Origin of the sequence: Sphingopyxis sp. LK2115, from assembly GCF_014595975.1 — a bacterium.
Lineage (GTDB): Bacteria > Pseudomonadota > Alphaproteobacteria > Sphingomonadales > Sphingomonadaceae > Sphingopyxis.
On sequence record NZ_JABWGQ010000051.1, the window covers coordinates 57,672 to 111,673 of the forward strand.

General features: G+C 65.6%; 59 protein-coding genes and 1 tRNA gene (2 of these 60 cut by a window edge). 34 read left to right on the forward strand and 26 right to left on the reverse strand.

Translation table 11 applies throughout. The features are described from left to right. Together HUW43_RS11870 and HUW43_RS11875 are read left to right on the forward strand one after the other, a co-directional pair. A protein-coding gene (locus HUW43_RS11870) for a GNAT family N-acetyltransferase (RefSeq protein ID WP_317450863.1) crosses the window boundary here: on the forward strand, positions 1-308 show its 3' portion. 193 nt of this gene lie to the left of the window's left edge; the window shows 308 of its 501 coding nt (coding positions 194-501); its start codon lies off the left edge, out of view; its stop codon occupies positions 306-308. A gap of 69 nt (positions 309-377) precedes the next feature. Then, entirely contained in the window at positions 378-1,151 is a 774-nt protein-coding gene (locus tag HUW43_RS11875) for a bifunctional precorrin-2 dehydrogenase/sirohydrochlorin ferrochelatase (RefSeq protein ID WP_188237615.1), read from the forward strand. 39 nt (positions 1,152-1,190) lie between these two features. Here the strand turns inward: HUW43_RS11875 and pspF are convergent, their stop codons facing one another. Next, positions 1,191-2,210, reverse strand: a complete 1,020-nt coding sequence (gene pspF, locus HUW43_RS11880) for a phage shock protein operon transcriptional activator (RefSeq protein ID WP_188237616.1) — start codon at positions 2,208-2,210, stop codon at positions 1,191-1,193. Positions 2,211-2,385: 175 nt separating this feature from the next. Here pspF and HUW43_RS11885 point away from each other — a divergent pair, with 175 nt between their 5' ends. The 10 genes from HUW43_RS11885 to HUW43_RS11930 all read left to right on the forward strand — a co-directional run bounded on the left by HUW43_RS11885 (position 2,386) and on the right by HUW43_RS11930 (position 6,110). Further along, positions 2,386-2,550 carry a hypothetical protein gene (locus HUW43_RS11885; RefSeq protein WP_188237617.1) on the forward strand — a complete coding sequence of 55 codons (165 nt, stop codon included), beginning with the start codon at positions 2,386-2,388 and terminating at the stop codon, positions 2,548-2,550. 101 nt (positions 2,551-2,651) lie between these two features. Then, the gene (pspA, locus tag HUW43_RS11890) at positions 2,652-3,314 is read left to right on the forward strand and encodes a phage shock protein PspA (protein ID WP_188237618.1); all 663 of its coding nucleotides are present in this window, start codon (positions 2,652-2,654) and stop codon (positions 3,312-3,314) included. A gap of 12 nt (positions 3,315-3,326) precedes the next feature. Continuing rightward, on the forward strand, positions 3,327-3,602 hold the full coding sequence (pspB, locus tag HUW43_RS11895; RefSeq protein ID WP_011540524.1) for an envelope stress response membrane protein PspB: 276 nt from the start codon (positions 3,327-3,329) through the stop codon (positions 3,600-3,602). 1 nt (position 3,603) lies between these two features. Continuing rightward, positions 3,604-3,984 carry an envelope stress response membrane protein PspC gene (gene pspC / locus HUW43_RS11900; RefSeq protein ID WP_188237619.1) on the forward strand — a complete coding sequence of 127 codons (381 nt, stop codon included), beginning with the start codon at positions 3,604-3,606 and terminating at the stop codon, positions 3,982-3,984. 47 nt (positions 3,985-4,031) lie between these two features. After that, positions 4,032-4,331, forward strand: a complete 300-nt coding sequence (locus HUW43_RS11905) for a hypothetical protein (RefSeq protein ID WP_188237620.1) — start codon at positions 4,032-4,034, stop codon at positions 4,329-4,331. A gap of 11 nt (positions 4,332-4,342) precedes the next feature. Continuing rightward, positions 4,343-4,660, forward strand: coding sequence for a hypothetical protein (locus HUW43_RS11910; RefSeq protein ID WP_188237621.1), 318 nt, complete (start codon positions 4,343-4,345; stop codon positions 4,658-4,660). A 12-nt stretch (positions 4,661-4,672) separates the two neighbouring features. After that, positions 4,673-4,936, forward strand: a complete 264-nt coding sequence (locus tag HUW43_RS11915) for a hypothetical protein (RefSeq protein ID WP_188237622.1) — start codon at positions 4,673-4,675, stop codon at positions 4,934-4,936. Between the two features lie 33 nt (positions 4,937-4,969). Beyond that, positions 4,970-5,227 carry a hypothetical protein gene (locus HUW43_RS11920; protein ID WP_188237623.1) on the forward strand — a complete coding sequence of 86 codons (258 nt, stop codon included), beginning with the start codon at positions 4,970-4,972 and terminating at the stop codon, positions 5,225-5,227. 23 nt (positions 5,228-5,250) lie between these two features. Continuing rightward, positions 5,251-5,496 (forward strand): hypothetical protein, encoded by a 246-nt coding sequence (locus tag HUW43_RS11925; RefSeq protein ID WP_120220472.1) that lies wholly within the window; start codon positions 5,251-5,253, stop codon positions 5,494-5,496. 203 nt (positions 5,497-5,699) lie between these two features. Further along, on the forward strand, positions 5,700-6,110 hold the full coding sequence (locus tag HUW43_RS11930) for a SufE family protein (RefSeq protein ID WP_188237624.1): 411 nt from the start codon (positions 5,700-5,702) through the stop codon (positions 6,108-6,110). Positions 6,111-6,114: 4 nt separating this feature from the next. Here HUW43_RS11930 and HUW43_RS11935 read toward each other — a convergent pair whose 3' ends face one another. Continuing rightward, positions 6,115-7,488: a M20/M25/M40 family metallo-hydrolase gene (locus HUW43_RS11935; protein ID WP_188237625.1), complete on the reverse strand. Its 1,374-nt coding sequence runs from the start codon at positions 7,486-7,488 to the stop codon at positions 6,115-6,117. Between the two features lie 151 nt (positions 7,489-7,639). Between HUW43_RS11935 and HUW43_RS11940 the strand changes: the two genes are divergently transcribed. The 3 genes from HUW43_RS11940 (at position 7,640) to HUW43_RS11950 (ending at position 9,142) form a co-directional block, all read left to right on the forward strand. Continuing rightward, on the forward strand, positions 7,640-8,542 hold the full coding sequence (locus HUW43_RS11940; RefSeq protein ID WP_188237626.1) for an SPFH domain-containing protein: 903 nt from the start codon (positions 7,640-7,642) through the stop codon (positions 8,540-8,542). A 109-nt stretch (positions 8,543-8,651) separates the two neighbouring features. After that, on the forward strand, positions 8,652-8,861 hold the full coding sequence (locus tag HUW43_RS11945; protein ID WP_188237627.1) for a toxin-antitoxin system HicB family antitoxin: 210 nt from the start codon (positions 8,652-8,654) through the stop codon (positions 8,859-8,861). A 38-nt stretch (positions 8,862-8,899) separates the two neighbouring features. Then, positions 8,900-9,142 (forward strand): hypothetical protein, encoded by a 243-nt coding sequence (locus HUW43_RS11950; protein ID WP_188237628.1) that lies wholly within the window; start codon positions 8,900-8,902, stop codon positions 9,140-9,142. A 150-nt stretch (positions 9,143-9,292) separates the two neighbouring features. Here HUW43_RS11950 and HUW43_RS11955 read toward each other — a convergent pair whose 3' ends face one another. After that, entirely contained in the window at positions 9,293-10,825 is a 1,533-nt protein-coding gene (locus HUW43_RS11955; protein WP_188237629.1) for a class I adenylate-forming enzyme family protein, read from the reverse strand. Positions 10,826-11,030: 205 nt separating this feature from the next. Between HUW43_RS11955 and HUW43_RS11960 the strand changes: the two genes are divergently transcribed. From HUW43_RS11960 to HUW43_RS11970, 3 genes are read left to right on the forward strand one after another with little or no spacing between them, the layout of a single operon-like run. Next, complete coding sequence (locus tag HUW43_RS11960; RefSeq protein WP_188237630.1) at positions 11,031-12,569, forward strand: acyl-CoA synthetase; 1,539 nt, start codon at positions 11,031-11,033, stop codon at positions 12,567-12,569. A gap of 4 nt (positions 12,570-12,573) precedes the next feature. Beyond that, on the forward strand, positions 12,574-13,185 hold the full coding sequence (locus HUW43_RS11965; protein WP_188237631.1) for a 2-hydroxychromene-2-carboxylate isomerase: 612 nt from the start codon (positions 12,574-12,576) through the stop codon (positions 13,183-13,185). Between the two features lie 13 nt (positions 13,186-13,198). Further along, a complete protein-coding gene (locus HUW43_RS11970) occupies positions 13,199-14,002 on the forward strand; it encodes a crotonase/enoyl-CoA hydratase family protein (RefSeq protein ID WP_188237632.1) in 804 nt (267 codons plus the stop codon). Positions 14,003-14,023: 21 nt separating this feature from the next. Here the strand turns inward: HUW43_RS11970 and HUW43_RS11975 are convergent, their stop codons facing one another. Genes HUW43_RS11975 through HUW43_RS11995 form a run of 5 tightly spaced genes read right to left on the reverse strand, consistent with a single transcriptional unit; the run spans position 14,024 to position 17,233 of the window. Next, entirely contained in the window at positions 14,024-14,716 is a 693-nt protein-coding gene (locus tag HUW43_RS11975) for an ATP12 family chaperone protein (protein WP_188237633.1), read from the reverse strand. After that, a complete protein-coding gene (locus HUW43_RS11980) occupies positions 14,713-14,949 on the reverse strand; it encodes a hypothetical protein (protein WP_188237634.1) in 237 nt (78 codons plus the stop codon). The genes HUW43_RS11975 and HUW43_RS11980 overlap by 4 nt, the downstream gene beginning before the upstream one ends. 31 nt (positions 14,950-14,980) lie before the next feature. Further along, positions 14,981-16,195 (reverse strand): RluA family pseudouridine synthase, encoded by a 1,215-nt coding sequence (locus tag HUW43_RS11985; RefSeq protein ID WP_188237635.1) that lies wholly within the window; start codon positions 16,193-16,195, stop codon positions 14,981-14,983. Beyond that, positions 16,192-16,572, reverse strand: coding sequence for a fluoride efflux transporter CrcB (gene crcB, locus HUW43_RS11990; protein ID WP_188237636.1), 381 nt, complete (start codon positions 16,570-16,572; stop codon positions 16,192-16,194). The genes HUW43_RS11985 and crcB overlap by 4 nt, the downstream gene beginning before the upstream one ends. Positions 16,573-16,624: 52 nt before the next feature. Continuing rightward, positions 16,625-17,233: a thermonuclease family protein gene (locus HUW43_RS11995; protein ID WP_223181496.1), complete on the reverse strand. Its 609-nt coding sequence runs from the start codon at positions 17,231-17,233 to the stop codon at positions 16,625-16,627. 229 nt (positions 17,234-17,462) lie between these two features. Here HUW43_RS11995 and HUW43_RS12000 point away from each other — a divergent pair, with 229 nt between their 5' ends. The 3 genes from HUW43_RS12000 (at position 17,463) to HUW43_RS12010 (ending at position 19,686) form a co-directional block, all read left to right on the forward strand. Further along, a complete protein-coding gene (locus HUW43_RS12000; RefSeq protein ID WP_188237637.1) occupies positions 17,463-18,500 on the forward strand; it encodes a winged helix DNA-binding protein in 1,038 nt (345 codons plus the stop codon). Between the two features lie 78 nt (positions 18,501-18,578). After that, positions 18,579-19,550, forward strand: coding sequence for a magnesium and cobalt transport protein CorA (locus HUW43_RS12005; RefSeq protein WP_188237638.1), 972 nt, complete (start codon positions 18,579-18,581; stop codon positions 19,548-19,550). Between the two features lie 60 nt (positions 19,551-19,610). Then, positions 19,611-19,686 (forward strand) — tRNA-Val (locus HUW43_RS12010). 264 nt (positions 19,687-19,950) lie between these two features. Here the strand turns inward: HUW43_RS12010 and HUW43_RS12015 are convergent. The 5 genes from HUW43_RS12015 to HUW43_RS12035 all read right to left on the reverse strand — a co-directional run bounded on the left by HUW43_RS12015 (position 19,951) and on the right by HUW43_RS12035 (position 28,489). Continuing rightward, positions 19,951-20,220, reverse strand: a complete 270-nt coding sequence (locus HUW43_RS12015) for a CBU_0592 family membrane protein (RefSeq protein ID WP_188237639.1) — start codon at positions 20,218-20,220, stop codon at positions 19,951-19,953. Between the two features lie 73 nt (positions 20,221-20,293). Then, positions 20,294-22,969 carry an aconitate hydratase AcnA gene (gene acnA, locus HUW43_RS12020; RefSeq protein ID WP_188237640.1) on the reverse strand — a complete coding sequence of 892 codons (2,676 nt, stop codon included), beginning with the start codon at positions 22,967-22,969 and terminating at the stop codon, positions 20,294-20,296. Positions 22,970-23,473: 504 nt separating this feature from the next. Then, positions 23,474-25,564, reverse strand: a complete 2,091-nt coding sequence (locus HUW43_RS12025; protein WP_317450864.1) for a TonB-dependent siderophore receptor — start codon at positions 25,562-25,564, stop codon at positions 23,474-23,476. A 198-nt stretch (positions 25,565-25,762) separates the two neighbouring features. Beyond that, positions 25,763-26,779: a LacI family DNA-binding transcriptional regulator gene (locus HUW43_RS12030; protein ID WP_188237641.1), complete on the reverse strand. Its 1,017-nt coding sequence runs from the start codon at positions 26,777-26,779 to the stop codon at positions 25,763-25,765. 51 nt (positions 26,780-26,830) lie between these two features. Further along, positions 26,831-28,489, reverse strand: a complete 1,659-nt coding sequence (locus HUW43_RS12035; protein WP_188237642.1) for a CHASE domain-containing protein — start codon at positions 28,487-28,489, stop codon at positions 26,831-26,833. 168 nt (positions 28,490-28,657) lie between these two features. On the opposite strand from HUW43_RS12035, the gene HUW43_RS12040 reads away from it, so the two are divergent. After that, entirely contained in the window at positions 28,658-29,308 is a 651-nt protein-coding gene (locus HUW43_RS12040; protein ID WP_188237643.1) for a glutathione S-transferase family protein, read from the forward strand. A 31-nt stretch (positions 29,309-29,339) separates the two neighbouring features. Here HUW43_RS12040 and HUW43_RS12045 read toward each other — a convergent pair whose 3' ends face one another. Beyond that, a complete protein-coding gene (locus HUW43_RS12045; RefSeq protein ID WP_188237644.1) occupies positions 29,340-29,948 on the reverse strand; it encodes a TetR/AcrR family transcriptional regulator in 609 nt (202 codons plus the stop codon). A 58-nt stretch (positions 29,949-30,006) separates the two neighbouring features. Here HUW43_RS12045 and HUW43_RS12050 point away from each other — a divergent pair, with 58 nt between their 5' ends. Then, positions 30,007-30,897 (forward strand): metal-dependent hydrolase, encoded by an 891-nt coding sequence (locus tag HUW43_RS12050; RefSeq protein WP_188237645.1) that lies wholly within the window; start codon positions 30,007-30,009, stop codon positions 30,895-30,897. A gap of 158 nt (positions 30,898-31,055) precedes the next feature. Here the strand turns inward: HUW43_RS12050 and HUW43_RS12055 are convergent, their stop codons facing one another. The 3 genes from HUW43_RS12055 to HUW43_RS12065 all read right to left on the reverse strand — a co-directional run bounded on the left by HUW43_RS12055 (position 31,056) and on the right by HUW43_RS12065 (position 34,378). Beyond that, the gene (locus tag HUW43_RS12055; RefSeq protein ID WP_188237646.1) at positions 31,056-32,639 is read right to left on the reverse strand and encodes an MDR family MFS transporter; all 1,584 of its coding nucleotides are present in this window, start codon (positions 32,637-32,639) and stop codon (positions 31,056-31,058) included. Between the two features lie 189 nt (positions 32,640-32,828). Then, positions 32,829-33,932, reverse strand: coding sequence for an HlyD family secretion protein (locus tag HUW43_RS12060; protein WP_188237647.1), 1,104 nt, complete (start codon positions 33,930-33,932; stop codon positions 32,829-32,831). After that, a complete protein-coding gene (locus HUW43_RS12065) occupies positions 33,932-34,378 on the reverse strand; it encodes a MarR family winged helix-turn-helix transcriptional regulator (protein WP_188237648.1) in 447 nt (148 codons plus the stop codon). The genes HUW43_RS12060 and HUW43_RS12065 overlap by 1 nt, the downstream gene beginning before the upstream one ends. A 126-nt stretch (positions 34,379-34,504) precedes the next feature. On the opposite strand from HUW43_RS12065, the gene HUW43_RS12070 reads away from it, so the two are divergent. The 5 genes from HUW43_RS12070 (at position 34,505) to HUW43_RS12090 (ending at position 39,548) form a co-directional block, all read left to right on the forward strand. Further along, positions 34,505-35,152: a 2-hydroxychromene-2-carboxylate isomerase gene (locus HUW43_RS12070; RefSeq protein ID WP_188237649.1), complete on the forward strand. Its 648-nt coding sequence runs from the start codon at positions 34,505-34,507 to the stop codon at positions 35,150-35,152. Positions 35,153-35,452: 300 nt separating this feature from the next. Beyond that, positions 35,453-36,217 carry an alpha/beta fold hydrolase gene (locus HUW43_RS12075; RefSeq protein ID WP_188237650.1) on the forward strand — a complete coding sequence of 255 codons (765 nt, stop codon included), beginning with the start codon at positions 35,453-35,455 and terminating at the stop codon, positions 36,215-36,217. A gap of 74 nt (positions 36,218-36,291) precedes the next feature. Beyond that, a complete protein-coding gene (locus tag HUW43_RS12080) occupies positions 36,292-38,118 on the forward strand; it encodes a M2 family metallopeptidase (RefSeq protein ID WP_188237651.1) in 1,827 nt (608 codons plus the stop codon). A 202-nt stretch (positions 38,119-38,320) separates the two neighbouring features. Next, positions 38,321-38,593: a hypothetical protein gene (locus HUW43_RS15740; protein WP_223181498.1), complete on the forward strand. Its 273-nt coding sequence runs from the start codon at positions 38,321-38,323 to the stop codon at positions 38,591-38,593. 133 nt (positions 38,594-38,726) lie between these two features. Further along, complete coding sequence (locus tag HUW43_RS12090; protein WP_188237652.1) at positions 38,727-39,548, forward strand: hypothetical protein; 822 nt, start codon at positions 38,727-38,729, stop codon at positions 39,546-39,548. A gap of 10 nt (positions 39,549-39,558) precedes the next feature. Here the strand turns inward: HUW43_RS12090 and HUW43_RS12095 are convergent, their stop codons facing one another. Beyond that, positions 39,559-39,819 carry a hypothetical protein gene (locus tag HUW43_RS12095; protein WP_188237653.1) on the reverse strand — a complete coding sequence of 87 codons (261 nt, stop codon included), beginning with the start codon at positions 39,817-39,819 and terminating at the stop codon, positions 39,559-39,561. Between the two features lie 237 nt (positions 39,820-40,056). Here HUW43_RS12095 and HUW43_RS12100 point away from each other — a divergent pair, with 237 nt between their 5' ends. After that, positions 40,057-41,532 carry a helicase HerA domain-containing protein gene (locus HUW43_RS12100; RefSeq protein WP_188237654.1) on the forward strand — a complete coding sequence of 492 codons (1,476 nt, stop codon included), beginning with the start codon at positions 40,057-40,059 and terminating at the stop codon, positions 41,530-41,532. Between the two features lie 132 nt (positions 41,533-41,664). Here HUW43_RS12100 and HUW43_RS12105 read toward each other — a convergent pair whose 3' ends face one another. Continuing rightward, a complete protein-coding gene (locus HUW43_RS12105) occupies positions 41,665-42,033 on the reverse strand; it encodes a PilZ domain-containing protein (protein WP_188237655.1) in 369 nt (122 codons plus the stop codon). Positions 42,034-42,139: 106 nt separating this feature from the next. Between HUW43_RS12105 and HUW43_RS12110 the strand changes: the two genes are divergently transcribed. From HUW43_RS12110 to HUW43_RS12125, 4 genes are all read left to right on the forward strand, one after another. After that, on the forward strand, positions 42,140-43,741 hold the full coding sequence (locus HUW43_RS12110) for a lysine--tRNA ligase (RefSeq protein WP_188237684.1): 1,602 nt from the start codon (positions 42,140-42,142) through the stop codon (positions 43,739-43,741). Positions 43,742-43,901: 160 nt separating this feature from the next. After that, positions 43,902-44,396, forward strand: coding sequence for a DUF3291 domain-containing protein (locus HUW43_RS12115; RefSeq protein WP_188237656.1), 495 nt, complete (start codon positions 43,902-43,904; stop codon positions 44,394-44,396). Positions 44,397-44,508: 112 nt separating this feature from the next. Beyond that, complete coding sequence (locus HUW43_RS12120; protein WP_188237657.1) at positions 44,509-44,991, forward strand: asparaginase domain-containing protein; 483 nt, start codon at positions 44,509-44,511, stop codon at positions 44,989-44,991. 99 nt (positions 44,992-45,090) lie between these two features. After that, on the forward strand, positions 45,091-45,966 hold the full coding sequence (locus tag HUW43_RS12125; protein WP_188237658.1) for an LOG family protein: 876 nt from the start codon (positions 45,091-45,093) through the stop codon (positions 45,964-45,966). Positions 45,967-46,012: 46 nt separating this feature from the next. Here HUW43_RS12125 and HUW43_RS12130 read toward each other — a convergent pair whose 3' ends face one another. Together HUW43_RS12130 and HUW43_RS12135 are read right to left on the reverse strand one after the other, a co-directional pair. Further along, positions 46,013-46,444 (reverse strand): c-type cytochrome, encoded by a 432-nt coding sequence (locus HUW43_RS12130; protein ID WP_188237659.1) that lies wholly within the window; start codon positions 46,442-46,444, stop codon positions 46,013-46,015. Continuing rightward, complete coding sequence (locus tag HUW43_RS12135) at positions 46,444-47,091, reverse strand: c-type cytochrome (protein ID WP_188237660.1); 648 nt, start codon at positions 47,089-47,091, stop codon at positions 46,444-46,446. The genes HUW43_RS12130 and HUW43_RS12135 overlap by 1 nt, the downstream gene beginning before the upstream one ends. A gap of 181 nt (positions 47,092-47,272) precedes the next feature. On the opposite strand from HUW43_RS12135, the gene HUW43_RS12140 reads away from it, so the two are divergent. Beyond that, complete coding sequence (locus HUW43_RS12140) at positions 47,273-48,166, forward strand: prephenate dehydratase (RefSeq protein ID WP_188237661.1); 894 nt, start codon at positions 47,273-47,275, stop codon at positions 48,164-48,166. A gap of 100 nt (positions 48,167-48,266) precedes the next feature. Here the strand turns inward: HUW43_RS12140 and HUW43_RS12145 are convergent, their stop codons facing one another. The 5 genes from HUW43_RS12145 to purT form a co-directional block, all read right to left on the reverse strand. Then, positions 48,267-48,941, reverse strand: a complete 675-nt coding sequence (locus HUW43_RS12145; protein WP_188237662.1) for a CDP-alcohol phosphatidyltransferase family protein — start codon at positions 48,939-48,941, stop codon at positions 48,267-48,269. Between the two features lie 106 nt (positions 48,942-49,047). Further along, the gene (locus HUW43_RS12150; protein WP_188237663.1) at positions 49,048-49,539 is read right to left on the reverse strand and encodes a hypothetical protein; all 492 of its coding nucleotides are present in this window, start codon (positions 49,537-49,539) and stop codon (positions 49,048-49,050) included. Continuing rightward, positions 49,536-52,346: a DNA polymerase I gene (gene polA / locus HUW43_RS12155; RefSeq protein ID WP_188237664.1), complete on the reverse strand. Its 2,811-nt coding sequence runs from the start codon at positions 52,344-52,346 to the stop codon at positions 49,536-49,538. Before polA ends, HUW43_RS12150 begins: the two co-directional genes overlap by 4 nt. 58 nt (positions 52,347-52,404) lie before the next feature. Next, positions 52,405-52,869, reverse strand: coding sequence for an AAC(3)-I family aminoglycoside N-acetyltransferase (locus tag HUW43_RS12160; RefSeq protein ID WP_188237665.1), 465 nt, complete (start codon positions 52,867-52,869; stop codon positions 52,405-52,407). Then, positions 52,866-54,002: the 3' portion of a formate-dependent phosphoribosylglycinamide formyltransferase gene (gene purT / locus HUW43_RS12165; RefSeq protein ID WP_188237666.1), read on the reverse strand. Its footprint extends 42 nt past the window's final position; 1,137 of the gene's 1,179 nt are visible here — the last part of the coding sequence; the start codon falls outside the window, past its right edge; it ends in the stop codon at positions 52,866-52,868. The genes HUW43_RS12160 and purT overlap by 4 nt, the downstream gene beginning before the upstream one ends.

Sequence of the window (54,002 nt, forward strand, 5' to 3'; positions counted from 1 at the left end):
GCGATCATATATTGGGTTACGCTTGGGTTTCCGAATATTGGAACGGGATGGCGAACCTTGCAGAGCTCGCGGTCGACCGGCGGGCGCGGGGACGCGGGGTGGCGGTTGCGCTTTTGGCAAGGATCGACGTCTGGGCACATGATAATGGTTTTGGGCTGATCCGGCTGGAAACCCAGTCGAACAATGTCGCAGCCTGTCGCCTGTATGCGCGCGTCGGCTATGCGCTGGGCGGTTTCGACGAAATGCTCTACGCTGGCGGACCCCATGAGGGCGAAGTCGCGCTCTTCTGGTACAGGGATTTGCGGTGAACACCGCACGCGTTTCTCCCGCCTTCGTGGGTTCGCACCCACGTCGGCGAACAACGGCAGGACCGTCGGATGCACCAGTTCCCCATTTTTGTTAATTTGCGCGGCCGCGCCGTCGTGCTGATCGGCGAGGGGGAGGCGGCCGAGGCAAAAGCCCGCCTGATCGCGCGGGCGGGCGGGCGGATCGTCCCCGCGTGGGAGCAAGGCGCGACGATTGCCTTCGTCGCGCTCGCCGATGACTCCGAAGCGTGCGCCGTTGCCGCCGATCTTCGCGCGCGCGGCCTGCTCGTCAATGTCGTCGATCGCCCCGATCTTTGCGATTTCACCACCCCCGCGATCGTCGACCGCGCCCCGGTGACCATCGCCATCGGCACCGGTGGCGCGTCGGCGGGGCTGGCAAAAGCGGTGCGCCAACGCATCGAAGCGCTGTTGCCCGCGCGGCTCGGCGACCTTGCCCGCGCGCTCCACGCGGCGCGCGCCGCGATGAAGGCGCGCTGGCCCGCCGCCGCCGACCGTCGCCGCGCGATCGACGCCGCGCTGGCCAGCGGCGGCGCGCTCGACCCGCTCGACGGCGATGCGGCGGACCGGGTGGCAAGCTGGCTGGAAGGCGAAAACGATGCGCCGCAATCGCGCCTCGAAACCGTCCGTCTGACGAGCGCCGACCCCGACCAGCTAACCCTGCGTGCGGCCCGCCTGCTGGGGGAGGCCGACCATATCTTTCATCCGCCGGGCATCCCCGCCGCGATTCTTGCCCGCGCCCGCGCCGACGCCGCGCGTCACATTGCCGCCGCACCGCCACAGGAACCACCGGGCGGCCTGTCCTTGTGGCTGGACATGCGCGCCTAGGGCGCTTCGACCGCCAGGCTGGTCAAATCATCACGGGGTTCATTGATTCAGCCCATGCTTTTTCAGCGCATGGCGAATCTGGTCATAGCTGAGGCCGAGCGCCTCGGCCGCGACCTTCTGGTTATAGCGGCATCGCGCCATCGTGTCGGCCAGGATCGTCTTTTCATAGCTGTCGACCGCGGCGCGCAGGTCGCTGACCTGGCCCGGCGGCGGCGCGGCGGCGGACGCGGCGGCGGGAGCGGCGGCGCTGGCCGGTTCGGCCTTCGTCGACCGTGACGCGGGTTGCCAGGGGCTCGCAAAAGGATCAAAGCTCAGCGCGTCGATCGGTTTCGTCGGGTCGCCCCAGCGATAGACGGCGCGCTCGATGACATTCCTGAGTTCGCGGACATTGCCCGGCCAGTCATATCCTTCCATCGCCGCGAGCGCGCGCGGGCCGAATCCCGGCCATTCGTCCCAGCCGACGACCGCCGCCATGCGCTGCCCGAAATAGGTCGCGAGCACTTCGATATCGCCCTCGCGCGCGCGCAGCGGGGGCAGGGTGATGACCTCGAACGATAACCGGTCGAGCAGGTCGGCGCGGAACCGGTTGTCTTCGACCAGCGCGGGAAGATGTTCGTTGGTCGCCGCGACGATGCGCACGTCGACGCGGATGGGGCGCGACGATCCGACGCGCGTGACCTCGCCATATTCGACTGCGCGCAGCAGGCGCTCCTGTGCCCCCATCGACATCGTTGCCAGCTCGTCCAGAAAGAGCGTGCCGCCGTCGGCTTCCTCGAACCGCCCAGCGCGGCTGCGCGTCGCGCCGGTGAAGGCGCCCGCTTCATGTCCGAACAGCTCGCTCTCGATCAGCGTTTCGGGCATCGCGGCGCAGTTCATGATGACATAGGGGCGATCCCAGCGCGTCGACAGGCGGTGCAGCCGCTCGGCGATCAGTTCCTTGCCCGTCCCGCGCTCGCCGATCACCAGCACCGGGCGGTCGAGCAGCGCCGCCTGGCTCGCGCGATCGACCGCGTCCTGAAAGGCTGCCGACTGGCCGATGAACTGCGTTTCGCGCTCCATTCCCAATCATTGGCAAATTTTCCCGCTGATTGGCAAGCTTAATCGAATGCGAACGTGAATCGCGAATGAAATTGCGCAGTTTTCCGGGGTTATCGGCAATTGGCACGCCTCCTGCATTAATTTCGGTGAACCGGCGCACAAGGCTCCGGTGCAGCAAAACAGGAAGGTTGATACGATGAAAACGAAGATTGCCCAGGCCGCTACTTTCGCGTTCAGCGCGGTGGGTGCACTGGCCATCCTCGTCGGTGCGGTCGACTATCCTGCCACCGCCGCCGCCAGCGTCCCCGTCGTCGGCCTGGTGGGTGCTGCTTCGACCCCGGCGGTCGGCCCCATGGCCTGACCGGCACTGGTGCCGGGGCACTCTCCCCCCTTGCCCCGCCCCGGCACCAGCATTTTTTTGAACCAGACAATCAGGTCTCAAGTTTTCGACAGGAGTTTCCAATGGGTATTTTTTCACGAACCCGCGACATCATCGCCGCCAACGTCACCGACCTGCTCGACCGGGCCGAAGACCCCGAAAAGATGATCCGCCAGATCATCTTCGAAATGAACGAAACGCTTGTCGAAGTCCGCGCCTCCGCCGCCCGCACCATCGCGGACCAGAAGGAGATGCGCCGCCACATCGCCAAGCTCGAAAGCCTGCAGGACAGCTGGAAGGAAAAGGCTGAACTTGCGCTGTCGAAGGACCGCGAAGACCTCGCCACCGCCGCGCTTGTCGAAAAGCAGAAGGCCGCAGACATGGCCGAACGCCTGAAAGCCGAGATCGCCGTCCTTGACGACGCGCTGACCGGCTATGAGGCCGACATCGCCAAGCTGCAGAAAAAGCTCTCCGAAGCGCGCGCGCGCCAGTCGAGCATCGTCAACCGCCTCGAAAGCGCCGAAAACCGCTATCGCCTTCGCGAAATGACCAACGGCGACCGGGTCGAGGATGCTTTCTCGCGCTTTGAAATCCTCGAACGCCGCGTCGACGAAGCCGAAGGGCGGGCCGACGCGCTGGGTCTCGGCTACAAAAAGTCGCTCGACGAAGAGATTGCCGAACTTCAGGCCGCCGACAAGGTCGCCGCCGAACTCGCCGCGCTGAAGGCTGCGCAGGGCAAGAAATAAGGAGCCGGACCGATGGAAGAAGTCATCATCGTCCCGATCGTCATCGGAACGCTCTTCCTCGGTCTGCCCTGGCTGATCCTCCACTATATCACCAAGTGGAAACAGGCCAAGACGCTTACCGGAGAAGACGAACAGCTGCTCGACGAACTTTACGATACGGCCAGACGGCTCGAGAATCGTCTACATACCGTCGAACGCATCATCAGCGCCGACCATCCCGACTTCCGCCCCGCGGTTCGCAGCGATGAAGAGCTGGCGCAGCTCGAAAACATAAACCGGAGGAACTGAGATGTCTGCCAGCCGCACCAAATTCTATCTCGACAAGCAGAACGCCAAATGGAGCGGCGTATGCGCGGGGATCGCGGACTATAGCGGGATCGACGTGCTCTGGGTCCGCGTCGGAGCGGTGCTGCTCACCTTGATGGGCGGTTTTCCCTGGACGCTGATCGCTTACTGGATGGTCGCCTGGATGGGCACGCCCAAACCCTTCGCGCTCTATGGCTCGCAGGAAGAAGCCAAGTTCTGGCAGGGGGTGCGCAGCAATCCCGCGGCGTCCACTCGCGACATCAAGTCGCGCTTTCGCGACATCGACCGTCGGCTCGCCGACATCGAACTTTACTACACCAGCCATAATCGCCGCCTCGCCGACGAGATTGACGCCCTTCGTTAATTTGCGGCGCAGAGCGGACGGGCTGGCATGCAACAGGGAGAATACAGATGAACATCGGTGGTACCGGTTTCGTCCTCGCCATTATCGCATTATCGATCGGCGGCTGGATGTTCACCACCTGGATCCGCGCCAAGCACGGCTATCCGGTCGAAAATGAATGGGGCGGCACGGTTCATCGAACCGACGCCGACGCTGATCGAAAAATCAGGCTCTTGACCGACGACAATGCCAAGCTTGCCAGTCAGGTCAGCCGACTGGAGGAACGGATCGCGGTGCTCGAACGGATCGCGACCGAAGATGGCGGCAAAGCGGCGCAGCTTGCCGACCAGATCGACAGCCTGCGCTGAGGGGATAACAGATGAATCTGGACATTGTGAACGCCTTTGCTCCCGTCGCCGCGATCGTCGGCCTGGCCGGGGTGGCGGGCTGGGTCTACACCACCTGGCTGCGCGTCAAGAATGGCTATCCGCTTGAAAACAGCTGGGGCAAGGCCGTCTATCCGCGCACCAGCGACGAAGCGATGGAGCGCATCAAGCTCATCAGCCAGGAAAATGCCCAGCTGCGCGCCGAACTCGGTTCGGTGAAGGATCGCCTCGCGGTCGTCGAGCGCATCGTCACCGACGAAAGTCACCGCGTCGCGGCCGAGATCGAGGCGCTGCGGCGCCCGGCGAACTGAGGAGACAGGCAGATGGAAACGATCCTCATCCTGTTCATTGTCGTCGGGCTGCCGGTCACGCTCGGCATCGGCTACGCCGCCTATGAACGCCACCTCAAGTTCAAGGAACGCGCGTTTGAGGCGATGAGCAGCGAAACCGCGGAAAAGGCGGCGCAATATGCCGCGCACACGGAACGGCTCGAAGCGCGCGTGCGCGTGCTCGAACGGATCGTGACCGACAAGGGCGTCGACGTCGCCGACGAGATCGAAAAGCTGCGCGACGCCCCGCTCAACTGATAACAATAAGCGAGACTGGAAAGGAACCTCCCCATGGGCCCGTTTGAAATGGTCGTCGGCATCGTCCTCATCGTGACGATCGGCAGCATCATCCGCGCCAAGCACGGCATCCGCCGCGACCGCCACGGCAACGACTATGTCGCCAATGACGCCGAAACCAAGGCGTTGCAGGCCGAGATACGCGCCCTCAAGGAGCGCATCCAGGTGCTCGAACGCATCGCCACCGACAATAATCGCGCCGTCGCGCTCGACGAGGAAATCGAAAAGCTGCGCGACAGCAGCAAGATCTGAACGCCGGTAAAGGAGCAACGCTCATGGCTTTCATCACTCCCGACCTCACCACCGCGGCCATCGCCCTCGCCGGGCTTACCATCGTCAGCCTGGTCGCGCTGCGCGGCTGGCGCGACTGGATCCAGCTGAAGCGCGAGGAACTCGCCGCGGGCCACGCCCCGCTGGCGCACGATCCCACCGTGCCGCACGCCGGATCGCGGATCGAAATCGCCGACCTCAAGGAACGGCTGCGCAAGCTGGAAGCGATCGCGGCGGGGGTGGATCTGTAACGCGCCGCCGGGCCATTTCTTTGTCACCCCGGCTGCGGCGATGGCCTCGCTGTTTCAGCGTCCACGGCCTGACGTTGCCTTGAGCGCCGCGCAAGACAAGAGGGACGGCCATGGATGCTGAAACAAGTTCAGCATGACGATGGGGCGAGGCGAAAGGGTAAATCCCTTCACACCGTCCCCCAAATCTGCCACTGCCCGCGCCCATGCGCAGCCTCTCTGACATTTTCGACGAATATGATTTCCTTGATGGCGACGATCGCTATCGCCTGCTGATCGAGCTTGGCCGCGAGCTGGAACCGATGCCCGACGCGCTCAAGACCGACGCGACGCTGGTGCGCGGATGCAGCGCGAGCGTCTGGGTTTATCCGGTGCCGCAGGACGATGGCCGTCTGCATTTCCTTGCCGACAGCAATGCCGCGATCACCAAGGGCATCGTCGCGCTTGTCCTCGCCGCGGTGCAGGACCGGCCCGCCAGCGAGGTCGCCGGAATGGACATCGCCGCCGCGCTCGCGCCCTTCGACCTCCAGCGCCAGCTTTCGTCGAACCGCACGCAGGGCGTGCCCAACATGATCGCGCTCGTCCAGGACACCGCCCGCCGCCTTGCCGCGGGCTGATCCCTCACTTCGACAGGTCGCGCAGCAGGCTGTCCCAATGCGCGAGCGCCGGAGCGATGGCGGCGACGGGCACACGTTCGTTGAGGCCGTGCGCAAAGCTGTCGCTCGCCTTGGAGAACAGCCCCGCGACGCCATAGCTCGGCACGCCGTTCATGCGGAAATGATAGCTGTCGGTGGCGCCCGCGCTCATCGACGGGATGATCGGCAGGCCCGGCGCGCGCGCATGGACGGCTTTCCTCACCGCGGCCATCACGTCGGGGCGTAGCGGCGAGGCGTCGCTCGCGCTCGCGTCGGGGTCGGGCAGCACCTTGACCGCCGGGTCGGCGATGACGCGCTCCAGCTCTGCGCGCACCGCCTCGACCGCGACGCCGGGAAAGATGCGGCAGTTGATGTTCGCCGTCGCGCGCTGTGGCAGCGCATTTTCGGCATGGCCGCCCTTCACCAGCGTCGGCACGCAGGTGGTGCCGATCTGCCCCACATATTCGGGATCGGCGCGGATCGCCGCGATCGCCTTCGCATCGGCGGGATCGGCGGCAAAGGCTTTCAGCGCCGCGCCGACCTCGCCGCCGATCTGGTCGGCAACGATCGGCAGGCCAACGCGCGTAAGCTCGTTGATCTGCGGTGCGAAGCGATAGGTGCCGATCCTGGCGAGCGCATTGGCGAGTTGCACGATCGCGTTGACGTCCGACGGGCGCGAGCTGTGCCCGCCGGCATTCGTGACCTCCAGCGTGAAGTCGGCATAAGTCTTTTCGCCGGCTTGCAGGCTGTAATATTGCGGCTTGCCGTCCTCGCCGATCAACCCGCCGCCGCCGTCGCCGTTGAGCGCGAGTTCGGCGTCGCTATACTTGGCGGCGAGCGCGCGCGTCGTCGCCATCTCCGTCTCTTCGTCGCCGCTGAGCAGCAGGATGATCGACCGCGTCGGGCGGAACCCCTCCCGCTTCAGCTGCGCCATCGTCGCAACCATCATCGCAATGTCGAACTTGTTGTCCTCCGACCCGCGCCCGAAAATATAACCATCCTCCTCGACCGCCACGAAGGGGTCGCGCGTCCAGTCCCTGGGGTCCGCCTCGACGACGTCCATATGGCCGAGCAGCAGGATCGGCTTCTTGTCGCTCGTGCCGCGCAGCGTGACGGCCAGCGTCGCCGTCTCGCCCATCGGTGTGATGTCGATGTCGGCGTCGGCATAGCCCGCGGCCTTCAGCGCCCCGGCATAATAGGCCGCCAGTTCGGGCACCTTGCCACGACCCTTCACCGTCGGGATCGCGATGCTGTCCTTCAATATCTGCTTGGCGGCTGCGGGATCGGCGGGTTTGGCGTGGGCGGGCGCGGCGGCAGCGAGCACGGCGGCGAGGGCGAGGGGCAGGGACAGGTTGCGCATGGAAACCAGTTAAGCGGCTTCGCCGACAAGCGGCAAGGGCCAAAGTTCCCGCCGCGCCGGACCGGATCGCCACGCTGCCGCCGAATCGGCTTGACCGGCGCGTGTTTCGATATAAATATGATATCATCATTATATCGAATCGGAGGGTTATATGGTCGAGAGTGGGGCACCGGCGCTGAATCGCAGTCGCGAAACGCGCGCCAATACGCAAAGCGGCTATCTGATGCTGTTCATCTGGCTGGTGCTGCTGGGCGTCGCCGCCTGGGCGGCGATCACCAATGCCAATGCCGATGTGATGAGCGCGTGGAAATGGATCCTCGCGGCCGCCGCGGGGGTGATCGGCACGCTCATCCTTTGCGGCTTTTATCTCATCAACCCCAATGAAGCCGCGGCGATCCAGCTGTTCGGTGCATATAAGGGAACCGACCGGCAGGAGGGGCTGCGCTGGGTGCTGCCCTGGCTGACGCGCAAGAAGATCGCGGTGCGCGCGAACAATGTCATTTCGGACAAGATCAAGGTCAACGACCTGCGCGGCAACCCGATCGAAATGGCGGCGCAGGTCGTGTGGCGCGTCACCGACACCGCGCAGGCGCTGTTCGACGTCGACGATTACAAGGAGTTTGTGATGGCGCAGATCGAGGCTGCGGTGCGCTCGATCGGCTCGCGCTACCCCTATGACGACATCGAGCATCAGGAGGTCACGCTGCGCGGCAACCATGAAGAGGTCGGCGCCGAACTGCGCAAGGCGCTGATTGAGCGGCTCACCGTCGCGGGCATCACGGTCGACGAATGCGGCCTTACCCACCTTGCCTATGCGCCCGAGATCGCGGGGGCGATGCTCCGCCGCCAGCAGGCCGAGGCGGTGATCGCCGCGCGCAAGAAGCTGGTCGAGGGCGCCGTGACGATGGTTGAAATGGCGCTCCAGCACCTGTCGGACAAAAAGGTCGTCGACCTCGACGACGAGCGCAAGGCGGCGATGGTGTCGAACCTGATGGTCGTGCTGTGCGGCGAACGCGACACGCAGCCGGTCGTCAACGCCGGCACGCTTTACTGACGCAAGAATCCCGTTCGCGTCGCGCGAAGTCGAGGCACCCATCATGGGCACGCGACCGCCCGGCATCTCGATGTCGCTTGATGAGAACGGGAAGTGAGGTTTCTTTGTAATGCCCGGTTCTGCCAAAAAAGCCTTTGCCCTTCGCCTCGATCCCGCGCTCTATGCTGCGGTCGAGCGGATGGCGGCGGCCGATCTGCGCAGCGCCAATGCCGAGATCGAGGTGCTGCTGCGCGAAGCGCTCGCGCGCCGCGGTGTGCCGGTGAAACCGCCCGCGCCGCCGCGCCGCGGCCGTCCGCCGAAGGCCGATGCGCAGGACTGATCCGGCGATTGCCCCGCAATCACAAAAGGAGTTTCGACATGCTGCACCTGTTTCTGGACAACCGCCCCTGGTTTCGCGCGAAGCGGCGCGGTTACGGCACCGGCCTGCCGATCGCGTGGCAGGGCTGGGCGATGCTGGCGGCGCATATCGCGCTCATCACCGGCGTCGCGCTGTTGCTGCGCGCGCAGCCCGTCGCGCTGACCCTTGCCGTCATTCTTGCCGGGGTGGCGCCCATGCCGCTCTATCGCGCCCGAACCGAGGGTGGCTGGCGCTGGCGTTGATGTGCGCCGAGAAGTGATGCACCAGCGGCTTTGGCGTGGGGAAGTGCCGTCGCGCCATTAAGCGCCTCCTGTGAAGGGGAGGCGCTTTCTTTTCGGTTATGGCCGCTTCGGTTCGAAACCGGCCGCAACACCGAACATCTTCGCGAACGCCTACCTGCTATGCGCGTCGCGCAGTTCGCGTTTGAGCACCTTGCCGATGGGACTGCGCGGCAGTTCGTCGACTTGCCTGATCGCGCTCAGCCGCTGCGTCTTGCCGACCTTGGCGTTGCACGTCTCGCGCACGCTTTCGGCATCGGCGCCCGGTTTCAGCACGACGAAGGCGACCGGGGTTTCGCCCCATTCCTCGCTCGGCATCCCGACCACCGCCGCCTCGACGACGCGCTCGTCGGCGAGCAGGATCGCCTCAAGGTCGCTTGGAAAGATGTTGAATCCGCCCGAAATGATCATGTCCTTCGCGCGGTCCATCAGCGTCAGGAAGCCGTCCTCGTCGATGCGGCCGATGTCGCCGTGGCGATAGAATAGATATCCCTCGCTGTCGTACCAGTGCATCGCCTTCGTCGCGTCGGGGCGGTTGTTGTATCCGGTCATCATCGCGGGACTGCGGCCGACGATCTCGCCCACCGACCCAGGCGGCAGTTCGTTGCCGTCCTCGTCGATCACCTTGGCGATATGGCCGGGCGCGGGTTTGCCGACGGTGTGCAGCTTGTCGGGGAATTGATGCGCTTCGAGGATGAAGGCGGCGCCGCCTTCGGTCATGCCATAGATTTCGACGAGGCCGCCCGGCCAGCGTTTCAGCACATCGGCCTTGAGCGCGGCGGGGAAGGGCGCGGAGGTGCAGTATTTCATCACAAAGCTCGACAGGTCGAAGCGGTCGAAATCGTCGAGCGCCATGATGCGGCGATATTGCACCGGCACGAGCATACAGTTGGTCGCGCGTTCGCGCTGCGCGAGTTCAAGGAAAGCGCGCGCGTCAAACTTTTTCATCAGCACGACCCGCCCGCCCGACCCGACCGTCGGCATGAAGCTCGCCATCGTCGTGTTGGAATAGAGCGGGGTCGACAGGATCGTCACCGCGTTCGGGCCATAGGCGGGGGCGCCGCGCTGGATATGCTGCCAGCGCATCGCATGGCTGTGGATAATGCCCTTGGGCGTGCCCGTCGTGCCCGACGAATAGATGATATTGAACCCGTCGTCGGGGCCGATTGCGACGGGGTGCGGCGCGGCGGTTGCGGGTGCGCTCCAGTCGGCCAGCGGCATACCTGCGTCGCTGCCGTCCATCGCGATCAGTTCGCTTGCCGCGATGTCCTGCCCTTTAAGGCCCGCCTTTGCAGCGGCGTCGAGGAACAGGTGGCGCGCCCCGGTGTCGGCGATCATCGCCGCCATCTGTTCGCCCGTCGCGCTGTTGGTGATCAGCCCCGCGACTCCGCCCGCGCGCAGCGTGCCGAGGATGATCGCCATCTGCTCGACGCTGTTCAGGCCCGCAATCGCGGTGCGATCCCCTTTGACGAAGCCGTCCCGTTGCAGCCGCGCAGCGATTCGGTCGGTCAATCGATCCAGTTCGGACCAGCTGAGCCGCCGCTCGTCATCGGCCGCCGCTACGGCATCGGGGCGTTCCGCGGCATGGGCGCGGACAAGGTCGGGCAGGGTCGCGAAGTCGCCGTCAAGCATCTCGATACTGGTCATGGCCCAAGGGTTAGCACAGCCGAAACGCGGTGCAATGCCGCCGATCTTCACGCGCCTGGGCGGAAGAGCGGCCGCATCCGCGCTGCGATCGAGACGCGTCGGCGAATCGCAACCTGTCACGCGTCGCAGCTTGCTTGACCAAAAGTTTCAGCTTGCTACTCATCTTCGACATAAAGAAACGAACGATTCCCGGAGACGATGCCCGATGCACCCCTCAGTCCACGCACGTAACAACCCCGAAAAGGCCGCGATCATCGTCGCGGAGACGGGCGAGGCGATCAGCTATGGCGACCTCGACGCCGCGTCGAACCGCGCCGCGCAACTGTTCCGCGCGCACGGGCTGGGGCACGAAGATGTCGTCGCCTTCATGCTCGACAACACGCCGCATTATTATGGCCTGACCTGGGGCGCGCAGCGCGCAGGGCTGCGTTATGTCTGCATCTCGTCGCGGCTGACGCAGGACGAAACCGACTATATCCTGGACAATTCGGGCGCGCGGATGCTGGTCGTTTCGGCCAGTCTCGCGGACGCCGCGCAGCGGCTGACGACGAACGTCAAGCGCTTCGCGATGGGCGGCGATATCCCCGGTTATGAAAGCTGGGAGGACGCCGTCGCCGCAATGCCCGCGACGCGGGTGGCGGACGAGCGCGCAGGGGTCGACATGCTCTATTCGTCGGGCACCACCGGGCGGCCCAAGGGCGTGCGCGTGCCGTTGCCCGAAGATCCCGCCATCGACGCCGTGAACAGCCTCGTCATGCTGGCCTCGGCGGTGTTCCAGATCAACGCGGACAGCATCTATCTTTCGCCCGCGCCGCTCTATCATGCCGCGCCCTTGCGCTGGTCGATGACGATCCACCGGCTTGGCGGCACCGTCGTCCTGATGAAGAAATTCGATCCCGAAGCGGCGCTGGCGCATATCGAAAAATATCGCGTCAACAGCAGCCAGTGGGTGCCGACGCATTTCGTGCGGATGCTGAAGCTGCCGGAAGAGGTGCGTCGCGGTTACGACATATCGTCATTGAAGGTCGCGATCCACGCCGCGGCGCCGTGCCCGGTGCCGGTCAAACAGGCGATGATCGACTGGTGGGGCCCGATCCTGTATGAATATTATGCGGGGTCCGAAGGCAATGGCATGACCTTCATTTCCAGCGCCGACTGGCTGACGCACAAGGGCAGCGTCGGGCGCCCGATCCTCGGCACGGTGCATATCGTGGGCGAGGACAATGAAACCGAGCTTGGCCCGAACGAGGAAGGCACGGTCTTTTTCGAGAGCGACAATGTCTTTGAATATCATGGCGACGACGAAAAAACCGCGTCGAGCCGCAATTCAAAGGGCTGGTCGACGCTCGGTGACGTCGGGCGGCTCGACGAGGAGGGATTCCTTTACCTCACCGACCGCAAGAGCTTCATGATCATTTCGGGCGGCGTGAACATCTATCCGCAGGAAATCGAGAATCATCTCGTCACCCATCCCAAGGTCGCCGACGTCGCCGTGGTCGGCGGCCCGCACGAGGAAATGGGCGAAGAGGTGATCGCCGTCGTCCAGCCCGCCGACATGGCCGAGGCAGGCGACGTGCTGCGCGACGAACTGATCGCCTATGCGCGCGAAAAATTGTCGGGGGTGAAGATTCCGCGCCGCATCGACTTCCTCGAATCCTTGCCGCGTCACGACACTGGCAAGCTCTACAAGCGCCTGCTGCGCGACCGATATTGGGAGAAGGAAAAGGCCGGGGCGGAGGCTTGATCCGATGACCGGCGCGCGCGTCGAGTTCTTCTTCGACCTCTCCTCGCCCTGGACCTGCCTTGCGTTCCACAATCTGCCCGGCGTCCTCGAACGGACCGGCGCGCGCGCGGTATATCGCCCGATCCTGGTCGGCGGGGTGTTCAACGCGGTCAATCCGGCGGTCTATGCGGCGCGCGAACAGGCCGACAACCGGCGGCTCCGGCATAGCTGGAAGGTGCTGAAGGACTGGGCGCGGCTGGCCGGGGTGCCGATGAACTTTCCGTCGCAGTGGCATCCGGCGAAGAGCGTCGCCGCGATGCGCTTCTGCTGCGCGCTCGAGGCGGATCAGGCCGCGCTCGTGCGGTTCGCGCGCAGTGCCTTTGCCAGCTATTTCGACCGGCAGGAAAATCTCGATGACCCCGCGGTGCTCGCGGCGGTGGCCGATGCCGAGGGGCTGGACGGCGCGGCGATCGCGGCGGCGTCGGGCAGCGATGCGGTGAAGGCGCGGCTGCGCGCGAATACCGATGAACTCGTCGCGCGCGGCGGCTATGGTTCGCCGACGATCTTCGTCGACCGGGACGATATGTATTTCGGCAACGACCAGCTTCCGCTTGTCGAAGCCGCCCTGAAATGTTGAAGAGGACGCTCCCGTGAAAGACCGGATTTCGATCACCATGCAGGAAGGCGGCATCGCCGACGTCCGGCTGATCCGCGCCGACAAGATGAATGCGCTCGACTCGGCGATGTGGGAAGCGCTGGCGCAAGCGATCGACCAGCTCAAGGCCACGGCGGGCCTGCGCGTCGTCGTCCTGTCGGGCGAAGGCCGCGCCTTTTGCGCCGGGCTCGACCTGTCGAGCCTTGGCGGCGATCGCGACCCCGGCACGAGCAGCGCGGGCGGCAACCTGTCCGACCGCACGCGGGGCATCGCCAACAACGCCCAATATGCCGCGTGGGGCTGGCGCGAGCTGCCGGTGCCGGTGATCGCCGCGGTGCATGGCGTCGCCTTCGGTGCGGGCAGCCAGATCATGGCCGCGGCCGACATCCGCATCGTCCACCCCGACACGCGCATCGCGATCATGGAGATGCGCTGGGGACTCGTCCCCGACGTTGCGGGCATGGCGCTGTGGCGCACGCAGGTCGCCGACGATGTGCTGCGCGAGCTGATATACACCAACCGCGAATTCACCGGGTCGGAGGCGAAGCTGCTCGGCTTTGCGACGCATGTGTCGGATGATCCGCGCGCCCGGGCGATGGAACTGGCCGCAGTCATTGCCGACAAGAACCCTCATGCGATCCGCGGTGCCAAGCGGCTGTGCAACATGCTGGGCCATGCAAGCGATGCCGAGATATTGCAGGCCGAAAGCGACGAGCAGGTGAAGGTCATCCGCACCCCGAACCAGATCGAGGCGGTGATGGCGCATATGCAGAAACGCAGGCCGAACTTCGTGGAGTGACCATCGCGGGGACGACGCTTTTTAAGCGAGCAACTCCAAAAACCGCGCCGCATTGTCCCAGTCGCGCTGTTTTGCCGCGCGCGCCCTTTGCGCCTCCTCGTCGGCACCCCAGCGGCGTTCCTGATACAGCTCGTCAAGGCTGACCGCCCGCCACAGGGCGTCGGCGTCGAACGCGTTTTCGATGAGCGCAAGACCCGCGACAAGCGAGCCGCCGATCGTCACCAGCGGGGTCAGCGCGGTGATCCGCCAGGCGTCCTGCGCCAGCACGGCATCCTGCAACGTCGCGACGGTTGCGGCGGGCTGGTCGATCGGCAGGACGCCCTGCGTCAGCGCGAATTCGACGGCATAGCGATTCTCGGCCCACGTCAGCAGCGGGTTCCACGCGGCCGCCTGTTCGGCCTGCAACGCCGCATCGCGCGCGTCGCGGTAACAAAGAAGGTCGCTCGTCGCATAGGCCGCGACGGGCGCCGCAAAGGCCGCGACATCGGGTGTCGCCAGGTCGATCGCGGCGTTGGTCAGCCCGGTCATCGGCATTGCGGCGGGGTTCACCTTCTCGCCCACCGCGCGCCACTCGTCGGCGATCGCGTCGGCGAGCGCGGTGCTCGGCACCGCGAGCGGCGCGCGCTGCGGGGTGCGCACCGGTCGCGCGTCGAGCGCGATGCCCCAGCCGCCATCGTTCGCAACGACGGCAACCTCTTTCCAGAAGCGTTTCACGAGCCTTTGGGCGACCGCCAGCGGCGCGCCAGCAGCAGCGGCATCACCGCGAAATCGAACGCGCCGATCAGCACGATCGCTGCGCCGATCCAACGGTCGGTCGGCTGTCCCGCGAGCGAAAAGCCGCCGCTGATGAGGATGAAACCGATCGCGATGAAGGCGACGCCCATCAGGCGCATGATCGTGATCGCGAAAAAGCGTTTCCTGGCGAGCGCATCGTCATTCGGGGTCATGCGCCCCTCCTATCGCCGCCGGGGTGGCGCATCAACTGCGCGCGCGCGGCCGCTTGGAGCGCGGCGACGGCTTTTTCGCGGCGGACTTGCCTGTCTTTGCCGTCGTTTTCGCCTTGGCCTTGGATTTCGGCTTGCCGATATGGTCGGTCGGCTTGCTCGTCGCGGTGCGCCCGCGCCGTTCGCCGCGCCGCGCCTTGCGGATCTGCTTGGCATGGGCCTTCGCCGCGGCTTTCGCGGCGGCCTTGGGCGGCGGTCCCTTGGCAAGATCGTCGATCGCGACCTCGCCGAGCAGCGGGTCGAAACCCAGCGCGTCGAGGCTCGCGGCGAAATGTTCGGGCACCTCGGCGCTCACGTCCATCGCGCCGCCGTCGGGATGGTCGATGCGCAGGCGGCGGCTGTGCAGGTGCAGCTTGCGGCTGATCGTCCCGGTCAGGAAAGCGCCCTTGCCGCCATATTTGCCGTCGCCGACGATCGGATGGCCGATCGCCGCCATATGGACGCGCAGCTGGTGGGTGCGTCCGGTCAGCGGCTGCAATTCGACCCAGGCGGCGCGATTGCCCGCGCGGTCGATGACCCGGTAGCGCGTTTTCGAGGCCAGGCCGCTGTCGTGGACGTGCATCTTCTCGCCGCCCGATCCCGGCTGCTTGGCGAGCGGCAGGTTGATTTCGCCCTGCGCGATGTCGGGCACGCCGACGACGATCGCCCAATAGGTTTTCTTTGCGCTGCGATTCGAAAAGCTCTTCGCGAACCAGGCCGCGGCGCGTGGGCTGCGCGCGATCAGCAGCGCGCCCGACGTGTCCTTGTCGAGCCGGTGGACGAGCTTGGGGCGCATCGGCGCGTCATATTTGAGCGCGTCGAGCAGTCCGTCGACATGATGTTCGGTCTTTGTGCCTCCCTGCGTCGCGAGGCCGGGCAGCTTGTTGAGCACAATGGCGCTCGCATCGCGGTGAATCAGCATCGATTCGGCAAGCGCGATGTCGGCGTCGGTCAACGGGCGACCCTTGCGCGCCGGACGGGCCTCGGCCTCGACGGGCGGCACCGGCATCACGAGCCTTTGCCCGGCGGCGATCCGGTCCGACACATCGGCCTTCCTGCCGTCGAGCGTCAGTTGCCCCGATCGCGCCCAGCGCGCGAGCAGCGCGTGCGGCGTTCCCGGCCGATGGCGCTTGAACCAGCGGTCGAGCCGGATGCCGTCGTCCTCTTCGCCGATGACCGCGCTGTCGAGGCTGGCTTCGCGCGCGCTCATGTCGAAAGCTGCCGAACGGCGATGATGCCCGCGCCGCAGGCGAGCAGCGCTCCGATGACCGAAGCCAGCACGTAAAAGGCCGCCTGCCCGGTCTGACCGCGCTCGAAAAGCAGCCAGAACTCCATGCTGAACGATGAAAAGGTGGTGAACCCGCCCAATATGCCGACCCCGACGAACAGCCGCGCCGTCTCGCCGCCCGCACCGCTGCGCGCAAGCAGGCCAATCAGCAGCCCCATCGCGAGGCTGCCGACGATATTGACCGACAGCGTCCACCAGGGAAAGCCGGGGCCAAGCCGCGCCAGCATCGCCTGGCCAACCAGATGGCGGGCGCCGGCGCCGATCGCGCCGCCGATCATGACGGGAAACAGGCTGTTCATGGCGCTGGCCCTAGCCCGAATCGACGGCGAGTCAAAGGCGGCATTGCCAGGGTCAGACCCCATTAATTCCACGTTCGAGGCGTCGAATCAGGCCGTCGCTGGCGGTCGCGGGCCGCGCATGCGCGGCGCGCCAGTCGGCGTGCGCGGCAAAGTCGCCCTGCCAGATGCCGCGCCGCGCGGCTTCGGCACCCGCCTCTTCGTCGCGATAGTCGGCGTCGCTGGCCACCGCCCAGCCCTGGCGGACCATTTCGGCGCCCAGGTCGACGCCGTCCGGCAGGGGGGCGGTCCGGCAGCTCGCGAGCGTGCGGCCATAGCGGTCCCTGGTCGTCAGCGCGCAATGCAGCGGCCCGCGGCCCGCAAGCCGTTCAAGCGCTTGCCGCGCTTCGCGCCCGCACGGCCAGCGGACGTCGGCGCGCGTGCAAAGCTGTCGATATTCGACCGCGTCGATCCCCGTCAGCCGGATCGTCACACGCGCCCCGTCGTGCCAAACGATCAGGCTGTCGCCGTCGATCACCTGCACCAGCGGCACCGATTGGGCGGGCAGCGGTCGCGCGAACCAGGTGGCGAACGCCAGCCCGGCCAGCAGCAGCGCCGCCCCCGCCGCGCGCAGCCGCTTGCGCCGGGCCCGTCGGGCGAGTGGAGAGAGGCGCCGTATCATCATCGTCCCGACTGATCGCGGCGCGGCGCCATGGCAAGCCCTAATAAGCGGTTGACGATGAGAACAAAACATGTCCAAAATGGAGCTATCCGGCCAGACGATGTTCGCGCTGTCCGGCCCGATCCGCGCTTTGGTCCGGTTTGGCGGCGAACAGGATCGAACAAAATGCGAATCCCACCAATATGACGGCAGGATCACGTCAGGGTGGAGTAGCGATACAGGGGGTGACGTCATGATGGATCATGGAGTGCAGCCTTGGTTCGACCCGTCGGACGAGGGGGCCGCTTGTGGTGAGGCGTTTCCGGCGGCGATGACGGGCGGGACGATCCCGCGCGGCATCGCATCGCCGATGCTGCTTGTCGGGCCGCCGGGCGACTGGTTCGAACAGGCGCCGCGCGCCGATGTGCGCCTTGTCGCCACGCTCGCGCCGTCGCGCGCCGCGGCCCATATCCGCCATGTCGCGATGCTCGACATCGTCTGGCTCGCGGCGGCTGAAACGATCGAATCCGCGACCTTCGCCGAAATCTGTGCGGCGATCGTGCGACGCGGCTGCACGATCGTCTGCGAAACCAGCCTGGCCGCGCTGGACCGGGTGGCGGCGGCGATCCCGGTTGCGATCGATACGCAGCTGCTCGTCGACGCCGACCCGGCCGACAAGCTGGTGGCGCTCGCGGCCGCGCGGCGCACGCGCTTTGCCGAATTCAACGACGTGGCGCGCGACGATGCGATGGAACGCATCGACCGGTTGCAGGAAGAAGTGGCGCGCATCGCGCGGATGCTGGGTGAGCTTGCGGCGCAGCAGGGCGGGCTGCCCGGCGCCCCCAGGGGCTTTGCGTCGCGCGGCGGCGACGTCGGCGATCTTGTCGGGCGGCTCCGCCCATCCGCGCACGATTTTGCAGCCACGCCGCGAAGTTTTGTGCCCGAGGAGCGGATGCTCGACCGTCAGCGCGCCAAGCAGGTGCGGCGGATGCTGCGCCAGCGGCGGATGCGCGAGCAATATTTCCCCGCCGACCTGTTCGCCGATCCGGCGTGGGACATGCTGCTCGATCTCTATGCCGCGCGGCTCGAACGCCAGCCCGTGTCGGTGTCGAGCCTGTGCATCGCCGCCGCGGTGCCGGCCACCACCGCGCTGCGATGGATCAAGACGATGACCGACGCCGGACTTTTCCTGCGCGAACAGGATCCGCACGACGGCCGCCGCATCTTCATCGCGTTGGCGGAGGGGGCGTATGATGCGCTTTCGCGTTATTTCGAGGCGCTCGACGAATAGGCCGGACGGGAACATGCCGTCGGGGATTCCCCTGGGCCGCCGCAGCGCTTATGGTCGGATCGAGGAGGACCGCTGCCGATGCCGATCATGGCCGCCCGTGCCTATCACGAGGGCAAGTTTGTGCGCGACCTTGGCCCGCAGGAGATGGTGCCCGAAGATTGCGATCCGGGCGATTTTTTCTGGCTCGGGCTTTACGCGCCGACCCCTGACGAACTGGCAGGCATCGCACGGCGGTTCGGCCTTCATCCGCTCGCGGTCGAAGACGCGCTGAAGGCGAACCAGCTGCCGAAGGTCGAGGTTTACGGCGACCAGCTTTTCGTCGTCGCGCGCACCGCCACGCTCGACGGCGATGCGATCCACGCGGGCGAAACCGCCCTCTTCCTTGGCCCGCATTTTCTGGTGAGCGTTCGCCACGGCTCGGCCCGCGCGCACACCGACGTGCGCGCCCGGCTCGAAAGCCTGCCCGCCAAGCTTGCGCACGGTCCCGATTATGTCCTCTATGCCGTGCTGGATTTCATCGTCGACGGCTATTTTCCGGTGATCGACGCGATCGAGGATCGGATGCTGGGGGTCGAGGATCGCGTGATGGACACGCCGCTCAGTGCCGCGGACATTCGCCATCTCTACAAGCAGAGGCACGAAATCATCCGTTTCCAGCGACTCGTCGGGATGATGAAGGAAGTCGCCGCGCGGCTCGCCCATGGCGACGAACTGCCCGCGATGGACCCTGTCGTGCGTCCTTTTTTTCGCGATGTGTGGGATCATGTGCAGCGCGCCGAATATCGCCTTGCGGGGCTGCGCGACATTGCGGTGTCGGTGATCGAAACCAACGGAATGCTCGAACAGCAACGGCAGGGCGCGATCACGCGCCAGCTTGCCGCGTGGGCCGCCATCCTCGCCGTGCCCACCGCGATCGCCGGCATTTACGGGATGAATTTCGACTATATGCCCGAACTGCGCTGGAGCTTCGGTTATCCGCTGGTCGTCGGCGCGATGGCGGCGATCTGTTCCGCGCTTTATTGGCGGTTCAAACGCATCGGCTGGCTTTGACCCGCCAACGCGCGGCTTGCCAGCCGCGGCGCCTTGTGGCAGGGGCGCGCTTCCCTTCGGGGGCGCTTAGCTCAGTTGGTAGAGCATCTCGTTTACACCGAGAGGGTCGGCGGTTCGAGCCCGTCAGCGCCCACCATTCCTCCCTTGGGCCCTGGCCGCTTGCCTGTCGCTATCCGCCGACCGTGTCGCCCGACAGCGGCGACGCGCGCATCGACCCGCGCGCGGCGAATCCGTCGAACCAGTCGCTGACGCGCGGGTCGGCACGAAGGGCGAGGAGACCGCGAGCTTCGTCACGAGAAAGCGGTCGGCCGGGCTGGTCGCTTCGTGCGACCGTGCGGAAAAGCCGCGTGCGATTGGCCGCGGCAAGCGATCGGTCGTGCTGCTGTTCCTGACCGAGCGGTCAGGCTGAACGCCCGCCCCGGCCTGCGCGCCATACCGTCCACAGCGTAAACAGCCCCATCGCCGCCCATATGATGTTGAGCGCCGCCGACGGGATCGCGCCATTATAGCCCGAATTGATGATAAATCCGCCCGCGCCGACGACGTTCATCCATTGATAGACATAACCGCGCGCTTCGAGCTTGCCGAGCGAAAGCAGGACATAGGCGGCAAGGATGATCGCCGCGGCGGCCCAGCCGATGACTTCGATGACGATCGTTACGGCGGACATGCGCTTCGTCTCCACATGAAAACGCCCGCCCCGATGATGGGGCGGGCGCTTGCGGCGTCAGTCGGTGGCGGCGTCAGGCCGCGAGCTTGCGCAGCACATAGTGCAGGATGCCGCCGTTCATATAATATTCGACCTCGTTCGCGGTATCGATGCGGCAGAGCGTGTCGAAGGCGAAGGTCGAACCGTCGGGACGGGTGACGTTGACGGTCACCGTCTGGCGCGGTTTCAGATCCGCTATGCCGGTAATGGTGAACTGGTCGTCGCCGGTGAGGCCCAGCGTCTCGCGCGTCAGGCCGTCGGTGAATTGCAGCGGCAGCACGCCCATGCCGACAAGGTTCGAGCGGTGGATGCGCTCGAAACTCTCGACGATCACGGCGCGGACGCCGAGCAGGTTCGTGCCCTTTGCCGCCCAGTCGCGCGACGATCCGGTGCCATATTCCTTGCCCGCGATGACGACGAGCGGGGTGCCGTCGGCCTTGTGGCGCATCGCGGCGTCGTAGATCGGCATGACCTCGTCGCCATAGCGCGACATGCCGCCTTCGATGCCGGGGACCATTTCATTCCTGATGCGGATGTTGGCGAAGGTGCCGCGCATCATCACCTCGTGGTGGCCGCGGCGGGCGCCATAGCTGTTGAAGTCGGCCTTGCTGACCTGATGGTCCATCAGCCATTTTCCGGCCGGCGAGTCCGCCTTGATGCTGCCTGCCGGCGAGATGTGATCGGTGGTGATGCTGTCGCCGAGGATCGCCAGCGGCTTTGCGTTCACGATGTCCGACACCGGCGCCGGGGTCATCGTCATCCCCTCGAAATAGGGCGGGTTCGCCACATAAGTCGAACCCGCGCGCCACTGATAGGTGTCGCTGCCCTCGACCTCGATCTTCTGCCAATGCTCGTCGCCCTGATAGACATGGGCATAGCGCGCCAGGAACATGTCGCGGTCGACCGCGCCGGCGATCGCGTCGGCAACTTCCTGGTTGGTCGGCCAGATGTCGGCAAGGAAAACGTCCTGGCCGTCCTTGTCCTGCCCGATCGGGGTGGTGGTGAAATCCTCGGTCACCGTGCCCTTGAGCGCATAGGCGACGACGAGCGGCGGCGAGGCGAGGAAGTTCGCGCGCACGTCGGGCGACACGCGGCCTTCGAAGTTGCGGTTGCCCGACAGCACCGACGCGGCGACAATGTCATTGCCATTGATGGCGGTCGAAATCGGCTCGGCAAGCGGGCCCGAATTGCCGATACAGGTGGTGCAGCCATAGCCGACAAGGTTGTAGCCGATCGCGTCGAGATGGTCCTGAAGCCCCGCCTTGACCAGATAGTCGGTGACGACCTGGCTCCCCGGCGCAAGCGACGTCTTGACCCACGGCTTCGGCTTCAGCCCCCTCTCGTTCGCTTTCTTGGCGACCAGCCCCGCGGCGACCATCACGCCGGGGTTCGACGTGTTGGTGCAGCTGGTGATCGCCGCGATCACGACGTCGCCGTCGCCGATATCATGTTGCGCGCCGGCGACCGGCACGCGCACCGGCGCATCCTTGCCATAGACTTTCTTGAGGTCGGCGTTGAACACATCGTCGACCTGGGTGAGCACGACCTTGTCCTGCGGACGCTTCGGTCCCGCGAGGCTGGGGACGACGCTGCCCATGTCGAGTTCCAGCGTGTCGGTGAACACCGGATCGGGCATGTCGGCCGACAGCCACAGCCCCTGTGCCTTGGCATAGGCTTCGACGAGCGCGATATTCTCGTCCGAACGGCCGGTGAGGCGCATATAATCGAGCGTCTTGTCGTCGATGCCGAAAAAGCCGCACGTCGCACCATATTCGGGCGCCATATTGGCGAGCGTCGCGCGGTCGGCGAGGCTGAGCGAGGCGAGGCCCGGACCATAATATTCGACGAAGCGCCCGACGACGCCCTTCGCGCGCAGCATCTGCGTCGCGGTAAGCACCAGGTCGGTCGCCGTGACGCCTTCCTTCAGTTTGCCGGTGAGCTTGAAACCGACGACTTCGGGGATCAGCATCGACACCGGCTGGCCGAGCATGGCGGCCTCCGCCTCGATCCCGCCGACGCCCCAGCCGAGCACGCCGAGCCCGTTGATCATCGTCGTGTGGCTGTCGGTGCCGACGCAGGTATCGGGATAGGCGACGAGCGCGCCCGATGCGTCTTCGCTCGACCACACCGCCTGCGCGATATGTTCCAGATTGACCTGATGGCAGATGCCGGTGCCCGGAGGAACCGCCTTGAAGTTCGACAGCGACTTCGACCCCCATTTCAGGAAGTCATAACGTTCGCCGTTGCGGTAATATTCGATCTCGACATTCTGCTCGAATGCCTTGGGGTGGCCGAATTCGTCGACCATCACCGAATGGTCGATGACGAGGTGGACGGGAACGAGCGGGTTGATCTTCGACGTGTCGCCGCCCAGCCTGGCGATCGCATCGCGCATCGCGGCGAGGTCGACGACACAGGGGACGCCGGTGAAATCCTGAAGCAGCACGCGGGCAGGGCGATATTGAATCTCGCGGGCCGAGCGCGGATCCTTCTGCCAGTCGACAATGGCCTGGACATCGTCGGTCGACACGGTGAATCCGCCATCCTCGAACCGCAGCAGATTTTCGAGCAGCACCTTCATGCTGAACGGCAGGCGCGAGACGTCGCCCAGCTTGGCCGCGGCCTTGTCGAGCGAATAATAGGCATATTCCTTGTTGCCGACGTTCAGCGTCGAGCGGGTTCCCAGCGTGTCGTTGCCCGTGGTGGTCATAGGATGCAGTCCCCATGTTGGCGCGGCGGGGAATGACTGTCCGATGGCGAAGCGGGAGAGCGGGGCCAACGGGAGTCGCACGCGCGGATTTATGTTGGCGCCGCCTTACGCCGGGATCGGGGAATTGCAAGGGGGTGGGGTGGGTTCATGGGCGCCTGGGCGGACTTTCGGCCAAGGGCGGCGCGATGATTTTTTACACAAGGACACGAAGGCGCAAAGGGGCGTTGGCCGCTCTGGCATCGCGGACCTGATCGGCGTCCATCCCCGTGGGTCAGGTCAAGCGCTGCACGCCGGGCCGAAAGCCGGGTTCCAGGGCGCGCCAGGCCAGGCGTTGCTTTGCGATCCCCGCGCCGCCCTGACGTTCGGCGGTGTTCCGATAGGTGATGGGCAGCTATTTGGACCTGTCAGCCCCAGCGCGGGGCGCGGCGAGCGCGGACGCGGGGCGCCCGCGCCGTGCTGCGGCGGCGGAGCGGGAAGACGGCCATCCGCCTTCCCGCATCCCGGTCAATATTTGACACGCGCCGTAAAGCGGGCGTTGATCGGTGCCCCCGGCGTGATGTTGTTGAGGTTGTGCGCGTCGGAGAAATAGCTTTCGTCGAGCAGATTTTCGACATTGACCTGGAACTCGACGCGCTCGTTCGCCTTGACGAACAGCGCGGCATCGACGCGCGTGAAGGCAGGAAGCCGGGTCACCGTGGGCGCGGTGCGAATGGCGGCAAACTGGCTTGACTGATGGACCACGCCCAGTCCCATCCCGACATTGCCGTTGAAATCATAACGGTTCCACAGCGCGATCTGATGCTTGGGCACCTGCCCCAGCCGAATGCTGTCGTCATTCTTGCGATGGGCGTCCTGATAGGTATAGCCGCCGCTGACCTGCCAGTTCGGCGCGATCCGGCCGGTCAGCGCCAGTTCGATGCCCTTGGTTCGCGTGTCGGTAAGGAACTGCGATCCCGGCACGCCCGCGACCGGCACGGCCGTATTGTTGCGGTCGAGCCGGAACAGCGCCAGCGTGAAATTGAGATCGGGCCGGATGTCCCATTTCGCGCCGATTTCGTAATTGACCATCCGTTCGGGCGTCAGATCCTCTTGCGCCGGCGACGAGCCCGACGCGGGCGCCAGCGTCAGAAACTGATCGCCCGATCGGGGGAGGAAGGACCGGCTGTAGCTGCCGTAGATCGAGACATTTTCCTGTGGCTTCAGGATCAGGCCGAGCCGCGGCGACAGCTTTTCATCGGTGCGACCGAAGGCGCGCGGCGTGCCGATCAGGTCGGTGCCCTTGATCTCGAACCGGTCGTACCGCACGCCAAGGACGAGGTCGACATGCCTGCCGAATGCGATCTGGTCCTGCGCATAGGCCGAGAAGAACTGGACGCGCGATTCGGTGTTGCGGACCAGCGCACCGAAGCTGACCGTAGGATAGACGATGTTGGCAAGGTTGAGCGTGCTGTTCGACAGCGTGCCGTTGCGGCGCTGATTGGTCGAATCCTGATCGCCATATTCAAGGCCGAGAAGAACCCGGTTTTCGATCCCGCCCACGTCGACGTCCCAGAGCAGGTTGCTCTGCGCGATGAAGTTCTGGCGCCGGGTCGGGTCGGTGTAGCTTGACAAAGCGACGGTGCCGGTCGGGCCGGTGGCGGCGCCATTGGCAAAGACGTTGGTGTAATATTTGTCATAGTCGCCATAAAGGAGCGTGGTCGACCATGTCAGCGCGTCCGCCAGTTCACCGTCGATGCGTGCCTTGACGATATGCGCCTCCAGCCCCGCGCGATTGACGCCCGGAACGCCGAAAAATGTGTCGCGATACCCCGTGATCGGGCGGTTCGGCCGTCCGGGGGCGGTTGCGATCGACGGCACCCCGCGATCGGTCACGCGGTCGTCGTTCACATATTCGTAGGACAGGCCCAGCTTCCACCGGCCCAGATCGACCGCGACATAGGGGTTGATCGCATAACGTTCGCCATCGAAGAAATCGCGATGATTGTCGAGGCGCTCGTAATGGGCGTTGATCCGGAATGCCGCGCGGCCGCCGATCGGCGCATTGACGTCCGCGGCAACGTCCCATGCACCGAAGCTGTTGGCGCTGAGCGTGCCGCCGACCGCCAGCGCATCGGATGACGGCGTTTTCTGCACCCGATTGATGACGCCGCCGCTGCCGCCGCGGCCAAAGATCATCGCGAAGGGGCCTTTGAGTATTTCGACCCGCTCGATGTTATAAAGGCTGCGGAAATACTGGACGTCGTCGCGGACGCCGTCGATAAAGAAGTCGGCGGTCGTGTTCTGGCCGCGCAGGGTGATCTGGTCGCGGTTGCCTTCGCCCTGACCGATGGTGGTGCCGGGGACGTAGCGCAGGACGTCGGCGATCGAACGCGACGCCTGGTCGTCCAGCCGCTCGCGCGTGACCACCGAAATCGTCTGGGGCACGTCGATCAGCGGCGTATCCGTCTTGGTCGCCGTGACCGAGTTGGTCGCGACATAGCCGTCCGACTTGCCGATCACCAGGATGGTGCGCGCGTCCTCGCGCTCGGCTTCGCTGGCGTGTGCCGACGCCGGAAAGGCCGCAGCGGCGGCGGAAAGCAAAAGCAGTTTCTTCACAAGGCCCCCTGTTGGATTCGCTGAGTGTCGCGGGGCCGCTAACGCTAATGCGAGCGAATTGCAACTCTGTCACGGGATCGCGCGAAGAAATTGCCGAGCATCGGCCGGGGTGGCTGCGCGCCGCCCGTCGATTGCCGGGCGCGCCGTGGCGTGAGGGTTCGCCGCGGACCGGACTTTGAACCGGACCCGTTCGGGGATTCAGGCGGTGCCGCGCACGACGAGGCGAACGGGGATGCGCGTGCCGCTGCGCGTGCGCTCGTCGTCCTCGAGCGCCATGGCGACGAGCGCTTCGCCCGCGGCGTCGAGATCGGGTTCGAGCGTGGTGAGCGCGGGGTCGGCGAGGGTTCCTGCGCGGATGCCGTCGAAGCCGATCAGCGCGACGTCCTGCGGGACGCGGCGCCCGGCGTCTTTCAGCCCTTGCAGCACGCCGAGTGCGAGCATGTCGCTGGCGGCGAAGATCGCGTCGACGTCCGGGTGCTGGGCGATGAGCGCCTGCGCGGCGGCGACGCCCTGCGCATGGCGGTCGGCGGCGACGGGCGGCTCGGCGAGCATGGGGGTCAGGCCGTGTGCGGCAAGCGCGGCGGTGAAGCCGTCGCGGCGCTCGTCGAACTGGCGCTGCGGCGATTGCTGCGGCCCGACGAAGGCGATGCGGCGGCGGCCGAGCCCCACCAGATGTTCGGCCGCCATCTGGCCGCCCTCGTCATTTTCGCTGCGCATCCAGTGAAAGGGGCTGCCGGGGCTGCCCCAGCAGACGAAGTCGAGACCCGCGGCCTGCGCCTCGGCGAAATAATTCCAGGCGGCGCGGTTGCTGGTGGTGCCGATGACGATCATCGCGTCGGCGAGCCCCGATGCGACAAAGTCGGCGCGGAAATTGTCGGGGCTTTCCTGAAAGCTGACGAGCAGGTTGAAGCCGCGCGCCGAGGTCGCGGCGGCGATGCTGCCAAGCAGCGCGAAATAAAAGGGATTGATCGCGCTGCGATCCTCGCCGGGGCGACAGATGGTGACGAGCGCGATCGTCTCGCTGCTTTTCAGCCGCAGCGACGAGGCGTGGCGGTCGACGACATAGCCCAATTCGCGCGCTGCGGCGGCGACCCGCGCGCGCGTTTCGGCATTGACGCCGGGTGATCCCCGAAGCGCGCGCGATACGGTCGATTGCGATACGCCCGCGCGCTCGGCGACGTCGAACGATGTCGGGCGCAGCATTTTGGCGGTCATGGCGGCGGCATTCTCCCCTCGGCCTGTCTCTTGCCGGGGGGCGGGGCCTTGTCAATCCGCGTGCTGCGTCGTGGCGGAGCTGCGGTCGGGCCAGCGGATGACGATGGCGAGGCGACCGGGCGCTGCCGTTCGTGTCCAGCGGCCTTTCAACTGCCGTTCGATCAGCGTGCGGATGAAACGCGTGCCAAAGCTTTCATTCTCTATATCCGGTGTTTCGGGAAGGCCGCTTTCGGTCCAGTCGAGCTCTACCTCGCCGCCGTCGCGGTGCCATCCGACGCTGAGCACCCCCTTGCCCGCCAGTGCGCCATATTTGATGCTGTTCGTGGCGAACTCGTGGATCGCGAGCGAGATGGCCTGTGCGCCTTCGTCGTCCAGGCGCACATCGGGACCGGTGATCGCGGCGAGCCGGTCGGCCGAAACGCCGGCAAGGTCAAGTTCGCGATGGATGATGCGTTCGAGTTCGACGGTGTCGACCGCGCCAGTGACAAGCATCTGCTTTGCGTCCGACAGCGCGCGCATCCGGCCGTCGAACTTTGCCTCGAACTCGTCGAGGCTCGCCGATTCGCGCAAGGTGATGCGCGCCAGCGCGCCGATGCGGGCAAAGGCGTTTTTCATGCGATGCGCCATTTCGCCGATCATCAGCTCGCGGTCGGCGGCGCGCAGCGCCTGTTCGTCGGCGAGCGCGCGGAAGGCGTCGACGCGGCGATGCTGGAGCCGGTGGAGCTGCATCGCGAGCAGCATGATCGCCAGTCCGAAGAGGAAGATGGCAAAGGGCCGCCCCAGCCGTTCGAACAGGCGGCTGTAGGAAATGCGCAGCGTCCACCGTCGGTCGGCCAGTTGCAGCACCTGTTCGTGCGGATCCCAGCCCATCGTCCCGTGGCGATAGGCAAGCGGCGCCGACGGCCCTTCACCCGCATAGATTTCGAGCCCGTCGATGGAGCGGAGCTGCGCGCCGAGGATCGCGGTCATCAGATCGTCGATGCGGAAGGGGGCATAGACAAAGGCCTCGATCGGCCGCGCACCCGGCGCGCTGGCAAAGGTCGCCGCGCGCGGCACGTCGCCGGCAAGCGCAGCGCCGGGCGCCGACTGGTCGGCATAGACGGGGACATAGATAAGGAAGCCGGACTGGCGCCTGGCCGCGCCGCCTTCCTGCACGAGCTGGACGATGCCGCTCGTTGCGGGCTGTCCGGTCTGCCACGCGCGGCGCATCGCGGCGCGGCGCACGGGTTCGCTGTACATGTCATAACCCAGCGCCTTGTCGCGGCGCGGGGTTCGGGGTTCGAGCAGGACGATCGGAAAGCCAATGGGCTGGTCGCTGGCCGGCCAGACCGCAATGTCCCGGCCGTAATTTTCGCGCAGCATTGCTTCCGCCGCGGCGGGCGCCCCCTGTCGCATCGCGACCGCGATGCCGATCCCCTCCAGCCCCGGCGCGTGAACCTGTGGTCGGAGCGCGGCCAGATAGGCGCGGATGCCGGGGCCGTTCGAACGGCCGTCCGACTGATAAAGCGCGCGCACGCCTTCAAGCAGCGCGACATGATCGCGCAACCGCGTGTCGATCTGCATCGCAACCCGCTCGGCGCGGTCGCGTTCCTCGGCGCGATTATAGAGGAAGCTGCCCGCCGCTGCGGCGAGCGTGGCGATCAGGATGACGAGCCCGACAAAGCGGGCCGAAAGCGCGAGCAGCCGGTCTGCCCATGACAAAGGGCGCATCTCTCTGTCCTGCCTGCTGGCTGCCGCGGCAGCGCCCCCCTCCGGTCCTGCGATGTTCCACGCCGCGCCGTCGATGGCAAGCCAATTTCGTTCCATTGCGGCCGCTTAACGGGTTGTGATTCGCAACCTTTGGCCTATGGTCGTGCCGGTTTCCGGAAAGGATCTGCGATGATTATCTATGGGTCAGTGGTATCGCCCTTTGTGCGCAAATTGCTTGGCTATCTGGGCGAAAAGGGGATCGACTTCGAGTTGAAGGGCGTCGGGCTCGGCGATCCCGATCCGGGTTTCCAGGCCGCCTCGCCGCTGGGGAAGATGCCCGCGATGGACGACGACGGTTTCCTGCTCGCCGATTCAAGCGCGATCATCCACTATCTGGAGGCGAAGCAACCCGAACCCGCGCTGATCCCCGCCGATCCCCGCGAGCGCGGGCAGGTGATCTGGTGGGAAGAGTTCGGCGACACGGTGTTCGCGGCGTGCAGCGGCAAGATGTTCTTCAACCGCATCGTGGCGCCCAAGTTTCTGGGCCGCGAAGGCGACCTGGCTGCCGCAGCGGCCGCCGAGGCGGAGGAGCTGCCCAGGCTGCTCGATTATCTGGAAGGCGCGATCCCCGCGTCGGGCTTCCTCGTCGGCGACCGGCTGACGCTCGCCGATCTGGCGGTCGCGTCGCCGCTGATGAACTTCCGCCACTGCGGCGCGCGCGTCGACGCGGGCAAGCATCCGAAGATCGCGGCATGGAGCGAAGCCATATTGTCGCGGCCAAGCATGGCGCCGTGGATCGCCAAGGAAGAACGGATGATGGCGAAGGTGCTGGGCGGGTGAGGGGAGGCGGCTTCGGCCGGCCCGCCGCTTCTCAACCCGCCGCCTTGCCCCCATGTTCGGCCCAGAATTTCGCGATGCGCCCCGTGATGAGTTCGGTGGCGAGGACGCGCGCGGTGTCGCGGGGAAGGCCGAGGGCTTCGGCCATCGGGCCGCCGAGCTGCGCGTCGCCCAATGCCATCAGGACGAGCGCCAGCGTGTCTTCGTGCATCAGCCGTTTTTCGTCGGCATCGGGCGCCATGCCGTCGATCAGGCGGTGGATCGCCTCGACGATCGGGTCAAGCGCGTCGTCATTGCCCGTCGCCGCCATCCACGTCGCGAGCGCGCCCGCGCCGCCGCTGTTGAAGGCGTCGAAGGCGAGGTCGACGATCTCGCGCACATTGCGTTCGCCCGGCGGCGATTCGGCCATTTTTTTGCCGATCGTTTCGCAGACGGTTTCGGCCTGATAGGCGGCGAGCGCCTTTTGCAGCCCCGCCGCGCTGCCGAAATGATGCAACAGATTGGCGTGGGTGCGATCGATCCGCGCCGCGACGGCCTTCAGCGTCACCGCGGCCGGCCCCATCTCGATCAGGATCTGGCGCGCCGCCTCCAGCGCGGCCGAACGGCTTTCTTCGGGACTGAGACGCTTTTTGACTATTGACATTTATGTAAGTTATACCCTATTGCTGACCCCGACATCCCTTTTCGACGGTAAATGCCATATGTCCAGCCTTTCCCGGTCTCCCACCCCCGCCGACCTGTCGATCACCCCGCGCGACATGCGCTTTGGCCGCGCCGACAAACAGGGCCGCTGGTGGCTGAACGGCGATCCGATCGCCTCGGCCTTTCACACCGCGCTGTCGGTCACCTTTCCCAAAGGGGAGGCGATGTTCATCGAGGCGGTGAAGGCGCACCGCGACGGCGTGCCCGAAAAGCTGGCGCGCGAAATCCGCGCCTTTACCCAGCAGGAAGTGATCCACAGCCGCGAGCATGTGGTGTTCAACAGGAAGGCGGCCGAGGCGGGATATGATCTTGGCGAACTCGAAGCCGACGTCGACGAGGTGATGGAAATCATAAAGGCGCGGCCGCCGATCGTCAACCTGATGGCGACGATTGCGCTTGAACATTATACCGCGATGATGGCGGCCGTGATGCTGCGCGAGGAACGGATGTATGCGGGCGCCGAACCCGAATGGGCCGCGCTGTGGAAATGGCACGCGATCGAGGAAATCGAACATAAGGGCGTCGCCTATGACACCTGGCTGCACGCGACGAAGGACTGGAGCCGGTTTCGGCGCTGGCGCGCCAAGTCGCTGATGATGCTGCTCGTCACCTCGCGTTTCTGGCCGCGGCGGGTGAAAGGCATGAAGGCGCTGCTGAAGCAGGATGGCCTGACCGGCTGGCGCGTCACGGCGCGCATCTGGTGGTATCTGCTCGGTTCGCCCGGCGTGCTGCGCAAAAGCTTCCTGCCGTGGCTCGCCTATTTCATGCCGGGGTTCCACCCGTGGAACCACGACGACCGCGCGCTGATCGGCAAATATGAAAGCGATTATGCCGACGCGGTGATGCCGACGCAGTCGTCGCGGCCCGAACTGGCCGCCGCGGCGGGCTGAATATCCTTTCCTGCGAAGGCGGGCCGTCCGGAGCGGTTCTCTCTCCCCGAATCCGGCGCCTGCCTTTGCGGGGGTTCGGATTGCGTTATGTTGAACCGGCGCCGACTCAGCTTCGCTCGACACGAACGGGGGCGTAGCACGGATTAAATACACGCCCGTCAATGTCCCATGTCGGCGGCCGACGCCGCAGGCGCGCCGACCCTGGGCGGGCGGAGCAGGAGGACGAGGGGCACCGAGAGCGCCGTCACCCACATCATCGCCCAGAAATCGTCGATATAGGCGACCATCGCCGCCTGTCGGTTGATCTCTGCATCGAGCATCGCCAGCGCCCGGTCGCCGACGATGCCGAAACGGTCGGCGGTCGAGGGATCGAGAAGCGCGACCGAGCTGCTGGTGACATGCGCGGCGAGATCCTGATGACTCGTCTGGATGTTCGTGCCGAGCAAGGTCGTGACGACCGAAATGCCGACCGAAGCGCCGAGACTGCGGAGCAGGTTGAGCAGGCTCGACCCGTCGGTGCGGTGCTGCGGCGCGATCGTCGCAAAGGCCATGGTATTGAGCGGAATGAAGATCAGCCCCATGCCCAGCCCCTGTACCAGCCCGCTGACAATCACCGGCTGCATCCCCATGGCGAGCGACCAGTGGCTCATCTGCCACAGCGAAAACGCCGCAATGGCAAGCCCGGAACCGACGAGCCATCGCGCGTCGATCCTGCCCAGCAATTGCCCCGCGATCCACATGCTGATGAGGATGCCGATACCGCGCACCGCGAGCACCAGCCCGGTGTCGATCACCGGCCAGCCGAACAGATTTTGCAGCATCGGCGGCAACAGCGCCATCGACGCGAACATGACGATGCCGATGACGATCATGAAACCCATCGCGGTGACGAGGTTGCGGTCGGTAAGCATCGCGCGGCTGAACAGCGGCGCGCGCGCGGTGAACAGGTGGACCAGGAAAATCCACAGGCATGCGATCGCGACGCCCAGCTCGATCCATATTTCGGCGCTGTCGAACCAGTCGAGATGCGCGCCGCGGTCAAGCATCAGTTGCAGCGCGGCGAGCCCCAATGCGAGCATCGAAAAGCCGAAGAGGTCGAATCTGCGGTCGCGCCCGCGCATAGCGGGCAGCAGCGCCCACATCAGCGCGAGGGTGACAAGCCCGACGGGCAGGTTGACGTAAAAGACCCAGCGCCAGTTGACGCTTTCGGTAAGCCAGCCGCCGAGCACCGGTCCCATTATCGGCCCGATCATGATTCCCATGCCCCAGATCGACATGGCGCGCGCGTGGCGTTCGGGCGGGTTGATGTCGAGCATCACCGATTGCGACAGCGGGGCGATGAAGGCCGCGAATATGCCTTGCAGAAAGCGGAAGACGACCATCTGTTCGAGCGATTGCGCCGCGCCGCACGCCATCGACGCGACGATGAAGCCGGCGATCGCGGCAAGGAACAGCTCGCGCCGCCCGACGCGATCGGCCAGCCAGCCGGTGATCGGCATCGCGATGGCGCTTGCAAGGATATAGCTGGTGAGCACCCACGTCACCGTCTCGCTCGTCGCGCCGAGCGCCGATTGCATGTGCGGGATGGCGACATTGGCGATCGTCGTGTCGAGGATCTGCATGATCGACGCGCCCATGACGGCAATGGTGAGCAGACCGCGGTAGCGCACCCGTTGGTGAAGGGGGATCGTATCGTCGGCGGGGAGCGTGGCGGCGGCGGGACGGCGGGGAAGGGATGCCATTAGCGCGCAGCGTCAAAATCTTCCCCATCGACTTGCGATGGGCAGGGGGGGCGCTTGCGAGGCGAACGGTGCCGGGGCCGCGACGGCGGTGTCATCGCCCCTCCCTCAGCCCTGGCGGCCGCCACCGCCCCATCGCAAGCCGATGGGGAGGATCGAAAAGGTGGCAATGGCTCCACATGGTGCGCACCCCTATTTCCCCGCCACCGCGCCGCGGCCGGTGAACACCGTCACCTTGGCCGACAGCCCGGCGATCATGTCGCGTGCCGGCTTTTCGTCGAACGCGATGCGCACAGGGACACGCTGCGTGACCTTGACCCAGTTGCCGGTGGCGTTCTGTGCCGGGAGCACCGAAAATTCGCTGCCCGTGCCTGCGCCGATCGTCAGCACATGGCCGCGGACCGTCAGCCCCGGATAGGCGTCGAAGCGGATTTCGGCGCGCTGGCCGACGCGCATGTCGGCAAGGTCGGTTTCCTTGAAATTGGCCTCGACCCACGGGTGGGCGGTGTCGACGATGGTCAGCGCGGGAAGGCCGGCGACCATCGTCTGCCCGACCTGCAGGCGATCGGCCTGTGCGACGCGACCGGCGCGCGGTGCGCGGACGGTGGTGCGCGCGAGATTGACCTCGGCCTGCGACCGCTGGACGCGTGCGGCCTGAACCTGCGGGTTGATGCCGCTCGACGGCCCGGCGGCGAGTCTGGCGCGCGCTTCCACCGCGGCGGCTTCGGCCTGGCGGACGCGCTCGCGCGCCTGCGCAAGCGCGTGGCGCGCCGCATCATAGGCGGCGCGCGTCGTAAAGCCCTTTTCCATCAGCGCCGCCTGCCGGTCGAAATTGACCTGGGCGAACTTCACCTCCTCGCGCGCCGCGGCGATGTCGACGTTCGAGCTGTTGGCGCTTGCGGCGAGATTGCCGACTTCGACCTCGGCGGCGTCGATCGCCGCGGTCGCCTGGGCGACGCTCAGCGCATAGGGTTCGCCATCGATGCGAAAAAGCAATTGTCCCCTGGAGACCTGCTGCCCGTCGCGCACGGCCACCTCGATGATGCGCCCGCCGACCTCGGCGGCGACCGACACCTTGTCCATCTGGACATAGGCATTGTCGGTCGACACCGATCCGCCACCGAGCAGCCACCAGCCGCCACCGCCCGCAACCAGCGTGAGGGGGAGTCCGAACATCAGCAAGCGTGTGCGCCAAACGGTTTTCGTTGCGGTTTCTGTGGCCGGGTATGGCACCGGGTCCGCTTTGGGCGGCGACACGGCGTCGGCCTGGGGCCGCGTGCGGGCGAGCTGGTCCATCAGGCGGGCTCCGTTTCCTTCACGCAGACGCGCCGCGACAGGTTGGCGCGCACGCGCGCGACGAGATCGAGGAGCCGGTCGCGTTCGGCGGCGCTGAGCCCCTCGAGCGCATCGTCGTTCAGCGCCTCGACGACAGGGCGGATACCGCCGAGCAGATCGGCGGCGCGCGTGGTCAGATACAGTTGCCACGCGCGGCGGTCGGCGGGGTCGGGGCGACGTTCGACCAGCCCCGCCTCGACCAGCCGATCGACCATCCGCGACAGGGTGATCGGCTCGACCTCGATCAGGTCGGCAAGCGGACCCTGCCGTATTCCCTCGTGGCGTTTGAGATAGGTGATGAGCCGCCATTGCAGCGCGGTGATGCCGCTATTCCTGACGCGCGCATTGAAGGCGCGCCGGTAGAGCCGCGCGGTGTCGTTGAGGATGAAGCCGATCGTTTCCGTCATGGCATGACATATAATAGCAATTGCTATTATAATCAACCGGCAGGTCGTATTGGCAACCGTCTCGAATATGGTGTAAAAATTATTTACAGCGCTTGCATGTCGCTGATTTTCAGGCAGGATGTGGCGATGACTTTGACGGCCGACCTTTTCTGGTCCTTTCGCTCACCATACAGCTATCTTGCGATCGGCCGCTATCGTGCGCTGGCCGCGAGCCACGACGTGACGATCAACCTGCGCCCCGTCTATCCGCTCGCGATCCGCCAGCCCGACTTTTTCGAGCGCAACCATCCCAACTGGCTGAGCTATATGATGCGCGACATGATCCGCGTGGCGCAGTTTCACGGCATTCCCTTCGGCCCGCCGCGCCCCGACCCGATCGTGCAGGACGTGCGGACGCGAGCCATCGCCGATGAGCAACCGCATATCTATCGCCTCACCCGGATGGGGCAGGCGGCGACGCGGCGCGGCAAGGGGCTCGCCTTTGCGCACGAGGTGGGGCAGATTATCTGGGGCGGGGCGGTCGACTGGCATATCGGCGATCATCTGGCGGGCGCGGCACGGCGCGCCGGGCTTGACCTGGCCGAGCTGGAAATCGAAGCAGGTGACGACGCCGTGGCGCTCGACAACGAAATCGCGGCCAATCAGGTCGCGCTGGAAATCGCGGGCCATTGGGGCGTGCCGACCCTGGTGTTCGAGGGTGAACCCTTTTTCGGGCAGGACCGGATAGAGATGGCGAAGTGGCGGATGGAGCAGAAGGGGCTGCGGGCGCGATAGGGCGTGGGGTGGGTCGTCACCCTGACGTTGCTTGTCGCGGGCTGCGGTTTTGGGGCGCAGGCGGCTGCACGGACGAAAGGCGATTGCGCAGAGTTTGCAGGGGTCGCAAAGACGATATCGGGATTCACGCGGAAACGCGGGGTTGAAGCCGTTGCCGACGATATATCGCTTGACGTCCCGGCCATCCACGCCCTGTTCGATGAACGGCTGCGCCGATCCTTCTTTCGGCTCCCCGACAGCCGCGACCCCGCATCCCTTGCCCGGTTGCGTGAGCTTCGGCGATGCGGCTAAGGCGGCACCATGACCATCGATCCCCATTTTTTCGAGGCGCGCGACGGCGTGCGGCTGGCGTGGCGCGAAACGGGGCCGGAGGCAGGTGGCGGCCGGCCGGTCGTGCTGCTCCACGGCCTGTTTTCGAGCGGCGAGGTCAATTGGATCAAGTTCGGCACCGCGGGGCGCATCGCGGCCGAGGGCTATCGCGTCATCATGCCCGACCTGCGCGTGCACGGGTCGAGCGACGCGCCGCACGAGGAAGCATTTTACCCGTCCGACGTGCTGGTGCGCGACCTGGAGGATCTGGTCGCGCATCTGGGCCTCATCGATTTCGACCTTGGCGGCTTTTCGCTCGGCGCGCGGACCAGCGTGCGCGCGGTCGTCGCGGGGATGAAACCGCGTCGGCTGATCCTGGGCGGCATGGGGCTGGCGGGGCTGGCCGGCTGGCAGCGGCGCGGCGCCTTTTTCAAGCGCGCAATCGCCGAATATGAGACGGCGAAGCGCGGCGACGACACCTGGCTGTCGATCCAGTTCATGAAGACGATGAAGGTCGACCGCATCGCCGCGGGGCATTTGCTCGACAGCTTTACCGACACGCCGCCCGATGCGCTGGCGGCGCTGACGATGCCGGTTCTCGTCGTGTGCGGCGAGCAGGACCGCGACAATGGTTCGGCCGAGGAACTGGTGGCGGAACTGCCCGATGCGCGGCTGGCGACGATTCCGGGGACGCATATGTCAAGCGTGACCGAGGCGGCGCTCGGCGAGGCGATCGCGGCGTTCCTCGCGGCTTGACCCGGCGCGCGGCGGGCGTCAAGCTGGACCTATCGCGCCAGAGAGCGCAACCGAAACTCCAGAGGACGCACTCCATGAAAGCCATGATCTCGACGCTGTCGCTTGCCCTGTCGCTCGCGGTGGCAACCCCCGCCCTTGCACAGGCGGCGCCCGCCGCCGCCCCCACCGCGGCCGACGCCGAAGCCTTTATCGCCGCGGCCGAAAAAGACCTGTTCGACTATAGCGTCGAGGCGAGCCAGGTGAACTGGGTCAATGCGACCTATCTCACCGAGGATACCGACGCGATGGCGGCACGGATCAACGCGGTCGGCACCGAAAAGGCGGTGAAATATGCGCTGGAGGCCGCGAAATACAGCGATGTTCCCGGCATCAGCGCCGAAACGATACGCAAGCTCAATATCCTGCGCACGGGTCTCGTGCTGCCCGCGCCGACGACGCCGGGCGCCGCAACCGAACTCAACCAGATCGCGACCGACCTGCAGTCGCAATATGGCAAGGGCCGCGGCACGCTGAACGGCAAGGAGATTTCGGGGTCGGACATCGAGGCCGAGATGGGCAATATCGACCGCACCCCCGCCGAACTCGCCGAAATGTGGACGAGCTGGCACGACAATGTCGGTGCGCCGATGAAGGATGATTATGCCCGCATGGTCGCCATCGCGAACGCGGGTGCGAAGGAGCTGGGCTTTGCCGACACCGGCGCGATGTGGCGGTCGGGATACGACATGTCGCCAGAGGATTTCGCAAAGACGACCGAGCGTTTGTGGCAGGAAGTGAAGCCGCTTTACATCGCGCTCCACACCTATGTCCGCTCGAAGCTCAACGAGAAATATGGCGACGCGGTGCAGCCCAAGACCGGCCCGATCCGCGCCGACCTGCTCGGCAATATGTGGGCGCAGGAATGGGGCAATATCTATCCGCTCGTCGCGCCGCCGGGGACGGGCGACCTTGGCTATGACATCGGCGAGCTGCTCGCGGCGCAGGGCAAGTCGCCGATCGACATGGTCAAGATCGGCGAAAACTTCTATTCGTCGCTCGGCATGGCGCCGCTGCCCGATAGTTTCTGGACGCGGAGCATGTTCACCAAGCCCGCCGACCGCGAAGTCGTCTGCCACGCTTCGGCGTGGAACATCGACAACAAGGACGATATCCGCATCAAGATGTGCATCAAGGTGAATGCCGACGATTTCGTCACCATCCACCACGAGCTTGGCCATAATTATTATCAGCGCGCCTATAACAAGCAGCCGTTCCTGTACCTGAACGGCGCCAACGACGGCTTTCACGAGGCGATCGGCGATTTCGTCGCGCTGTCGATCACGCCGCAGTATCTGGTCGACATCGGCCTGCTCGACAAGGCGAAGGTGCCGAGCGCCGACAAGGATATCGGGCTGCTTCTGCGGCAGGCGATGGACAAGGTCGCCTTTCTGCCGTTCGGCCTGCTCATCGACCGCTGGCGCTGGGGCGTGTTCGACGGGACGATCCAGCCCGCCGATTATAACAAGGCGTGGACCGAGATGCGCACCCGCTATCAGGGCATCGTCCCGCCGACCGAGCGCCCCGCCGATGCGTTCGATGCGGGCGCAAAATATCATATTCCAGGCAACACGCCCTACACGCGCTATTTCCTGGCGCGCATCCTGCAATTCCAATTCTATGAGGCGGCGTGCAGGCAGGCGGGGTGGAAGGGACCGCTTCACCGCTGTTCCTTCTATGGCAACAAGGATGTCGGCGCGAAGCTCAACGCGATGCTCGAAATGGGGGCGTCAAAGCCGTGGCCCGACGCGCTTCAGGCCTTCACCGGCAAGCGCGAGATGTCGGGCAAGGCGATGGCCGATTATTTCGCGCCGCTGAAAAAATGGCTCGACGAGCAGAACAAGGGCAAGCCGCAGGGTTGGTAAACGCCGCGGGCAGGGCAGACACGAAGGGGCCGGGGAGAGGACTTCCCGGCCCTTTTTTTGGGGTGAGGTCGGCGGAATCCAGTGTCGGCAGCGTCGGGGGCGATTCGAAACGTTCACTTCTGTCCGTTCGCCTTGACGATGCCGCTGCGGCGTGGGGATCGATCCAACGGTCGAGGATGTCCCGGATCGGCATCGCGTCAAAGTGGTTCCAGCGTTCGCGACCGCGCCGTTCGGCGATCATCAGCCCGGCCTCCTCCAGCAGCTTCAGATGCTGCATCACCGAGCAGCGGTCGATTTCGGGAAGGCGCTCGACGACGGGCGCACGCTCGTCGAGATTGCCGAAGAGGGCTGGCGCGAAAATCAGGGTGCGCTGAAAGCGAGCTATGGCCATTGCGAGGGCTGGACGCAGATGCTCTGCGCGCTCAAGGCATGGCTGGAACATGGCATCAATTTGCGTGCGGGGATGTATAAATAGCGCGAGTGGTCGCCTTTTCTTCGTTCGTCACTTAAAAAGCTGTTGCAACAATATGGTTTTGCGACAATTTCCAGCGACATGCCGGGGCACGGGGGCTGTCTTGCGGTGCCGGATTCGTGACGAAGGAGGATCTATGAAGCGTCTTGCCCTGACCATCGCCCTTGCTGCGGGTCTTCCCGCCGCGGCCAATGCCGCGACCTGCGAACAGGGTTTCGTGAAAAAGGGCAATCCGGTGACGGGGCTGCGCTTTATCGCGACGACCAATGTTCCGGGGATGAGCGCGGCTAGCGCTGTCGGGCAATTGAACGGCATCGTTGCTGCAAAAGGTTATGACATATTGGCCGCGGAGCAGGAAAGCGGCTCGATGCTGATCGAGCAGCCGCAGACCGGAAAGGCGCGCTCTTTCCCGATCGAGATTGCCGCCGACGGTGCGGGCAATGTGCGTATGGAGGCGAAGCTGCGTCCCGCGATGGGCATTCCCGAAGCCGCGGCGAAGGCGGAGATGTGCGGCATATTGAACCAGCTCAAGGGCGGCAAGGCGGGCGAGGCGCTTGCGGCAAAGGGCATGCAGGCGACGACCGCCGCCGGCGCGCCGATCCGCATGAGCGTCTTGCGCTTTTCGCAGGACATCACGGGCGAGGCCGACAAGAACAGCGCCGCGGTGCCGCTGCGTTACAAGAATAAATCCTTCACCCTTTACGGTCCGGTCGCCTATGTCGGGCCGGTCGGCGACAGCTATCGCGTCGAATGGAAACTGGTGTCGAACGTGCTGACCGACATCGTGCCCGGCCGTTCGTCAGCGGGGATGACGGTGAACTGCGTGCTGGCAAAAGGACAGGGGCCTTATGCGCTCAAGCTGAAACCCGGCAAGCACGCCGAGCTGACGGGGACGTTCGACCGCCTCGATTATGGCCTGTCGCTGGTGTGGCTCAAGGATTGCCGCCCGGTGAAATGACGGGTGAGGGTTAATCCCCGCCCGCGCGGTCCGCCAGATCCATGAAATCGCGCGCGGCGTCGCGTTCGCTTTCGTCCTTGAACGCAACGTCAAGGTCGGGGGCGTCGCCGAGCATATACATCAGCGCCCACAGCGCGAAGCGGCGGCCGGGGTTGGTTTCCAGCCCGAAATCGACGCGCATCCGCTCGGCGCCCGCGGCGCGCGCCTGGGGCGTAATCGCGGCGAGGTCGGCGGTGCCGAAATAGCGGCGGAGCTGGTCGTCGAAATCCATGGCGGCCCTTTTGGGCGCTTCGCGGGGAATGGCAAGCCTGCCAGCCGATCACATTCCTCAAACCCGGTTCCGGCGGCGCCTGTCGACGCGCTGTTCCTCCTTTGACGCGGCAAAAAAGCATGGCGCTTCGACAAGCTGAGGGCGAACAGGCGGGGCTAACCCGAAGCTTCCCGAAATCGGCCCACCCGAAACGCCACGCGGTTGTCATTCCCACATACGCCCGATAGGGCAGCGCGCGTGAAGACCAGCATCGAGATCGGGACCGACGCGGCGGGACAGGGCGTGCGTATCGACGTGCAGGAACTGCTCGCGACGCGCCTGCTCGTTCAGGGCAATTCGGGCTCGGGCAAGTCGCACCTCTTGCGCCGCATCCTCGAGGAAAGCGCCGCGCTGGTGCAGCAGGTCGTGATCGATCCCGAAGGCGATTTCGTGACGCTGGCCGACGCCTTCAACCATGTCGTCATCAACGGCGGCGATTACAACGAGCGCGAGATTGCGGCGATGGGGGCGCGGATTCGCGAACATCGCGCCTCGATCGTTCTCAGCCTCGAATCGCTCGACATCGAGGCGCAGATGACCTGCACCGCGGCGTTCCTCAATGCGCTGTTCGATGCGCCGCGCGAACATTGGTTTCCCGCGCTTGTCGTCGTCGACGAGGCGCAGATGTTCGCGCCGTCGGCGTCGGGCGACGTGTCCGACGCCGTCCGCCGCGCGAGCCTGAGCGCGATGACCAATTTGATGTGCCGGGGGCGCAAGCGCGGCCTGGCGGGCGCGATCGCGACGCAGCGGCTGGCGAAGCTTGCCAAGAATGTCGCGGCCGAGGCGAGTAATTTCCTGATGGGGCGCACATTCCTGGACATCGACATGGCGCGCGCCGCCGACCTGCTCGGCATGGAGCGGCGGCAGGCGGAGACGATCCGCGACCTCGAGCGCGGGCATTTCCTGGGGCTCGGCCCCGCGATCTCGCGCCGCCCGCTGGCGATCCGCATCGGCGCGACGCGGACGGCGACGCGGATGGGGACGCACAGCCTGATGCCGCTGCCGGTCGCGGCGGGCGACGATATGCGCTCGATGCTCTTTGCCGAGGAGGAGGAGGCGCCCGCGATGCCGCGGGCCGCCCTGGTCGAACCCGAACCCGTCGCGGCGGGCGAACTGCTCGAACGGATTGCGGCGAGCGAACCGCTGCACGCCGATACCGCAGCGCCGCCCGTGCTCGACATCGTCGAGGCGGTAGCCGAGGCCGAGGAGGCCGACGCGGTGGTGATCGCGACGCTGGAGGCGATGCTGGACGATCCCGACAGCGCCTTTCAGGGCGAAGCGATGCTGTATCAGGATTTTTCGGTGCGCTGCCGGATGGCGAAGCTGAGGAAAGTGCCGCTCGACCTCGCCGCCTTTCGCCGCCGCTTTGCGCTGGCAAAGGGGGGCGTGTTCGACCCCGCGGAGCCGCGCTGGCAGGGCGCGCTTGCCGTTGCCGACCGGCTTCCGCCCGACATGGTCGCGCCCTTCCTGCAAATCGCGCGCGCGGCGATGGAAGGGGCGCCCTGCCCCGACGACGAAGCGCTCGGCCGCGCTTATGGCAGCCGCTCGCCGGGACGCATCCGCCGCCTGATCGACTATATGGAGAAACAGGGCGCGATCGTCGTGCGCGCCGATTTCGGCGGGCGGCGATCGATCGGGATTCCCGAACTGGGGCTCAGCACCGAGGCGGAATAGCGACGGGGCCAACGGCGCCCCAATCGGTCGTCATTCCGGCGAAGGCCGGAATCCCGCCCCGGCATGATGACGCAAGCGGCAAGATCCCGGCCTTCGCCGCGATGGCGATCGTGGCAAGACCAAGGTAAATGCTCAGCTCAACCCGCGCCGCCCGAAGGTGACGGGCCGCTGGCTGTGGAAAATCTGCGCGGGGTTAATCATCGCCGCGGCGCGCGCGCGCTCAAGCGCGTTGTAAAGCGGGCCATGCGTCAGCTCAAAGGGGAAGTGCACGCCCATGCGGTCAACTTCTGACCACATCACGACGGCGTAGACGACCTGTCCGCCATAATGGATTTCGCAGCGCGAGCGCGCAGGCATCGCGGCACCGGCGATTTGCGCGCCGCCCTCCGACAGGTCGGTGATGCGGCCTTCGACGAAGTTGAGCACGCCATTGACGGTCACGTCGATGGCGACGCGGGTGCGCTCGTGGCGGCGCGGCGTGGGGAGGCGAGGAGTGGTCATGCGGCGAACCTAAGTTCGTCATGGTAAATAATCCGGTAACGACGATCGCGGGCACAGAGCAATTTTGCCTTTCGATTCGGATGCGCTTGCCGCTATGGGCGGCGCCATGGTCCCGCTGCATCTTCATCCTTCGCTGCGCGAGCCCGCGCAAACGTCCAAGGCCTGGCCGTTCGAGGAAGCGCGCAAGCTGGTCAAACGCTATCCCGACGGCAAGCCCGGCGGCGAAGCCGTGCTGTTCGAGACGGGTTATGGCCCGTCTGGCTTGCCGCACATCGGCACTTTCAACGAAGTGCTGCGCACGACCATGGTGCGCCGCGCCTATGAAACGCTGACCGGCGGCGCGGCGACGCGGCTCGTGGCGTTCAGCGACGATATGGACGGTCTGCGCAAGGTGCCGGACAATGTGCCGAACGGCGCCATGCTGCGCGAGCATCTGGGGCGGCCGCTGACCGCGATCCCCGACCCGTTCGGCAAATATGAAAGTTTCGCGCACCACAATAATGCGATGCTGCGCGAGTTTCTCGACCGTTTCGGCTTCGATTATGAGTTTGTGAGCTCGACCGAGCGCTATCGGTCGGGGGCGTTCGACGAGGCGCTCAAAAATGTGCTGCGCCACAATCAGCATATCCTCGACATCATGTTGCCGACGCTTCGCGCCGAACGCGCCGCGACCTATTCGCCGATCCTGCCGGTCAGTCCCAAGTCGGGGGTCGTTTTGCAGGTGCCGGTCACGGTGGTCGATGCCGAGGCGGGGCTGGTGTCGTTCGAGGATGACGGCGAGACGATTACCCACAACATCCTGGGCGGCGGCGCGAAGCTGCAATGGAAGGTCGACTGGGCGATGCGCTGGGTCGCGCTGGGTGTCGATTATGAAATGTACGGCAAGGATCTGACCGACAGCGGCGTCCAGTCGGGCAAGATTGCCAAGGCGCTCGGCGGTCGCAAGCCCGAGGGGCTGATCTACGAGATGTTCCTCGACGAGAAGGGCGAGAAGATTTCCAAGTCGAAAGGCAATGGCCTGTCGATGGAAGAATGGCTGGCCTATGGCAGCGAGGAAAGCCTGGCCTTTTACGCCTATCGCGAACCCAAGGCGGCGAAACAGCTGCATATCGGCGTCGTGCCGAAGGCGGTCGACGAATATCTTCAGATGCGCGGCGCCTATCCGGCGCAGCAGCCCGACAAGAAGCTGGGCAACCCCGTGCATCATGTGCATGTCGCGCGCGGGCAGGATGTGCCGGAAACGGTGCTGCCGGTCACCTATGGCCTGTTGCTCAACCTTGTCGGGGTGATGGGTGCCGATGCGTCGAAGGAGCAGATCTGGCGATACCTCGGCCAATATGTCGAAGGCGCGAACGCGGCCCGCTATCCCGAACTCGACGCGCTGATCGACAATGCGATGGCCTATAACCGCGATTTCGTCGCACCGACGCTCCAGCGCCGCAAGCCTGAGGGTGGCGAGGTCGCGGCGCTGCGCGAACTCGACGCGAAGCTCGCCGCGCTGCCCGCCGAAGCCTCGGCCGACGACATCCAGAATATCGTCTATGCGATCGGCAAGAACGAGGCCTATGGCTTTGAAAATCTGCGCGACTGGTTCAAGGCGCTCTATGAGACTCTGCTCGGGTCGAGCGCGGGACCGCGCATGGGCAGCTTCATTGCGCTGTTCGGCATCGACAATACGCGGCGGCTGATCGCCGAGGCGCTCGGCTGAGGCAAGAGGAGAAATCCGTTCGTGTCGAGCCCTTCGACTGTCTTGGCGGGCGCTCAGGATAAACTTCAATCCCGGTTGACGTTGCGGCACCCGTCGGAACGGCGCAGGATCGAGGGGCATTGCGACGTCGCCCGATGCGAACGGAATTGAGGAGGCCCGAATGATCGCAGACCCTGCTTTCCAACTCGCCCAGATCAATATCGCGCGCTTTCGCCTGCCGCCCGATCATGTCGCCAACCGCGACTTCATGGACGCGCTCGACGCGGTGAATGCCATTGCCGAGGCGAGCGACGGCTTTGTCTGGCGGTTGACGGGCGATGGCAACAACGCGACCGACGTTCCCGTCACCGACGATCCGCATGTCATCGCGAACATGTCGGTGTGGCGCGACCTCGATGCGCTCGCCGCCTTTGTCTATCGCCAGCCCGACCATCTGGCGATCATGAAGCGGCGCAAGGAGTGGTTCGATCATATCGGCGTATATCAGGCGCTCTGGTGGGTGCCCGCGGGCCATCGCCCGACCGTCGCCGAGGGCATGGCGCGGATCGCGATGCTGGATGCAAAGGGGCCGACCGCCGACGCCTTCACATTCAAGCAGCCCTTCGCTGCTCCCGACGGCACCTCGGCGCTGCCGGTGCAGGACGAATGCGCATGAAGTCCAACATAGACCCGCTTGCATCGCGCCGGGTCGAGAGGCCCATCGATCGACCATGCCTTCAGAATGTCTCGACTGCGTTCGACACCAACGGAAACAAGGGCAGCTCCCGATGATCGACATCTTCACCACCGGCGGGACGATCGACAAGGTCTATTTCGATGCGCTGAGCGAGTTCCAGATCGGCCCGGCCGCGATCCCCGACATGCTGCGCGAGAATAATGTCCATGTGCCGCACCGCGTGACGCAGCTGATGCGCAAGGACAGCCTGGAGTTGACCGACGCCGACCGCGAGACGATCCGCGCCGCGGTCGCGGCGAGCGACGCGGCGCGCATCCTCGTGACGCACGGCACCGACACGATGGTCGTCACTGGCCGCGCCCTCGCCGGGATCGAAGGCAAGACGATCGTGCTGACGGGCGCGATGCAGCCCGCGTCGGTGCGCGCGAGCGACGCCGAATTCAACGTCGGCTTTGCGCTGGCGGCGGTCCAGACGCTGCCGCCGGGCGTCTATGTCGCGATGAACGGGATGATCTTCGATCCTCAGCGGACGGTGAAGGACCGCGCGGGCGCGCGGTTCGTGGTGAAGGACTGACACCATGTTTGTCGTCATCCTGGCCTTTGCCCGAATGAGGTTGGGGGTATGGCAGAGGCTGACTTGGCAAAGTCATGCGAAGCGTATAGCCGCTCGCTAATGGCAGAAGATAAACAACCCCATCGTTCGCGTTTCCACAAGGCCAAGGACGACGCGCAATTCGCCCGGCAGGCGACCACCACGCCGCAAACGGCGCATCCCGCCTATCGGTTGGCGTTTCAGGATAATGATTTTCTGCTGCGCGAGGATTTGCGTCCCGTCCGTTTCCAGCTCGAATTGCTGAAACCCGAACTGCTGCTTGACGAAGCCGGGATCGAATCGACGCTCGTTGTCTATGGCTCGGCGCGTATTCCCGAACCCGGTGAAGCCGATGCGCTCGAAGCCGCGGCGACCGACGATGTCACACGAAACATCGCCCGGCGCCTGAAGGCCAAGGCCAAATATTATGACGAAGCGCGCGCGCTTGCGCGGCTCGCAAGCCAATATCCGTGCGATGACAAGGGCTGCCGCCATTTCGTCGTCTGCTCTGGCGGCGGACCATCCATCATGGAAGCGGCGAACCGCGGCGCCGCCGACGAGGGGCGCGAATCGATCGGGCTCAACATCGTGCTCCCGCACGAACAGGCGCCGAACCGTTATGTCACCCCGTCGCTGAGTTTCCAGTTCCACTATTTCGCGCTGCGCAAGATGCACTTCCTGCTCCGTGCGCGCGCCGTGTGCGTCTTTCCCGGCGGATTCGGGACGTTCGACGAAATGTTCGAGCTGCTCACGCTGATCCAGACGGGCAAGATCAAGCCGATCCCGATCGTCCTGTTCGGCAAGGAGTTCTGGCACCGCGTCGTCAATTTCGAGGCGCTGGTGGAGGAAGGTGTCGTCAGCGCGCGTGACCTTGATCTCTTCCAGTTTGTCGAGACCGCAGACGAAGCGTGGAAGATCGTCACCGACTTTTACGCGAACGTCGAACAGCAAGATTGAGAACAACCCTGTGGCCCCCGACAGCGCGGGGCGACGGCCGGTTCCGTTATTTCTGTGCTTTCAGATACAGGATCAGCGCCTTGCGATCCGCCGTGTCGGGCACCCCGGCAAAGGCCATGCGCGTACCGGGGACGTCCTTCATCGGTGCTTCCAGATAGGCGTCAAGCGCGGCTTCGTCCCAGACGCCGCCCTTCGCCTTCATCGCGCCCGAATAGGAAAAGTCCGGCTTTGCCGCGACGGGGGCGTCGACGATGGCGTGGAGGTTCGGGCCGATGCCGTGACGGCCACCCTTGTCGACCGTGTGACAGGCGACGCAGCGCCGGAAAATCTGTTCGCCCATCGCCGCCGTCGGTTCGACTGTCGGCGCTTCGGTTGCGGGCTGGTCTGTTGCCCGGTCGTCGGTGGGCGGGGGGGCGTCGTTCTTGCCGCAGCCGACGAGCAGCAGCGCGCCCGCCAGCAGGACGGGCGCGGCGCGCATTATTTCGCCGCTTCGGTCGGTGCAGCGGCGCCTTCGGCCGCCGCGTCCGTCGAGGCGGCGGCGCCTTCGGCAGGCGGGGTGGCGCCTTCGGTTGCGCCTGCGGCGGCATCGGCGGTCGCGACCGCTTCGACGGGCGGCAGCGGCAGGTTCGATCCCTGCGCGTTCATGTAAACGATCAGGTTCGCGCGGTCTTCGGCGCTGCTGAGGCCCGCGAACGACATTTTGGTTCCCGGCGCATATTTGCGCGGGCTTTTCAGCCATTCGTCCATGCTGGCGAAATCCCAGTTGCCGGGAATGCCCTTCAGTGCCTCTGAATAGGCAAAGCCGGGCACATGGCCGTGCGCCTTGCCCAGCGCGCCGTAAAGATTGGGACCGATGCCGTTGGCGCCGCCCGCGTTGATCGTGTGGCATGCCGCGCATTTCGCGAACACCGCTTCGCCCTTCGCCGGATCGGCGGCGGCAAGCAGGTTGGCAAGCGGCACCGCCGATTCGCCGCCTTCTCCGCCGGCTTCGGCGTCTTCGATCGGATATCCGGGTTTTTCGGGAGCGTGGGTCGCGAACAACATGCTCGACCCGATGGTCAGGCCCAGCGCGCAAATGCCGGCGAACAGCACCCAGCCGGCAATGGTATTGTTGCGATTGTCCATGCTCTAACAGCCCCGTTAGCTGGCGGCCATATGTGGGCGCCTTTGTGATTTGGAGGCTCCCTTACTGGCGCGGCGGCGGCGGCGCAAGGGGATGAAATCGGCCGACGCGCCGCCGCTGCCGTCGGTTGCGCGGTTGAGACGGTGCCGCTATGCGCCGCGGTTCCAGCGTGGGAAGGCAGTCATGGGCAGTTATTCGGCTTCGGCGCAGCATCTGGTCGATAAAATGCGCGCGTTGGCGCTCGCCGAACCTGCGCGTGGGCTGGCGTTTCAGGGCGCGCCTGGCGCGAACAGCGATCTTGCGGCGCGCGAATATGACCCCCATTCGCTGCCGCTCCCCTGCTATGCCTTCGAGGACGCGATCGACGCTGTGCGCGAAGGTCTGGTCGACCGCGCGATCATCCCGATCGAGAACAGCCTGCACGGGCGCGTCGCCGACATTCATTTCCTGCTGCCCGAATCCGGCCTGTCGATCGTCGGCGAGCATTTCCTGCCCATCCGTTATGGACTGATGAGCCGGAATCTGGGCCCGGTGACGCGCGCGATGAGCCACGAACAGGCGCTCGGCCAGTGCCGCAAATGGCTGCGCGCGAACAATATCGCTCCCGTCGCGCACAGCGACACCGCGGGCGCCGCCGCCTGGGTTGCCGACAGCGATGAGGTCGGCCTGGCCGCGCTGGCGCCGCCGCACGCCGCCGATCTCTATGGATTGACGCTGCACGGCACGGGAATGGAGGACGCCGATCATAATATGACGCGCTTCGTCGTGCTGGCGCGCGAACCCTTGCGCGATTTTTCGGCGGTCGAAGGGCCGCTGATGACGACCTTCATGTTCGAGGTAAAGAATATCCCCGCGGCGCTTTACAAGGCGCTCGGCGGCTTTGCGACCAACGGCGTCAACATGACCAAGCTCGAAAGCTATCAGACGGGCGGCAGCTTTGCCGCGACCAAATTTTACGCCGACATCGTCGGCGCACCGGGGGACGAACGCGTCGACCGCGCGCTCGAGGAACTGGATTTCCAGACCAAGTCGCTGCGCCTGCTCGGCACCTACGCACAGGCGCGCCCGCGGCCCTGAACCGTCGCGCGCCAGGCCGACCTGGCTGGCCGTTCATGCCCCGACTTCGCCCGACACGAACGGGACGATGGCTCTGATTAAACGCTCGCCGCGCTAACCGTCAGTTGCCCCGGCGGCGGAGCATCCGCGCGGTGGTCGACGTCTGGACGATGAACAGCGTGACGAGGATGCTCGCGACGACGAGCGCGAACAGGTCGAACGCCGAAAAATTGGTGCCGCCGATGTCGCCGCCGCCGATCACCGGCATCAGCGCGGTCATCGCCATCAGCATCAGCCGCAGTTCGGTCGGCCCGCCCGCCATATAGGACAGGCGAAACTCGCCCAGTATCCTGGCCGAAATGAATGTGTGGATCGACAGCAGGAAATAGCCGATCACCCCCATCAGCGCGACGTCAAGCCGCATATAGGGGCTCATCCCGATCGCGCTGATCATCAGCAATGTCGCGAGCGCATCGACACTGTGGTCGACGAAATAACCATAGTTCGGCCGCTCGATCCCGCGCCAGCGCGCGAGGCTGCCGTCAAGCGAATCGCCGAACCAGTTGACGATATAGCCAAGAAGCGAAAGCCCCAGCCATTCGCTGTCGATCCAGCTGAGCAGATAACCCGCGGCGACCAGCACCGCGCCCGCAAAGCCGAGCGCGGTGAGCTGGTCGGGCGTGACCCACGCGGGCAGCCGGGCGCACAGCCAGTTGAGCAGGCGGCGTTCGCTGCGCGCGAGGATATTCTGCTGGATGCGGACCGGCGCCTTGGCGACGGATTCGAACTTGCTCATGCGGACCCTTTGTTGCCGTCTGTCACAAAAGCGCCAGCCGGATGTCATCGAGCTGTCATAGAAGCAAAGATGCGCAAGCGAAAGGGCGCTGCGTTCGGGGCGCCGCTCAGTCGCGCCAGGGGCCGATTTCACCCACCTCGCCGATGGTGCGGAACCGCACCGCGCCGTCGACCCACGCGACCTCCCACATCGGCGCGGGCCGGGCCCATTCGCCGATCACGAACAGCGGCAGCTTGTTGGCGGCAACGAACGCCAGATCGTCGGCGGTCGGGCCGGGGACGATCGTTTCGGATCGCTGGTGCAGCCGCACCACCGCGAGCGTTCCGTCGGGCGGTGCGGGAAGCGATTGGCGCACGGGAAAGCCCAGGCTGGCGGCAACCACCGGATAGCCCTTGTCGTCGCGCGCGATCAGCAGCACCTTGTCGGCGGTGGGCCAGGGGCCGCTGACCGGCCGCCCGGCGACCTTGCGTCCGGCAATTGCGGCGAACTCGCGCAGGTCGGTATCAGCGATCGGTGCGGGACGCGCGATTGGATCTGCCACCGGCGCCGCGGCGGGATCGGCGGACAGCGCCGCGACGAACAGCAAGGCAGCGATCAATGCGCGTCGCCCCAACTCTTGCCGGTGCCGATCTCGACCTCCAGGGGGACCGACAATTTGAGCGCCGGCTCGGCGGCGCCCATCATCACCGCGCGGATGATCTCGCCCGCGGCCGCGGCCTTGTCCGCCGGCGCCTCGAACACCAGTTCGTCATGGACCTGGAGCAGCATCTTCACATCGGCCAGGCCCGCATCCGCCAGCGCGCGCGGCATCCGCGCCATCGCGCGTTTGATCAGGTCGGCGCTCGTGCCCTGGATCGGCGCGTTGATCGCGGCGCGTTCGCTGCCCGCGCGTTCATTCTGGTTCGCCGCCTTGATGCGTGGAAACCATGTCTTTCGGCCGAACAGTGTCTCGGTATAGCCGCGCGCCCGCGCGGTTTCGAGCGTGTCGGTGATATAGTCCGAAATGCCGGGGAAACGCTCGAAATAGCGCGCGATCAGCGCCTGCGCCTCGTCGGGGGTGATTTCGAGGCGGCTGGCGAGGCCCCAGCGTGAAATGCCATAGAGGATCGAGAAATTGACCGTCTTGGCCTTGCCGCGCGTGTCGCGGTTGACCTCGCCGAACAGTTCGATCGCGGTCGCCGCGTGAATGTCGTCCCCGCGGGCAAAGGCCTCTTTCAGTTCGGGCACGTCGGCCATATGCGCCGCCAAACGCAGCTCGATCTGGCTATAGTCGGCAGCGATCAGCACATGGCCGGGCGCGGCGATAAAGGCGTCGCGGATCTGGCGGCCGACCTCGGTGCGGATCGGGATGTTCTGCAAATTGGGGTCGGTCGACGACAGCCGCCCCGTCTGCGCGCCGACGAGGCTGTAGCTGGTGTGGACGCGCCCGGTTGTCGCATTGATCTGTTCCTGCAAGGCGTCGGTATAGGTCGATTTCAGCTTGGAAAGCTGGCGCCATTCCAAAATCTTGCGCGCAATCGGCACCCCGTCGCGTTCGAGCCGTTCGAGTTCGTTCTGGTCGGTCGACCAGTCGCCCGACTTGCCCTTGCGCCCGCCTTTGAGGCCGAGTTTATCGAACAGGATTTCGCCAAGCTGCTTCGGGCTGCCGATCGCGAAGGGCTGGCCCGCAAGGGCGTGGATGTCGCCCTCGATGCGCAGCATCTCGTTCGCAAACTCGCCCGACAGCTTTGCCAGATAGTCGCGGTCGACCATGATGCCTGCGCGTTCCATGCCTTCGACGACGGCCGCCAGGGGCCGGTCGACCATCTCGTACACGCGCGTCCCGCCCTCGATCGGCAGGCGAAGCTTGAGCAGCTTCCAGAGGCGCCACGCGACCTCGGCATCCTCGGCGGCATAGTGGGTCGCGCGATCAAGCGGCACTTCGGCGAAGCTGATCTGCGACTTGCCGGTGCCGCACACTTCCTTAAACGACAGGCAGACATGATCGAGGTGGAGCTTCGCCAGCTCGTCAAGCCCATGCTGATGCTTGCCCGCGTCGAGCGCAAAGCTCATCAGCAGCGTGTCGTCATAGGGCGCGATGGTGATGCCGTGCTGCGCCAGCACGCCTATGTCATATTTGAGGTTGTGCCCGACCTTGAGCACCGCATCGTCGGCAAAGAGCGCGCCGAGCCGCGCCAGCGCGTCACCCGTCGCGATCTGTTCGGGTTTTTCGGCAAACATGTCGGTGCCGCCATGGCCAAGCGGGATGTAACAGGCCTTGCCCGGTCCCGTCGCCAGGCTGACCCCGACGAGCGTTCCGGTGACGCTGTCGAGGCTGGCGGTTTCGGTATCGACCGCGACGACATGCGCCGCGCGCGCGTCGGCGATCCAGCGGTCGAGCGCCTCCACCGTCGTCACCGTTTCATAGCGCGCTCGGTCGATCGGGGGCATCGCGGGCAGGGCGGGCGTGGACGGCGCAGCGGCGGGTGCGACGGGCGCCGCGCCCGCGCGCGGCAGCGTCGGCGGCCCCGCGGGCGCGGTGCCAAGGTCGAGCTTTGCCGACAGCGAGCGGAACCCATGTTCGTCGAGGAAGCGTTTGAGCGGTTCGGGCGGGATCGCGCCGAGTTTGAGATCGTCGAGCGGGTCGGGAAGCGGGCAATCGCGCTTCAGGTCGACCAGGATGCGCGACAGTTCGGCCATCGCGCGATGTTCGATCAGATTTTCGCGCAGCTTGCCGGGCTTCATCGTTTCGGCGCCATCGAGCGCGGCGGTCAGATTGCCATATTCCTGGATCAGCCTGGTCGCCGTTTTGGGGCCGACGCCGCGCACGCCGGGGACATTGTCGACGCTGTCGCCCATCAGCGCGAGCACGTCGCCGACCAGATCGGGGGTGACGCCGAACTTCTCTTTCACCGCGTCGATCCCCATCCGCACATTCTTCATCGTGTCGAGCATGTCGACGTGCGGGCCATCGGCGGGCTCGCGGATCAATTGCATCAGATCCTTGTCCGACGACACGATGGTGACGTCCCATCCGTTGCGCACCGCGGCCTCGGCATAGGAAGCGATCAGGTCGTCGGCCTCATACCCCTCCATCTCGATGCATGGCAGCGAAAAGGCGCGTGTGGCATCGCGGATCAGCGGGAATTGCGGGACCAGATCCTCGGGCGGGTCGGGGCGGTTCGCCTTATATTGATCGTAAATCGCGTTGCGGAACGACTGGCTCGAATGGTCGAGGATGACCGCCAGATGCGTCGGCCCGTCGGCGTCGTGCAGATCCTTGGCCAGCTTCCACAGCATCGTCGTATAACCATAGACCGCGCCGACAGGCACCCCCTGCGGATTGGTGAGCGGCGGCAAGCGGTGATAGGCGCGGAAGATGTAGCTGGAGCCATCGACCAGATAGAGATGATTCTTCTCGGACATGGCGGGCGGTGTAGCAGTGGTGATGCGGGCGGCCTAGCGCGATGTTCCCGCTTTCTTCCTATCCGCCGCGCGGTCGCGGCGGCAGGTCGAAGTGCAGCACTTCCTCGCGCACGCCAAGCTTGGTGTAGAGCGCGATTGCGGGCGGGTCGACATGGTCGGCCTGCACGAACACCGCCCACGCGCCGGTGTCGGCGGCGATGTGTTGAAGCTCTGCGATCAGCGCGGTGGCGATGCCGCGGCGGCGAAACCGCGCGTCGACCGCAAGGTCGTAAAGATAGATTTCGCTGCGCGCCGCCTCCAGCTTGGGCAGTTCATAGGCAGTGAGGCCGCCGACGATGCGGCCCTCCACCTCGGCGACGAGCAGGATGATCGCATCCTTGTCGAGCTGGCGTGTAAGCCAGGCATCGTCGGGGGTATCGCGGCGATAGGTTTGCGGGTCGTCGAATGCGTCGGCATAGAGCGCGTTAAGGTCGCGCAGGGCGGCGATGTCCCCGGAGCCAAGACGACGGATCGCGACGCTCATCGGTAATCGATCGCCAGCTTGCCCGCCGCCGCGACGGCGGCCGCGCGCGCCTCGTCGGTCGTGCCGCCCGCGACCTTTGCCAGCGCCACGCCCATGCGGCGATAGGGCCGCGTCACGGGCTTGCCAAAGATGCGCGCGTCGACAGACGTCGCGGCATCGGGCGGCGTCAGCGCATCGGCGAGGCCGGTGATCGCGAAGTCGCTCGCGTCGCGGTCGGCGAGCAGCACCGCGCTGGCACTTGCGTGCGACACCTCGATCGCGGGGACGGGCAGGCCCAGGATCGCGCGCGCGTGCAGGTCGAACTCCGACAGGGCTTGCGAGATCAGCGTCACCATGCCCGTGTCGTGCGGGCGCGGGCTGAGTTCAGAAAAGATGACTTCGTCGCCCTTCACGAAAAACTCGACACCGAAAATGCCGTAACCGCCAAGCGCATCGACGACCTTGGTGGCCATTTCCTCGGCCGTCGCCAGCGCGGCGACCGACATCGCCGCGGGCTGCCAGCTTTCGCGATAGTCGCCGTGTTCCTGCCGGTGCCCGATCGGCGGGCAGAAGGTCACGCCACCCCTGTGCCGCACGGTGAGCAAGGTGATCTCATAATCGAAATCGACGAATGCCTCGGCAATCAGGCGCAGGCGATCGCCGCGCATCCCGGCGGCGGCATAATCCCATGCGGCGTCGATGCCGCTTGCATCCCTGACCGTGCTCTGCCCCTTGCCCGACGACGACATGACGGGCTTCACCACCAGCGGAAAGCCGATGCGCGCCGCCGCGGCGGCCAGTTCCTCGCGCGTCTCGGCATATTCGAAAATCGAGGTCTTGAGTCCCAGCTCGCGGGCGGCGAGATCGCGGATCGCATCGCGGTTCATCGTCAACTGCGCCGCGCGCGCCGAGGGAACGACGTGAAAGCCTTCGGCCTCGACCTCGGCCAGGATTTCGGTGCGGATCGCCTCGACTTCGGGCACGATATGGTCGGGGCGGTGCCGTTCGATCGCGGCGCGCAGCGCATCGCCGTCGAGCATGGAGAACACTTCATATTCGTCGGCGACCTGCATCGCCGGGGCACCTTCATAGCTGTCGCACGCGACGACATGACAGCCGAGCCGCTTGGCCGAAATCACGAACTCGCGCCCCAG

What these genes read in the sequence shown, in the direction of transcription:
- HUW43_RS12045 (WP_188237644.1), bottom strand. Translation starts at nt 29,948, where the DNA reads ATGTCAATAGTCAAAAAGCGTCTCAGTCCCGAAGAAAGCCGTTCGGCC.
- HUW43_RS12015 (WP_188237639.1), bottom strand. Translation starts at nt 20,220, where the DNA reads ATGTCCGCCGTAACGATCGTCATCGAAGTCATCGGCTGGGCCGCCGCG.
- HUW43_RS11875 (WP_188237615.1), top strand. Translation starts at nt 378, where the DNA reads ATGCACCAGTTCCCCATTTTTGTTAATTTGCGCGGCCGCGCCGTCGTG.
- HUW43_RS11920 (WP_188237623.1), top strand. Translation starts at nt 4,970, where the DNA reads ATGGGCCCGTTTGAAATGGTCGTCGGCATCGTCCTCATCGTGACGATC.
- HUW43_RS11910 (WP_188237621.1), top strand. Translation starts at nt 4,343, where the DNA reads ATGAATCTGGACATTGTGAACGCCTTTGCTCCCGTCGCCGCGATCGTC.
- HUW43_RS11965 (WP_188237631.1), top strand. Translation starts at nt 12,574, where the DNA reads ATGACCGGCGCGCGCGTCGAGTTCTTCTTCGACCTCTCCTCGCCCTGG.
- HUW43_RS12145 (WP_188237662.1), bottom strand. Translation starts at nt 48,941, where the DNA reads ATGAGCAAGTTCGAATCCGTCGCCAAGGCGCCGGTCCGCATCCAGCAG.
- HUW43_RS12080 (WP_188237651.1), top strand. Translation starts at nt 36,292, where the DNA reads ATGAAAGCCATGATCTCGACGCTGTCGCTTGCCCTGTCGCTCGCGGTG.
- HUW43_RS11950 (WP_188237628.1), top strand. Translation starts at nt 8,900, where the DNA reads ATGCTGCACCTGTTTCTGGACAACCGCCCCTGGTTTCGCGCGAAGCGG.
- HUW43_RS12090 (WP_188237652.1), top strand. Translation starts at nt 38,727, where the DNA reads ATGAAGCGTCTTGCCCTGACCATCGCCCTTGCTGCGGGTCTTCCCGCC.
- HUW43_RS11915 (WP_188237622.1), top strand. Translation starts at nt 4,673, where the DNA reads ATGGAAACGATCCTCATCCTGTTCATTGTCGTCGGGCTGCCGGTCACG.
- HUW43_RS11955 (WP_188237629.1), bottom strand. Translation starts at nt 10,825, where the DNA reads ATGACCAGTATCGAGATGCTTGACGGCGACTTCGCGACCCTGCCCGAC.
- HUW43_RS12035 (WP_188237642.1), bottom strand. Translation starts at nt 28,489, where the DNA reads ATGCGCCCTTTGTCATGGGCAGACCGGCTGCTCGCGCTTTCGGCCCGC.
- HUW43_RS11885 (WP_188237617.1), top strand. Translation starts at nt 2,386, where the DNA reads ATGAAAACGAAGATTGCCCAGGCCGCTACTTTCGCGTTCAGCGCGGTG.
- HUW43_RS12065 (WP_188237648.1), bottom strand. Translation starts at nt 34,378, where the DNA reads ATGACGGAAACGATCGGCTTCATCCTCAACGACACCGCGCGGCTCTAC.
- HUW43_RS12130 (WP_188237659.1), bottom strand. Translation starts at nt 46,444, where the DNA reads ATGCGCGCCGCGCCCGTCCTGCTGGCGGGCGCGCTGCTGCTCGTCGGC.
- HUW43_RS11925 (WP_120220472.1), top strand. Translation starts at nt 5,251, where the DNA reads ATGGCTTTCATCACTCCCGACCTCACCACCGCGGCCATCGCCCTCGCC.
- HUW43_RS12105 (WP_188237655.1), bottom strand. Translation starts at nt 42,033, where the DNA reads ATGACCACTCCTCGCCTCCCCACGCCGCGCCGCCACGAGCGCACCCGC.
- HUW43_RS11960 (WP_188237630.1), top strand. Translation starts at nt 11,031, where the DNA reads ATGCACCCCTCAGTCCACGCACGTAACAACCCCGAAAAGGCCGCGATC.
- pspC (WP_188237619.1), top strand. Translation starts at nt 3,604, where the DNA reads ATGTCTGCCAGCCGCACCAAATTCTATCTCGACAAGCAGAACGCCAAA.
- HUW43_RS11995 (WP_223181496.1), bottom strand. Translation starts at nt 17,233, where the DNA reads ATGATGATACGGCGCCTCTCTCCACTCGCCCGACGGGCCCGGCGCAAG.
- crcB (WP_188237636.1), bottom strand. Translation starts at nt 16,572, where the DNA reads ATGAACAGCCTGTTTCCCGTCATGATCGGCGGCGCGATCGGCGCCGGC.
- HUW43_RS11985 (WP_188237635.1), bottom strand. Translation starts at nt 16,195, where the DNA reads ATGAGCGCGCGCGAAGCCAGCCTCGACAGCGCGGTCATCGGCGAAGAG.
- pspF (WP_188237616.1), bottom strand. Translation starts at nt 2,210, where the DNA reads ATGGAGCGCGAAACGCAGTTCATCGGCCAGTCGGCAGCCTTTCAGGAC.
- polA (WP_188237664.1), bottom strand. Translation starts at nt 52,346, where the DNA reads ATGTCCGAGAAGAATCATCTCTATCTGGTCGATGGCTCCAGCTACATC.
- HUW43_RS12040 (WP_188237643.1), top strand. Translation starts at nt 28,658, where the DNA reads ATGATTATCTATGGGTCAGTGGTATCGCCCTTTGTGCGCAAATTGCTT.
- HUW43_RS12060 (WP_188237647.1), bottom strand. Translation starts at nt 33,932, where the DNA reads ATGGACCAGCTCGCCCGCACGCGGCCCCAGGCCGACGCCGTGTCGCCG.
- HUW43_RS11905 (WP_188237620.1), top strand. Translation starts at nt 4,032, where the DNA reads ATGAACATCGGTGGTACCGGTTTCGTCCTCGCCATTATCGCATTATCG.
- HUW43_RS12075 (WP_188237650.1), top strand. Translation starts at nt 35,453, where the DNA reads ATGACCATCGATCCCCATTTTTTCGAGGCGCGCGACGGCGTGCGGCTG.
- acnA (WP_188237640.1), bottom strand. Translation starts at nt 22,969, where the DNA reads ATGACCACCACGGGCAACGACACGCTGGGAACCCGCTCGACGCTGAAC.
- HUW43_RS12160 (WP_188237665.1), bottom strand. Translation starts at nt 52,869, where the DNA reads ATGAGCGTCGCGATCCGTCGTCTTGGCTCCGGGGACATCGCCGCCCTG.
- HUW43_RS11930 (WP_188237624.1), top strand. Translation starts at nt 5,700, where the DNA reads ATGCGCAGCCTCTCTGACATTTTCGACGAATATGATTTCCTTGATGGC.
- HUW43_RS11935 (WP_188237625.1), bottom strand. Translation starts at nt 7,488, where the DNA reads ATGCGCAACCTGTCCCTGCCCCTCGCCCTCGCCGCCGTGCTCGCTGCC.
- HUW43_RS12005 (WP_188237638.1), top strand. Translation starts at nt 18,579, where the DNA reads ATGCCGATCATGGCCGCCCGTGCCTATCACGAGGGCAAGTTTGTGCGC.
- HUW43_RS12110 (WP_188237684.1), top strand. Translation starts at nt 42,140, where the DNA reads ATGGTCCCGCTGCATCTTCATCCTTCGCTGCGCGAGCCCGCGCAAACG.
- HUW43_RS11945 (WP_188237627.1), top strand. Translation starts at nt 8,652, where the DNA reads ATGCCCGGTTCTGCCAAAAAAGCCTTTGCCCTTCGCCTCGATCCCGCG.
- HUW43_RS12135 (WP_188237660.1), bottom strand. Translation starts at nt 47,091, where the DNA reads ATGGACAATCGCAACAATACCATTGCCGGCTGGGTGCTGTTCGCCGGC.
- HUW43_RS12030 (WP_188237641.1), bottom strand. Translation starts at nt 26,779, where the DNA reads ATGACCGCCAAAATGCTGCGCCCGACATCGTTCGACGTCGCCGAGCGC.
- HUW43_RS11940 (WP_188237626.1), top strand. Translation starts at nt 7,640, where the DNA reads ATGGTCGAGAGTGGGGCACCGGCGCTGAATCGCAGTCGCGAAACGCGC.
- pspB (WP_011540524.1), top strand. Translation starts at nt 3,327, where the DNA reads ATGGAAGAAGTCATCATCGTCCCGATCGTCATCGGAACGCTCTTCCTC.
- pspA (WP_188237618.1), top strand. Translation starts at nt 2,652, where the DNA reads ATGGGTATTTTTTCACGAACCCGCGACATCATCGCCGCCAACGTCACC.
- HUW43_RS12140 (WP_188237661.1), top strand. Translation starts at nt 47,273, where the DNA reads ATGGGCAGTTATTCGGCTTCGGCGCAGCATCTGGTCGATAAAATGCGC.
- HUW43_RS12050 (WP_188237645.1), top strand. Translation starts at nt 30,007, where the DNA reads ATGTCCAGCCTTTCCCGGTCTCCCACCCCCGCCGACCTGTCGATCACC.
- HUW43_RS12120 (WP_188237657.1), top strand. Translation starts at nt 44,509, where the DNA reads ATGATCGACATCTTCACCACCGGCGGGACGATCGACAAGGTCTATTTC.
- HUW43_RS11980 (WP_188237634.1), bottom strand. Translation starts at nt 14,949, where the DNA reads ATGACCCCGAATGACGATGCGCTCGCCAGGAAACGCTTTTTCGCGATC.
- HUW43_RS12000 (WP_188237637.1), top strand. Translation starts at nt 17,463, where the DNA reads ATGATGGATCATGGAGTGCAGCCTTGGTTCGACCCGTCGGACGAGGGG.
- HUW43_RS12070 (WP_188237649.1), top strand. Translation starts at nt 34,505, where the DNA reads ATGACTTTGACGGCCGACCTTTTCTGGTCCTTTCGCTCACCATACAGC.
- HUW43_RS12055 (WP_188237646.1), bottom strand. Translation starts at nt 32,639, where the DNA reads ATGGCATCCCTTCCCCGCCGTCCCGCCGCCGCCACGCTCCCCGCCGAC.
- HUW43_RS12095 (WP_188237653.1), bottom strand. Translation starts at nt 39,819, where the DNA reads ATGGATTTCGACGACCAGCTCCGCCGCTATTTCGGCACCGCCGACCTC.
- HUW43_RS12125 (WP_188237658.1), top strand. Translation starts at nt 45,091, where the DNA reads ATGGCAGAAGATAAACAACCCCATCGTTCGCGTTTCCACAAGGCCAAG.
- HUW43_RS12115 (WP_188237656.1), top strand. Translation starts at nt 43,902, where the DNA reads ATGATCGCAGACCCTGCTTTCCAACTCGCCCAGATCAATATCGCGCGC.